The sequence below is a fragment of the Pseudomonas wadenswilerensis genome, assembly GCF_024749185.1.
In the GTDB taxonomy this organism is placed as follows: Bacteria; Pseudomonadota; Gammaproteobacteria; order Pseudomonadales; family Pseudomonadaceae; genus Aquipseudomonas; species Aquipseudomonas wadenswilerensis.
Genome location: NZ_CP087191.1, coordinates 2,817,452 through 2,874,143 on the forward strand (window position 1 = coordinate 2,817,452; position 56,692 = coordinate 2,874,143).

The following is a 56,692-nucleotide window of genomic DNA, read 5'->3' on the forward strand; positions in this document are numbered from 1 at the left end:
CACCCGCAACACCCGTTCGAGATGCTCAGCAACGGCTCGGAACCGACCAACACCGCGTACTTCCGCCCGGCCCTGGGCGGCGATATGGCGGTGATGCGCGGCATCGCCAAGTTCCTCCTGCAATGGGAACGCGAAGCCCAGGCCAAGGGCGAGCCCGCGGTGTTCGACCATGCCTTCATCGCCGAGCACACCTCGGGGCTGGAGGCCTACCTGGCCGAAGTCGATGCCACCCTTTGGGCGCACATCGTCGAGCAGTCGGGCCTGAACCTGGCCGAGCTGGAGCTGGCCGCGCGCATGTATCGCCGCGCCGAGCGGGTGATCATGTGCTGGGCCATGGGCGTGACCCAGCACCGTCACTCGGTGCCGACCGTGCAGGAAATCATCAACCTGCAACTGCTGCGCGGCAACGTCGGCAAACCGGGTGCCGGGCTGTCGCCGGTGCGTGGCCACAGTAATGTGCAAGGTGACCGCACCATGGGCATCGACGAGCAGCCGCCGGCACGCCTGCTCGATGCCCTGGAAGCGCGCTTCGCCTTCAAGGCCCCGCGCCTGCACGGACACAACGCGGTGCTGGCGATCCAGGCCATGGAAGAGCAGCGCGCCAAGGTGTTCATCGCCCTGGGCGGCAACTTCGCCCAGGCCACCCCGGATACCCCGCGCACCCACGATGCCCTGCGCAACTGCGAGCTGACCGCGCACATCGCCACCAAGCTCAACCGCTCGCACCTGGTGACTGGCCGGGATGCGCTGATTCTGCCGTGCCTGGGCCGTACCGAAATCGATGTGCAGGCCGAAGGGCCGCAAGGCATCACCGTCGAAGACACCTTCAGCATGGTGCATATCTCCCATGGCCAGCTCAAACCCTGCTCGGCGCTGCTGCGTTCGGAGCCGTCGATCGTCGCCGGCATCGCCAAGGCCACCCTCGGTGACCGGCCGATCGACTGGGAGTGGACCGTGGCCGACTACAGCCGCATCCGCGACCTGATTGCCGACGTCATCCCCGGCTTTGCCGACTTCAACGCGCGCCTGCAGCACCCCGGCGGCTTCCACCTGGGCAACACCGCCTCGCAGCGCGAATGGCTGACGCAAAGCGGCAAGGCGCAGTTCACCGCGAGCGTGCTGCCGGCGCAACTGGTCAACGAAGAGGTGCTGGCCCGTGGCGACACCCCGGACCTGATCCTGCAGACCCTGCGTTCGCACGATCAGTACAACACCACCCTGTACGGCCTCGATGACCGCTACCGTGGGGTGTTCGGCCTGCGCGACGTGGTCTTCGTCAACGAGCAGGACATCCGCCGCCTGGGCTTCGAGCCCAACGAAAAAGTCGACATGGTCTCGCTCTGGGAAGACGGCCGCGAGCGCCGGGTCAGCGGGTTTACCCTGGTGGCCTACGACATCCCGCCAGGACAGGCGGCGGCCTACTACCCGGAAACCAACCCGCTGGTGCCGCTGGAAAGCTATGGCGATCGCACCTTTACCCCGACCTCGAAGTTCATCGCGATCAAACTCGAGAAAGCCAGTGCAGACAACCTGATTCCATCAGCGCACATCTGACACTTCACTCGACTTCCACCTACTGACTGAAACCCTGGAGCCTGCAGCCGCCATTTACCGGCGGCCGCAGGTGGGCCAGCGGTTTCTCGGGATACTGTCATGTTCAATCTGGATGCGTTGGATCTGGCGCGGATTCAGTTCGCCTTCACGGTCTCGTTTCACATCATCTTTCCGGCGATCACTATCGGCCTGGCCAGCTTTCTGGCCGTGCTCGAAGGTTGCTGGCTGAAAACCCACAATCAGGTCTACAAGGACCTCTATCACTTCTGGTCCAAGCTGTTCGCGGTCAACTTCGGCATGGGCGTGGTCTCCGGCCTGGTCATGGCCTATGAGTTCGGCACCAACTGGGCGAGGTTCTCCGACTTTGCCGGGAGCATCACCGGGCCCTTGCTCACTTACGAGGTACTCACCGCGTTCTTCCTCGAAGCCGGTTTCCTGGGGGTGATGCTGTTTGGCTGGGACCGGGTAGGGCGGCGCCTGCACTTTTTTGCCACGATCATGGTGGCGATCGGCACGCTGATCTCGATGTTCTGGATCCTCTCGTCCAACAGCTGGATGCAGACCCCGCAAGGCATCGAGATCGTCGACGGCCGCGTGGCGCCGGTGGACTGGTTCAAGATCGTCTTCAACCCGTCGTTCCCCTACCGATTGATGCACATGGCGCTGGCGGCGTTTCTCTCCACCGCGTTCTTCGTCGGTGCCTCGGCGGCCTGGCACTTGCTGCGGGGCAACGACACGCCGCAAATCCGCAAGATGCTATCGATGGCCATGTGGATGATCCTGGTGGCCACGCCCGTGCAGATCGCGGTCGGCGATGCCCATGGCCTGAACACCCTGGAGCACCAGCCGGCGAAGATCGCCGCCATCGAGGGCCACTGGGACAACAAGCCCGGTGAGCCATCGCCGCTGGTGTTGTTCGGCCTGCCGGACATGCAGGCCGAAACCACCCGCTACAGCCTCGAAGTGCCGTACCTGGGCAGCCTGATCCTGACCCACAGCCTGGACAAGCAGATCCCGGCGCTCAAGAGCTTTGCCAAGGAAGACCGGCCCAACTCGACCATCATCTTCTGGAGTTTCCGGGTCATGGCCGGGCTGGGCATGTTGATGCTGCTGTGTGCCCTGGCCGCCCTGGTACTGCGCCGCAACGGCGCGCTGTACCGCAACAAGGCCTTTTTGTGGCTGGCCTTGCTGATGGGCCCCTCCGGGTTGATCGCCTTGCTGGCCGGCTGGTTCACCACCGAGATCGGCCGCCAGCCCTGGGTAGTCTACGGCTTGCTGCGCACCACCCAGGCCGCCTCGAACCATGGTGCCTTGCAGATGAGCGTGACCCTGGCGTTGTTCGTGGTCATTTACTTCTCGGTATTCACCGTCGGCATCGGCTACATGATGCGCCTGGTGCGCAAGGGCCCGAACGCCGCCGATGCACGGCACACCGATGACGCCACCGCGCGCAGACCGCTGTCTGCGGCTGATTGAGAGAGGATTTGAACATGGCAATTCAAGGCATCGACCTGTCGATCATCTGGGGCGTGATCATCGCCTTCGGGCTGATGATGTACGTGATCATGGATGGCTTCGACCTGGGCCTGGGCATCCTCTTTGCGCTGATCGAGGACTCCCGCGAGCGTGATGTGATGATGAACACCGTGGCGCCGGTGTGGGATGGCAACGAAACCTGGCTGATCCTCGGCGGCGCGGCGCTGTATGGCGCCTTTCCGCTGGCTTATGCGGTGATCCTCGAAGCGCTGTACCTGCCGCTGGTGCTGGTGCTGGCCGGGCTGATCTTTCGCGGCGTGGCGTTCGAGTTCCGCTTCAAGGCCGAGGCGCACCGGCGTCATGTGTGGGACAAGGCGTTCATTGGCGGTTCGATCGTCGCCACCTTCTTCCAGGGCGTGGCGATCGGTACCTATATCTCCGGTATTCCGGTGGTTGACCGCCAGTTCGCCGGCGGCGCCCTCGACTGGCTGGCGCCGTTCCCGCTGCTGTGCGGCGTCGGCTTGCTGCTGACCTATGCCTTGCTCGGCAGCACCTGGCTGCTGATCAAGACCGAGGGCATGCTTGAGTCGCGCATGCGCCATTACAGCCGACCGCTGACCTACCTGCTGGCCCTGGTGATTGTACTGATTTGCGCCTGGACCGCCTGGATTCACGCTGATATCGCCCAGCGCTGGCTGGCCGGTAGCCACTGGATGCGTTCGCTGCTGCTTGCTGTGCTGGCCGTCGGTGCGGTGGTGATGATCCAGAAGGCCCTGCGCAAACGCCATTCGCACCTGCCGTTCATCGGCGTGGCGGGGCTGGTGTTCCTCGGTTACCTGGGCCTGGCCATCAGCATCTGGCCGAACATCGTGCCGCCCGGCATCAGCCTCTGGCAGGCCGCTTCGCCGCCGTCCAGCCAGCTGTTTGCCCTGATCGGCGCGCTGTTCATCATCCCGGTGATCCTGGTCTACACCTTCTGGAGCTACCACGTGTTCCGCGGCAAAGTGAAAGTCGGCGACGCCTACCACTGAGGCAATATCGCCCGTCATCGCACTTTTTCGGATTTGTCGGCTCTATTCATGGCCAGGCGGCGCTGATCCCCAGCACCGCCAGAGATTTCCGACCCGGTGCCGATGGTTGATCCGTTCCTCGTCCGTTTACTGCGAAACGTGCGCCTGCCATTGATGGCGGGCGCCTTGCTTGCCAGCCTCAGCGCCTGCACCCAGCAACAGGGCCGCGACATCGCCAGCCAGTTCAGCGAAGGCCGCCCCCAGGAACTGTTCCAGACCAGCGTCGACCGCATGGCCACGCTGTCGATGCGCGACAACCTGCGCAGCCTGTACCTGCTGATGAACAAGTTGTACCTGCGCAACCCCAACCAGTGGCGCCTGTCCGGCTATGTCGACGCCACCACCGCCGAGCGGCAGATCCGCCAGGCCATCGAGCAACGCCAACCCTTGCCGCAACTGGGCGAGCGCCGCGACCTGGCAGCGCTCAGCTATGCCCTGAGCCCGGAGTTTCGCGGCGACCGGGTCGGCGCCTTCATTTATGCCATCGGCAGCATGCTGGTCACCGCCCATGGCGGGCGCAGCGAATTCTTCATGACCGATACCATCGACCCGCAGTTCGTCAGCAACGCCGCGCGCAACATCGAAAAGGCCACCTGGCTGCTCAGCCAGCGCCAGGACGCCAATGGCGTGCTGCTGTTGTTTTCCAACGAGATATCGGAGGAGGGCAGCAACCTGAGCTTTGCCGTGGAGTTCGGCAAGATCGTCGCGCGCCTGGACCTGCTGGCGCAGATGCTCGACGAGCGCTACCGGCGCATTGGCCTCAATTATGCGCAGAGCCTGTTGCTGATGAATTTCCTGCCGGTGCAGTAGGGCAGGGAACTCAGGGTGACTTATGGCAATCCTAGTTGATGTAGGCACTCTTTATCCGGAGGCATCATCATGCGCCGTTTACTGCTCGTTTCCTCGCTTGTGTTCTGTCTGCCCTTCGGCTCGGCCCTGGCCAAAGTCGACGCCGGTGATGTCGCCACCTCGGCCGGGGTATCCGCGTCGCTGTACTCGACCTTCAAGGATGACAAACGGATCATTCCGGCGCGGGACGATGCCTCGTCGTTCATCGCCAGCGGCGGTGCAATCCGTGGGGTTTACCTGGAGTCGATGCTGCAGAGCATCCGCGCGCAGAATCCGGACCTCAACGCCAGCGATGAAGAGTTGGCCCGGGCGATTTTGCTCCAGGATGAGTTTGGCGCCGGGCAGTAACGGCGACTGCTGCGGTCGATCGCGATAGGCCTGACGGTCGCCGCACGTCTAAATCCCCCGCATAATGGCCACCTGCTACTGCGCTTCTGCTATACCTCTACCCCTGCCAATACCACTTCAGGAAGGATTCCGATGGGGGCATCCAGCAGGGAGCAGGGCGCCGCAAGCAATGGCGTAATGGGGCCTTCGCGGGCCATGCAGGCATTGCACGCACTGATGGAGCGGGTAGCGGCAAGCGACCGTCCGGTGCTGATCTGCGGCCCCACCGGGGCCGGCAAGGAAGTCATCGCCCAGCAACTGCATTGTCTTGGTGCGCCTGGCAAGCCGTTCATCGACCTCAACTGCGGGGCAATTCCGGAGTACCTGCTCGAAGCCGAGCTGTTCGGTCATGCTCGAGGGGCCTTTACCGGGGCGGTGGGTGAGCGGGCCGGGCATTTGCAGATGGCCGGTGCAGGCACCCTGTTTCTTGACGAAGTGGGTGAGTTGCCACTGACCCTGCAACCGAAGTTGCTGAGGGTACTGGAAACCCGTCAGTACCGGCCGCTGGGCAGTAGCGAGAACCGCCACTTCGCCGGGCGGGTCATCGCTGCCACGCACCGTGACCTCAAGACGCTGGTGCATGAAGAACGCTTTCGCGAGGACCTTTACTATCGCCTTGCCGTGTTCGAGCTTGAGCTGCCAGGCCTGGACGCCCGGCGCGAAGATATTCCCGGCCTGATCCAGTACTTCTGCAGCCTGCAGCCACGCCCGCTGACGTTCGACGCCCGGGCGACGGCGCTGCTGTGCCAACGGGACTGGCCTGGCAATGTCCGCGAGCTGCGTAACCTCATCGACCGTATCGGCGCCCTGGCCCAGAGCCCGCTGATCGACTGTGCCGCCCTGCAGGCTTTCCTCGAGCCGGCGCAGCACTCGCCGCAGAAATGGGCGAACCTCGCCGAAGCGCTGCTGCAACTGGATGGCGGTGACAAGTTGGCAGCAACCGAGAACCTGCTGGTGGAACATGCGCTGCAACGTTGCAAGGGCAACAAAAGTGCGGCCGCGCAGTTGCTTGGGGTCAACCGCAAGGTAATCGAGCGGCGCCAGAAGTTGCGGGCCGACAAGCGCCTGGCGGTAGAACGCTACCTTGCCCAGGGGCGCCTGCTGATCGAAGACGCCGACTTCCGTGGCGCCTTGCCGGTACTGCAGAAAGGCTTGCAGGTTGCAGGTGAAGTCTTCGAATGCAAGGACCTGTGGCGCCTGCAGTTCGAACTGCACCGCTTGCTGGGCGTGAGTTTTCGCAGCATCGAGGGTTGGCTCAGCGATACCAGCCAGGCCAGCTACCGTAGCGCCTTGGCCCTCGCTGCGGAACAGGGTACTTCAGACGAGCTGTCGTCGGTGCAGTTCGGTGTCTGGACCACCCAGTTGATGAGCCTGGATCTGGGCAAGGCGCGGGCCACCGCCCAGGACATGCTGCAGCGGGCGCAACTGGCCGGGCTCAGTGCCCTGCGCATCGAGGCGCATGTGGCGATGGCCAATACCTTGTTCTGGCTCGGCGATTTCGAGGAAAGCCTGGCCTGCCTGAACCGTGGTGAGCTGCTCAGCGAATACCAGCCGGACTGGCCCCAGACCCAGGGCCTGGACCTCATTGGCCTGGCGATTACCTTCGAGGGGCTGGCCGCCTTCGAGTTGGGCCGCTTCGCTCAAGCCCGCCACGCCCAGGCCCAGCTCACCGCCCGGGCCGGGCAGACCGATGCCAACGCCTTCAACCGCGCCGTGGCCCTGCAGGGCGCTGCCTGGCTGGCGGCGCTGCTGGGCCTGCAACCCGACCTGGGCGCCCTGGCGCGGGAGCTGGAGCAGCTATCGGCATGTCACGAGTTTTCGTTCTATCAGGGCGTCGGGCAGATCCTGCGCGGTTATCACCAGGGGCTGGAAGGCTTCTACGATGAGGGTGAGCGCGCCATAGCCGACGGCTACCACCACCATGTCCTGCGCAACGGCGGGCAGTTGTTCCACGGCTTCCAGGCCTGGAAGCGCGCAGAAGTGTTGCTGCTGGCCGGACGGGTACGTGAAGCACTGGCCCTGGTCAACAGCGCCCTGGACCTTGCCCAGGACCATCAGGAGCGCGCCTACCTGTGCGAGCTGATGCTGCTCAAGGGCCGCGGATTGCTGGCCGCCGGCGAGCAGGATGAAGCCGAAAGCGCCCTGCGCAACACATTGTCCACCGCCCTGACCCTCGGCAACGTCCCGGCGCGCCTGCGCACCGGCCTGGAGCTGACCCGCCTGTTGCAGCGCGACGGTCGCCCGGAACAGGCCGCCCAGGTGCTGGAGCGGGCCTTGCGCGGCATCGAGGCGGATTGCGGCTACCCCCCGGCGCAGGAAGCTAGTGACTGGCTGGCACGGCTGCGGCGCTGACACCTCTACGGCAATTCACCCACAGACAACACCAGGAGCAAGACCATGGCTTTCGAGCTGGAACATAAGGATATGCGTGCGTTGATCGATGGCGGCTGTTTTTTCGGCAGTGGTGGGGGCGGCACGCGCACCTCGGCCCTGCACTTGCTGGAGCATTTCCAGGTCGGTGATTTTTATCCCGCCACCCGGGTCAGCGTGGTCAGCGTGGAAGAGGTAGAGGAGGGCGACGCTGGCGTATTGGCCTACATGGGGGCGCCCGAAGCCATCGCCGGTTGCCGCTACCCCCTTGGACCGGTCCAGGCCTTGCAGAGTCTTGCCCGGCGCCTGGCCAGCGAAGGTCGCAGACTGGCTTATGTGGTGCCGCCAGAGAGCGGTGCCGTGGGTTTTCTGGTGGCGTGCCTGGCGGCTGCGCGGCTTGGCCTGGCGGTGGTCGATGCCGACGGTGCCGGACGGGCAGTGCCATCGTTGCCGATGCTGACCTTCGCCGCCGCTCAGGTGCCGCCACGGCCGGCCTTCGTGGTCAGCCACAACGGCCTTGAGGTGGAGCTGAACGTGACCCCACCCGTCGACGCTGCAGATTACAACAATGATGCCAGCGTAATCGCCGAGCAAATGCTGCGGCCGATCGTCGCTTCGCCGGCATTTGGCGAGTTCGGTGGCTTGGCGTTGTGGGTCATGAGCCCTGAGCAACTGCACCGGGCATTGCCGATTCGCGCCACGCTCAGCCGTGCACTGGCCCTGGGCCGGGCCTTGCACGCCGGTGAGCTGGGCAGCACCGAGGCACTGCTGGCATTCCTCGCCAACCGCTGCGGCATCCAGGCCCGGGTGCTGTGCGGGCCGGCGCGCATCGACCATGCCGGGGCCAACACCATGGGCGGCTTTGATGTCGGCACCATCGACCTGCAAAGCGCCGATGCCAGCCTGCGCCTGTGCTACGAGAACGAGTCCCTGCTGTTGTGGGACAAACAGCAAGCGCAACCGCTGGCCATGGCCCCGGACAGCATCAGCTGGTTCATCCCGGGCTCCGGCCCTGGCCCGCAGGTGGCCTCCAACGGCGACCTGGTCGGCAATGACGGTGCCCTCGTCGGGCCCTACAGCGGTCGGCCTGTCTGCCTGCTCGGCTGGCAGGCCGAGGCGCCGCTGCGGGTACCTGGGGGGCTGATCCTCTGGAGCTTCCAGCAATTGCTCGCCGGCCTGGGCTACCCCGGCCCCTATCGCAGCGTCGGGCAATTGCAGGAGCTCCGCTCATGAGCCTGCGTATCGCCATGCTTGCGCCGGTCAACAGCAGTGCCTACAACACGGCCCTGATGGCCTCCATCGCCCCGGTAGTGCCGGCGGACGTAAGCGTCCAGGTGTTCAACCTCGACCAGGGCAGCCCCTGTATCGAAAACCGTTTGAACCTCAGTGAAAATACCCCGGCAGTGGTAGCGCTGGCCCGGCGCCTGGAGCAGGAGGGCTACGACGGTATCTGGCTCAGCGACTTTGACATGTGTGGGGTAGAGGCGGCCAGGGAAGTCATCGACATCCCTATCATCGGCGGCTTTCCCACCTCGGCGTTCACCGCGCTGGGGCTCTGCCAGCGGTTCTCCATCATCACCATCCTGCAGAGCACCCTGGCCCTGCAGCGTGGTCATGTGGCCAACTACGGCCAGAGCAGCAACTTTGCCTCGATTCGTGCCATCGACTGCCCGGTGGCGAGTTTGAGCGATGTCGATGTGGTCCTGGTCAAGGCACTGGAGGCTGGCCTGGCGGCAGTCCGCGAGGACGGCGCGCAGGCGCTGCTGCTGGGTTGCACCGGTTTCATGGGCGTCGCCGAACGGCTGTCGCGCCTGCTTGAGCAGGACCTGGGCTGCTATGTACCGGTACTGGACCCCAACCAGTGCGGCTTCAGTTTCCTGCTGTCGCTGGTGCGCATGGGCTTGCGCCCGAGCCGTTTGTGCTACAGCAAGGCGAGCCTGGGCTGAGGTGGCCGATTGCGTCCCCGGCCACGGGGACGCAATGGACGAAAACGGCCAACCATTTTTCGTTGTGTTTTGCCAAGTCATTGATTTTACGGTCATTAGCGACTTGGCACAGATGCTGCTCTTCTCTCCTTGCGTGGCAGACGAACTGCCCGTACCCAACACGACAATGGAGAGTGTCATGCCCAATTACTACGTGGACTTCAATAACAACACCAGCGAAACCTGGACCATGGGGGTGTATCAGGAACTGCCAGGCTCGATCGGCCTGGCGAGTGTTTCCTGGAAGCAGACCACCGTACCGCAGATGGGTGAAAGTGGCGTGGAATGGTCGGTTGACTACAACGTGACCATCGCCAACTACAAACAGATCGGCGGGATTGGTGTGTACAAGGCCAGCCAGACCCTGGAAGCCAGCCTGGGTTCGGTGTGGGATTGCGTGTTCGAAAACAACGTGCAGCAACTGCGTCTGGGCAGCGGATCCACCTCGCCGGACTCGATTCAGATCCGTAACGCCTCCAACCAGTTGGCCAACCTGGGCATTGGTATGAGCGGCCAGGGTTCGGTGTACAAGCCCGATGTCGTCGGCGGCGGCACCGCGCAGTTCCAGGTCACTCCGACCTATTACGTCGGCTTGTTCAATAAACTGGTGCTCGGTGAAGTGATCAGCAGCAACGTGGTGGTCGGCCCACTGAAACTGGTGTTCCCGTCCGGATTGAACTGCGCCACCGTCACCGCGCGGATGGACGGTGCCAACATCCGCTTGAGCATTACCTATTCGCAGGCGTCTTCGGTGTCTTACGAGGTGACCAAGCGCCTGCGTGGTATTCAGAAGGAACGTACCGGCGAACTGCTCGAGTCCGCCTAAGCCTTGCCCTCGGTGTGCTGCGCCCGTGCGCGGCACATCCGGGGTGCGGTTTGCCCTTTTTGCAAGGAGCTGATCATGAATGAAGCTGTGAAGTCCCAAGCCCTGACCCAGGACGGCCCGCTGGCTTTCAGCAGCGGTGCGGACGTCAAGCCAACGGAGCTGCAGAAATTTGTCGCAACGGTCGACCAGCAGGCCGCCGAAGTGGCCCGCGGGCTGCTCGACAGCCTGAAGAAAGAAGGGGTGAAAGCCCGCGTGGAGCAGCGCCAGAACCAGTACCTGATAATTCAGGAAGCGCTCAACCCCAGTGTCGCCGAGCTGGCGGCGGTCGAGCCGAACAGCCGGCCATCACGGATCCGGCTGTTTATCCGCAGTAGCGATGCACCGCCGACGATCAACGCCCTGCGGCTGTTTTTCCGCGACTGGCGGGCGGTGGCCGGGCTGGTCGCTGTCGGCGCCACCTGGCAGGCCGGCCAATGGCTGATGACGGTGCGCCGGCGCGAAGGTCCTACCCAGCACTAAAGGCCTGTTGGTTACAGGTCACGCAGGGCTCAGGCAGGCGTGACCAAATCGCCGAACAACGGATGTCCTGCAAGTTGAAGCCTGGCCTGAGTAGTGGCAGCAAGCACCGCTTGCTCATTGATGGCCAGGCCTTCCAGGTAGACGAAGTGCACATTCTGCAGGCCGAGTGTACCGAGCACGTGACGCAGGTAGGCGCTCAGAAAATCCGGCTGGCGAGCCCGTGCCCCCCGATGAAAACCACCTGAACTGACGATCACGTAAACCGGCCGATCCACCAGCAGGCCGACCTTGCCGTCAGGGCCGGCAATGAAGGTACGGTTGATCCGCAACACATGATCGATCCAGAGCTTGAGCACTGCCGGTACGGTGAAATTGTGCATGGGGGTTGCGATCAGCAGTAAGTCGCAACGCTCCAGTTCGCCAACAAGTGCTTCGGAACTGGCGAATACCGGGTCGTGTGCCGGCGTCAGCCGGGTCAGCGCAGTCGCATAACCGGCGCTCAGGGGTGCCAATGGCTCTGCTGCCAGATCACGCAGGGTTACCGTGGCCTGGGCGTGGCGTTGCCTGATGCAGTCGAGCAGTTCACTGGCAAGGCGCAAGCCAATCGAGGCGCTGCCGCGCGTGCTGGCATTGATCAGCAGCACGTTATCCATGGCGCTGTGGCTCGGTGGCTGGCAATGCCTGAACGAAATGCATGCCTTTGCCCAGCAGTCCCTCGCGATAATAGAAGCGCTGGGCCAATGGCATGTGTAATCCGGTATCCAGCACCAGGTGCGCATGGCCGCAGCGCAGGCCTTCTGCGCGCGCCGCATCGAGCAACGCTGCGCCCACACGAAGGCCACGCAGTTCGGGGGCTACCACCAGATCGTCGACATAGGTAAAGCGCCCATAGAGCAGATTTTCGCTGTGGCGCACACCGGCCAGCCCAATGAGCTGCTCGCCGTAAAAAGCCCCAAGCAGCCTGTAGCCCTGCTGCGCTTGCCGCCTGACTTGCTGAGCAAACGCGTCGGCGTCAATCAGGTGCGGCCGAAGCTCGCGCATGAGCTCGAATGCGGCGTGCTGTTCGGCGCCGTCTTGCAGAAACCGGATGGTTGCCTGTTTGCCCACGGGTATCTCCCTGATCAAGTTGAGGCGTTACTTTACGGCTGTAACGGACTACCTTATAGATCCAAATAATGCACAAACGACTAGGACATGCCGAACACCTACCCGCCACTCGACCCACAGGCGGCGACGCCGATCTACCGTCAGCTCTACCTGCGCTTTCGCGATGCCATCAGTGCCGGACGCCTTCAGCCTGGCGAGCGTCTGCCGTCAGTCCGGGCCCTGGCAGCGGAACTCAACCTCGCGCGTGGGACGGTCGAGGCGGCTTACCAGATGCTTGGCGGTGAAGGCTATGTGCAAGCCCGAGGGCCGGCCGGTACGGTGGTAGCGCCCTTGCTCAGTACAACGCCGGTTGCTGTCGGTGTGCAGCGGCTCGAGCGGCCACCGACCGCCCCGAGTCCTTCAACGCTTGTACCCATGCCTTTGCAGATTGGCTTGCCAGCGCTGGACGCATTCCCGCGCAAGCTGTGGACGCGCCTGGTCGGTCGCGCCTTGCGCCAGGGCGGCCTGGATGGCCTGGTGTACCCAGATCCTCAGGGGCACCTTGCACTGCGCAAGGCCCTGGCTATTTATCTGGGGGTGTCACGGGGGATTTCCTGCACAGCGGAACAAATTTTCATCTGCGCCGGGTACCGAGCCTGCCTCGACCTGATATGCCGCAGCCTGCTGCACGATGGCGATCGCTGCTGGTTCGAAGACCCGGGCTACTTCCAGGCCAGGCGCTTTCTTGAGCAAGCCCGGGCGCAGTTGGTCCCGGTTCCGGTCGATGGCGACGGCCTGGATGTCGAAGCCGGTATGGCGTTGGCCCCGGACGCGCGCTTCGCCCTGGTCACTCCCCATCACCAGAGCCCACTCGGGGCCACGCTCTCGCTGCCCCGGCGCCAACGCCTGCTGGAATGGGCCAGCAGCCAGGGCAGCTGGGTCATAGAGGACGACTACGACAGCGAATACCGCTACCGCGGCCGCCCGGTACCGGCACTGAAGAGCCTCGACACCCAGGGGCGGGTACTGTACTGCGCCACCTTCAGCAAAGTACTGGCGCCAGGCCTGCGTCTGGCCTACCTGGTGGTTCCCCAGGCCCAGGTGGCGCGCTTCGCCACCGTGGTGGGGGACATGCAGAACCACTGCCCGCACCTGTTGCAGGCGACGGTGAGCGCCTTTATCGAAGAGGGGCACTTTGCCCGGCATTTGAGAAAAATGCGCGGCCTCTATGCCGACAGGCGCCGGTACCTGGTCGACGCCTTGCAGGCCGAGTTGGGCGAGCACCTGCAACTGGACAACAAGGCGGCGGGCATGCACCTGGTGGCGCATCTGAGCGGCGGGGGCGACGATTGCACGATCGCCATGCGGGCGCGGGACCTTGGCCTGGCGATCGAACCCCTTTCTGGCTGGTATCGCGGGCCGGGGCAACGGCACGCTCTGTTGCTCGGCTTTACCAATGTCGCCAGCCGCGAACAGGCCGTTGCGCTGGCCAGGCAGTTACGTCTGGCGATGGACCTTTAACCGTGGCGGATGTCAGTTGCGATCCACCCACACGGTCTGCGCATTGCAGAACTCGCGCACACCGAAGTGCGACAGCTCGCGGCCAAAGCCGCTTTTCTTCACGCCGCCGAAGGTCACGCGCGGGTCGCTGGCGCAGTAGCCGTTGATAAACACACCGCCGGTGTCCAGCTCATCGGCCAGTTGCTCGGCCAGCGCTGCGTTGCTGGTGTAGATGGTCGAGGCCAGGCCGAACTCGCTGTCGTTGGCCAGTTCCAGGGCATGGCGGGGATCGCGGGCGCTGATGATCGAGGCCACCGGACCGAACAGTTCCTGCTTGAACGAGGTCATCTGGTCGGTGACGTTGGCCAGCACGGTAGGCTGGTAGTAGTTACCGTTGCCTTCGGCCTTGCCACCGCCGAGCAGCAGCGTTGCGCCTTCGGCCAGGGTCGCCTGGACTTGCTGGTCAAGCTCCTCGCGCAGGTCGAAGCGGGCCATCGGGCCGATGTAGGTGTCGGCGGCATGCGGATCGCCCATGACCAGGGCCCGGGTGGCCTCGACGAACTTGCGGGTGAATGCTTCGACCACGCCTTGCTCGACGATCAGGCGCTTGGCGGCGGCGCAGACCTGGCCGGTGTTCTGGTAGCGGCCGATCACCGCGGCTTTTACCGCTTCATCGAGGTTGGCATCGTTGAGCACGATGAACGGGTCGGAGCCACCCAGTTCCAGCACGCATTTTTTCAGCGCGGCACCGGCCTGGGCGCCGATGGCGGTGCCGGCCCGTACGCTGCCGGTCAGGGTCACGGCGGCGATGCGCGGGTCGGCAATGGCCTTGGAGACGCCGTCCGGAGTGACGTTGATCACCTCGAACACACCTTCAGGGAAGCCGGCGCGCTTGAATGCATCGAGCAGCAGGTAGGCGCTGCCCATCACGTTTGGCGCGTGCTTGAGCACATAGGTGTTGCCGGCCAGCAGCGCCGGTACTGCACCGCGCAGCACCTGCCAGATCGGGAAGTTCCACGGCATCACCGCCAGCAGCGGGCCCAGCGGACGGTATTCGATGCGCGCCTGGCCAGCAGGTACCTGGGCAGGCTCGGCCTGGAGCATGGCCGGGCCATTGGCCGCATACCATTCGCACAACTGGGCGCATTTCTCGATTTCGCCCTGGGCCTGGGCGACCGGCTTGCCCATTTCATCGGTGATCATCCGCGCCATGGCCACGGCGTTGTCGCGCAGGGCGCCGGCCAGGGCCAGCAGCAGGTCGGTACGCGCCGCTACCGGCGTGCGGCGCCAGGCGGCAAAGCCGGTGGCGGCCCGGGCCAGGGCGGCATCCAGGACGGCAGCGCTTTCATAGGCGTAATGGCCGATCTGCTCGCCGCTGGCGGGGTTGATCGACAAAGCATGGGTCTGGAAGTTGATCGCGGTCATCACGGCGGTCCTGATGGGAGGAGAACGGCTTCAGACTACTGCGTTGTATCTTTGCCTGAAACTGAATAATACTGAGCAAAACATTCACGCAGAGAGAATGACGATGGACCTGGTGCAACTGGAGATGTTCAAGGCGGTGGCCGAGCAGGGCAGCATCAGTGCTGCGGCCCAGCACATCCACCGCGTGCCGTCGAACCTGACCACGCGGATCAAGCAACTGGAGCAGGAACTGGGTGCCGAGCTGTTCATCCGCGAGAAAAGCCGCTTGCGCCTGTCACCGGCGGGCTGGAACTTTCTCGACTATGCCCGGCGCATTCTCGACCTGGTGGCCGAGGCGCGGCTGACCGTGGCCGGTGACGAGCCGCAAGGCGCCTTCGCCCTCGGCTCGCTGGAAAGCACCGCCGCCGTGCGTATCCCGACGCTGCTGGCGGCTTACAACCAGGCCTACGCCAAGGTCGAGCTGGACCTGACCACCGGCCCGTCGGGGGCGATGATCGACGGTGTGCTGGCCGGGCGCCTGAGTGCCGCGTTCGTCGATGGCCCGGTGCTGCACCCGGCACTGGAGGGGGTACCGGTATTTGTCGAAGAGATGGTGCTGATCGCACCGCTGAACCATGCGCCGATTACCCGCGCCGCCGAGGTCAATGGCATGACCATTTACGCCTTTCGCGCCAATTGCTCGTACCGGCATCACTTCGAAAGCTGGTTTGCCCAGGACGAGGCGGTGCCGGGCAAGATCATTGAAATGGAGTCGTACCATGGCATGCTCGCCTGCGTCAGCGCCGGTGCCGGCCTGGCACTGATGCCGCGCAGCATGCTCGAAAGTATGCCCGGGTGCAGCACGGTGAGTGTCTGGCCGTTGTCGCAGCGCTTTCGTTACCTGCGCACCTGGCTGGTATGGCGGCGGGGTACGGTATCGCGCAGCTTGAGGACGTTTGTGCAGTTGCTGGAGGCACGCGGCGAGGTGCTCAAGGTCGAGGAGGCGCAGTGAAGTGTGCGGCGCCTGGATTTTCGAGCGCTGTGCGCTCGATCGCCGGCAAGGCCGACTCCCACAGGTTCGATGGCGCCAGGTTGTCCGCGCTGCGCACACCACGCAACTGATCCGCAAGCTGGGCATTGATCGCCACCAGCTTGGCAATGTTCTGCCGCGCCTTGAGCAATTCGGTGTTCAGGTACTCGGCTTCGTTGGTCATCAGCACCACCTGATGCTTCCACATTTCCACCAGGGTCGGTGAGTCCGGCGTGGCGAAGTCTTCATCGTAGTCGTTCATGATGGTTACTCGTTGTTGCTGTATGCATATACAGTAATCGATGTTTGCGACCTTTTGCCAGCCCAGCCGACAAACTGCAGGCGATGGACACCCGGGTGTGGCATTGTCAAATGCCGCACAGGTTCTACCGGGATGGACATGACCGAACAGCCAACAGCCCCGCGCGACAGTGGCCTGGACCTGCTCAAGTGGCTGGCAATCATCACCATGGTCGCCGATCACCTGCGCTTTGTCTGGCCGGCCGAGCACTGGCTGTTTGTCGTTGGCCGCCTGGCGTTTCCCTGGTTCTGCCTGGCGATAGCCGCCAACGTTGCACGCAGCATGCCCGGGCAAGTGTTTAGCGCCGGCAATGTCCGGTATGTGCGAGGGTTGGTGGTTTTCGCGCTGCTGTCGGAGTGGCCTTATCGCTGGCTCAATGGCCCTTCGCCGACGCTTAATGTCATGCCGACTTTGGCGTTGGGGTTGCTGATCGCCTGGGGGCTGCACCATCGCACCCGCGCGGCGGGCCTGTTGGCACTGGCAACGGCAGTGGCCGCGACGCTGGCGTCCGGTCGCTTGATGTACGGCGTGCCGGGTGTGTTGTTGCCTGGCGCTTTTCTTCTGGCCATGCGCTACCGGTCGCTGGCCTGGCTGCTGCCCGCCCTGTTGGCGCTGGCGGCGAACCTGACCGACCTGTGGCTTCGCGAGCATCCGCTGCACGCGATTGCGCTCATGGCCCTGGGCACCGCGTTTATATCTGCGCCGTTGGGGCTGATCGTGGTTCGGCTGAAATGGCAGGGGAACCTATGGCGGGTCGGCCGCTGGGGATACGGGTTCTATCCGTTGCATCTGGCGTTGATCAAACTGATTGCCGGCATTGACTATACTTGAGTTCAATGTACTGGCTCACCGGTCGATGTTGCGCGGATCCAGGTATATCGATCAGTGAGGGCTTGCTCAGGGCCCCAGGTATCGCAGCATGATGAACATTCACTGGGGCTACTTGTTGTTGGCAGCGATGCTGGTCGCTTCTGTCGGGGTACTGGCCTGGGGCGCTGCCGTGTCCCGGCGCCGTCGGCGCGAGGAGAGCATTGCTCGCCAGCATGACCGCGACAGCGATGAATGACTAATGTGGGTACCTGGCCAGCACCGGCTGGGTCGTCAGGCCATGCACCACAATGCTCAACGCCACGATCGACAGGACCAGCCCCGTGCATTCCCGCGTAACGGATACCGGCAAGCCCAGGTTCAAGGTGTAGAACAGGTAGTACAGGCTGCCGATGCCGCGAATCCCGAACCAGCCCGTCAGCAGCCGCTGCTGGCGATTGAGCAGCGTCCTCCAGGGTAGCAGGTACACAGCCAGCGGCCGGATTGCGGCAAACAGGATCAGCCCCACGGTCACCGCTCGCCAGTCCCAATGGCTCGCCAGGACGATGCCCAGCAGGGTCACCAGAAACACTTCCATCACCCGTTCCACCAGGTTACCGAAGGCCAGCATGTCGCCCATCATGATGCCGGCGGCCACTTCGCTGTCGTCCAGCGCCGCTGTATCGCCATGCACGGCCTGATCGGGTTCCAGGTGCTGGTGGCCGACTACGGGTTGCACCCGATGCTCGGCGGGCACCGAGGCGCTGCCGCTGGAGCTGACTTCGGCCTGACGCAGGCCGAGACCCGCGGCGAACACCGAGAGAAAGCCGTAACCCTCGATCATCTCCGCCCCCACGTACGCCAGGGCGATCAAGGCCAGGGTCAGGTAATCGTTGGGTGATACCGTGCTGTCTTCGTTGCGGATGCTCAAGGCCAGCGTCACCCGGCCAAGGCCACGGCCCATGGCGTAGCCGAGCATCAGGCCGGCGGGCACTGCCCAGAGCAGGTCGTGCAGGGTCCAGTGCAGCAGCGTGGCGGCATTCAGTTCCCGCGGGCTGATCATCAGTAGCCCGAGCAGCACGAAAGGGAAGGCCACGCCATCATTGAGCCCGGCCTCACCGGAAAGGCCAAAGCGCACCGCGTCCACGTCCTGGGCATTGCTCACCTGCACCAGCGAAGCCAGCACCGGATCGGTAGGCGCCAGAATGGCCGCAATCAACAGTGCCACACCCCAGGGCAGGTCGAGCAACAGGTGCAACAGCAGGCACAGGCCGGCGATGGTCAACAGCATGACCGGGCCCGCCAGGCCAAAGGCAACGCGCCACAGGCGTCGGCTCAGGGCCAGGCGCAACTTGAGGCCGCTGACGAACAGTGAAAACAGCAGCGCGACTTCGGTCAGGTGCTCCATCCACGGCGCCGCTGCCACCAGGTCCAGTTGCAGCAGCCCAAGGCCCGAGGGGCCAATGGCGATGCCCAGCACCAGGCACACCGCCGAGGTGGTGACCGGCAACCAGCGCAGATAGGACGCGGCCAGGGCCAAGGCCAGCAGCACGACACCCAGTACGGCCATCCAGAGAATGAAACTCATCGCTGCGCCTCGAATGGCCGGACCCTTTCGTACAGCTTAGAGCGCTGCAGCCATACGAAATGTTCCTTTGGCCTGATGATTCCCGACCAGATGAGGGATATGGTGTGGGAGCCGGTAGCGGCCTTGCGACCAGTGACGTCTGAACGACAGGCAGGCTTCGGGGATCTTACTTATAGGAACCCGGCGAACAGTGCGGGGCAGAACCCCGTGGGGGTGTCAGATGAACCCAGCAGACAACTCTACCGAGCCGCAACCACGGCCCAGCCACCCGCGCTTTCTGTACTTTACCGACGACGGCACGACGCCGAACAGCCGTTTGCCGGTGCTGCTTTATCATTTGCCGATGAAGAAGGAGGCCGACAACGCAGGCTTCTTTGAAACCCTGTTCGCGCGCAACCGATGGACCCCGCTGTGGCGGGCGGGCATCTTCGATTATCAGCATTACCACTCCAACGCCCATGAAGCCCTGGGTGTCGCCCAGGGCAATGCCCGGGTGATCCTCGGCGGGCCTAGCGGGCTCACCCTTGGCATTGGCCGTGGCGATGTTCTGGTGCTACCCGCTGGCACCGGCCACTGCTGCCTGGAGAGCAGCGAAGATTTCCTGGTGGTGGGGGCCTACCCGCAGGGCCAGGAGGCCTACGACATCCAGAGGCCCGCCAGCAGCAACCACGGGCCCAGCAAGGCGCGGATCGCCAGGGTGGCGATGCCGGATGGCGACCCGGTCACGGGCCGCGCCGGCATGCTCAACTCGGCATGGTCTGCCGCCAGCGCTCCTGAGGCTCGCTAGCCCATCCGGTCGATCTCCCGCACAAATGTATCTGTGCCCACCGAACCTGTGGGAGCGGGCTTGCCCCGCGATCGTAATCCAGGCAACACCTGAGCGGACAGGCAATTCAGGTTGCCGGGGCCGTCGGCTTGGCCAGCTCTATACCCGCCGCGCCCAACCGCTTGAGAATCTCGAACAGCAGGTCACTCTTGGTGGTGCCGACGATCCGCGGGCTGCTGACGTAGCCGGTCACCGTCAAGGTAATGCCGTCGGGCGTGAGTTTGCTGAAGCGCACGAACGGCGCAGGCTTGTCGAGGATGGTCTCGTGCTCGCAATAGGTGTCGTAGAGCAGGGTCTGCACCTGCTCGGGGTCAATGTCCAGAGGGAACACCAGCTCCAGCGTCGCCACCCCCTGGGCGCTGCCGCCGAGGGTGACGTTGCGCAGGTTCTGCGAGATCAGCTGCGAGTTGGGCACGATGACGATGGAGCGGTCGCTCAGCTGGATTTCGGTGGCGCGCACGTTGATGCGGCGGATATCTCCCTCGACCCCGCTGATGCTGATCAGGTCGCCAACCTTGACCGGGCGCTCGGTGAGCAGGATCAGGCCGGAGACGAAGTTCTTGACGATTTCCTGCAGGCCGAAGCCGATCCCCACCGACAGGGCACTGACGATCCAGGCCAGGTTGGTCCATTTCACCCCCAGCGACGACAGGGTCAGGAGGATCACCAGGGCATAGCCGATGTTGGCGAACAGGGTGCTGAGCGAGGCGCACATGCCCGGGTCCATGTCGGTCTTGGGCAGGAACTCGTTGTCCAGCCAGCGGCGCAGGGTGCGGATCAGGTAAATGCCCAGTACCAGGGCCAATACGGCATTGAACAGGTGCCCGGGGATGATGTTGAACTGACGCAAACCGGCGCCGCCGAGAAACGCGACGATGTTGCTGATCAGTTGCCCCAGAGTGGTGCCGATGCCGCCGACGAACAGGGTGATGACCGCCAGCAGCAACAGCCCGGCGCGGCCGAAGCCGGAGATCAGCGTTTCGATCTGGTCCAGGCGCCGGTCACCGATGCCCAGCAGCTCTTTGAGCGCCTTGCCGCTGGCCTGGCGGGGCGAGAACACATACTCGCAGCCGTCCTTGAACACCTGCATCAGCAAGTAGAAACCGGCCAGCAGGATAAACACCCAGACCACCTCATAGGTGACGAAGCGCGCCAGCGACACATAGCCGGTGAGCAGGGCAATCACCGAGGTGACCATGGCGATGCTGGCAATGGTGTAGATCAGCCCGGCCATGGTCGACGCGGCTTCCGGCGCGTCCCCGGCGGCGGCCATCGCCCGGCGGGTAGTGCTGGTGCGCACCAGCAGGGCGATGATGAGGCCGGTGATCACCAGCGCGGCAATGCCTCGGCCAGCGATGACCAGCTGGTTGCTCATGCCGGCGGCATTGGAGATCTGCACCAGGGTCACCAGCACCAGCAAGGCACCGGCCAGCCAGCGGGCATAAGGCTGCAATGCCAGGGCCACCGGATCGGCGATATCCGGCAGGCGCCAGGAAGGATGCTGGGTCGATAGCAGCGCCCGGCTCAACCCGGTAATCAGCACACAGGTGTAGGCAAGTTTCTCGAACTCCTGGGAGAAGGTCGCCAGCATCGACGGCAACGGCAGGTGGCGGGTACAGGCGTAAAACAGCAGCTCCAGGGCAATGCCGGTGGCCAGCAGGGTCGCCAGCACCGAGGCCAGGGCCAGTGAACTGCGCCGCAGGCGGCCTTCGGGCACGCGGTTCATGCACGCCCAGGCCAGCCAGCGTTCCACCATCCGGCGGCCCAGGGTCCAGGTCAACAGGGCCAGCAACACCAGCACCACCGTGGAGAAACGCTGACCCGGCTGCCAGACGGCCCCGGCGGTCACGCCCAGCTCATTGAAGAACGCCTGCAAGCGTTGGCGGTCGTCAGGCGAAGGGTTGAGTACCGGCGACCAGAATGCAGGGTTGAGCAGGCTGTGGGTGCTCAGGGTCAGTTCGCTTTCGAGCATGCTGCGACGAATGCCGGAAATCTGCGTCAGCAGGTTGGTGGCGCTTTCCTTGAGCGTCTCCAGCGTTTTGAGGGTGGTATCAAGGGTGTTTTTTTGCTCGGTGAGTACCGTGCGTTGCGCGGCGATGTCCGACTTGCCCGGCACCAGGGCTTCAACCGGGGCCGGGCCGAGCACCTCCAGTTGCGCGCGCAGTTGTGCCTGCTCAGGCAGGAGCGCAGTGGACAGGCGGTCGATATCGACGATCAGCGCCTGCAGCCGGTCTTGTGGGCCTTCAAGCTGGTTGTAGTTGTTGGCCTGGGAAATCTGCTGCTTGAGGCTGTCCAGGCGCAGTTGCAAGGCTTGCAGGTCGTTCTGGGTCACCTTCACCGCAGGAACTGCAGCATTGGCCGTCGCAGGCGCTGGCGGTTCGGCTGCCTGCCCGAGGGCAAACGGCTGCAGCAGGGTAAGGGCAATGATGCCGATGATCTTCAAAGCATTGCGCATGGTAATGCCCTGTATGGTTGTTGATCTCCCAGCTTTTGAGGGTAGGCCATCAGCGGTTGATCGCGGGATCAATTTGCAGTCATCTGCACGTCAGGCAAAACCCTCATTGCCCTGGGAACCCGCGAGGTTTATGACGGGCAAGTGAAGTGGGTGGGGGCCTGGGGTGCCAGGACCAGGTGCAACGGTACAGGCTGTTGCCCATCAAGGGCAGGGGGCTCGAAACTCACCACCAACAGCGGCTGGCGCTCGGTCGTGCCGCCTGCCACTGCGTTGGTCATCCGGGCGTGGTTGGCTGCGATTTCATTGAGAGTAGACACGTTACATCTCCGGTGACCGAGCAAGGCTATTGCTGGCGTCCATAAGCGTTAGGTTGATTCGCCGTCGCGTCAGGATTACGTCGCTTCACGACGGCGAGCGCCAGCCTTTGCAATCCGTACGCCAGCCTTGTCAATAAACGGGCAGGCGCTGCCGGTTTGCGATGAACGGAGGTGAGGCAGGCATCGCTCATCGTTAACCTGAATGTAACGATGAGCCATGCCCTGGGTGCTTAATGCACAGGATTGATGAACGGGCCACCTGTCATCTGGACGAAGAGCTTGCGAAACTCTTCATTTTCAGGGGTAAGGATCAAGGCTTGACGCAGGAACTCAAGCCCTTCGCGAGCATTGTCCAGCTGGCAGCTGAGGGCGAAGGCCAGGTAGAGGTTATGGGGGTTGAAGAAGTCGAACGACAGCGCGACCTTGACCAGGTGCAGCGCACCTTCCAGGTCTTGCGCCTGAATCCGGGCATTGAGTTCATCGTTGAACTGACTGGACTCTTTGTATGTCAGGGCCGACAGGCCGACTTGCTTTCTCAATACAACAGTATGGCCATTGCCGACTTTCGTATCAGTCTCTTCGACGCCTTCGATCAACCAGTGCCCCAGCCCCACAGAGTTGATCAGGTTGATTGCCCGCAGCATGCTTTGCAACGAGAACACGTGGTAGTGGCCGCGCCAGTTGTATTCATCCATCTGGCTCATGTCGATGCGCTTTTCGTACGCATCGATCATGTGCTCAAGGGTGGTCAGCGCTCGAACCCGGTCATTGGGGTCGGCGTTTCTTTTCGGGAATATGCAGAAGAACACGCCGTCATTCTTTACCACCCGCGAGGCTTCGATGTAGGCCGCAAACAGGTTCGGCACATGTTCGATGACGTGCGAACTGATCAGGTAATCGAAGGTTTCGTCGGCGAACGGAATGTCGGTGAAGTCGCCCAGTGCGTCGATCCGGGCGGGCTCGGTCTGGTAGTTGGCCTGTTCGTTTGCGTAGAGCTTGAAGTCTTTCAGATCGAGCGGATACAGAAACGACTCGCCGTCACAAGGCCCCACATTGAGGCAGTCCGGCAAGTAGAAAGCATTATGGCTGCCGGCACCGATTTCCAGGCCGGAACCCTGACAATACTTGTTGGCCAACGCCATACCGTTCACGTTCATATCGACTCGTATTCCCTCTGAAAATAAATGCCAAACCGAGCATCTGGCCCACGCAACGAGGCTATCGGCAGGGATGGAAAATAGTTGAGCCATCCCCGCCGCCCGGCCTACAGAAACTTGATCGGATAATTGACGATCAAGCGGTTCTCATCAATGTCGTAGGTACTGAAGTCCCGGCGCAGGGTCGAATTGCGCCAGCGCACCGACAGGTCCTTGAGCGGGCCGCTTTGGAAAACGTAAGCCAGCTCCGACTCACGCCCCCATTCCTTGCCATGGTCGGTGGCGCTGGTGTGCACATGGTCACCGGACAGGTAGCGGTTCATCAGGGTCAGGCCCGGCACGCCCAGTACGACGAAGTCAAAGTCGTGACGCAGTTGCCACGAACGCTCGTGGGCGCTGTCGTAGCTGGAGTTGTAGGTATCGTTCGCCAAGGGGTAGCCGGCCGTGCCGTTGACCCGCATCCAGCCGGTCTCGCCATATACCCGCTGCAAGCCCAGGGAGAAAGTCTGCCCGCCGGTTTTGGCGGAAAGCATCAAGGATGCGGTTTTATTGTCCATCTGCCCGGCTTTCGCCGAACCGTGTTCATCGCCAAGAAACAGACCCAGGTTGGCACCCAGCCGCCAGGTGCCGACGGCCTGGCTATGGATCACGTTCAGGTATTGCTGCTGGTAGATATCCTCAAGCTGGGCATACCAAAGGCCCACCTGCGTGGCCTTGTCATTGAACTGGTACTCGCCGCCGGCGAAGTTGAAACGGTCCGAAGTGGCGTCGGGGCGTCCGCTCATGAACAGGCGCTCCATGCTGGCGTCGTTACGCGGGCTGTTGCCGCGAAGCTGGCCGGTATAGAGGGTCAGGTTCTCGATTTCCCGCGAGGTGATCTGCGCCCCGCGAAAGGTCTGTGGCAATGAGCGGCCGTCATCGGAGCGCAGGATAGGCAGCAGGGATGCCCATTCACCGACTTTCAGTTCAGTGGCCGAGTACTTGGCTTTGACCGCGACACCCAGGCGGCCGAAATCGTCTGCTGGCCTGCCGCCATCGTGTACAGGCAGCAGTTGCGTACCCGCCGTGCCGCGACCGCCGTCCAGCTTGACCGAGTACAACCCCAGCAGGTCGACGCCAAAGCCCAGGCTGCCCTGGGTGAAGCCTGAGCGCAGATCGAAAATGAAGCTTTGCGTCCATTCTTCGGCCTTGCCCTGGGGGTAGGCGCGGTCGACGAAATTGCGGTTGTGGTAGAAATTGCGCAGGTTCAGCGATGCGCTGGTGTCGTCGACCAGGCCGGCTGCCGCCACCCCAAGCGAGGCCGTCGAGCACAGCAACAGGGTCGCAAGTTCTGGTGTTTTGCCGCGTACAAGGATTTTCATTATTGTTATTTCCTTTCTATTGAGCGCAGGACGCCCTCGCAGCGCAAAGGCTGCGAAAAATGATGGTGTCCGCGGTTACGGGGGGGAGGGGGGTTACGCGCCCAGCAAGGCAACCAGGGCCGGAACGGTTAGCACGGCGGTGTAGTAGCCCATGAACTGCACGCCAATGTTGAAGCCCAGAAAGCGTGAGAGAAATCCGCCCAACAGGCCAATGGTGACAATCACCAGCAAACCGAGCAGGCCCCCTTCCCAGATGCCGATCACCAGGATCAGGCCGACAAAGGTGGCGATCACCGCTTCATGGCTGATCTTGCGCGACACATAGGAGGCCGCCCGGTGCGCGTAATTCATGGTGAAGGGGTAGGCGATCAGAATGGCCACCACCACCGCCAACATGCCGTAGCCAAGAAACTCCCAAGTGCTGAGCATCGAGTGCAGGTTGTTCACCTGGCCGGTGGCGGTATCGACGCTGAAGCGCGGCGGCGCATTGAACAGTGGCGCTGCCGGGCCGGCGGCGACCGGGCTCAGGGGCAGGCCGAAGGCAATCAGCGGAATCAGGGCTTCGGCGAGGTAGGTGGATTCGGTGACGCCATTGCGCGCCGTGATGACCGTGGTCAGGCGATGGTAGACATGCTTGACCCGTGAGCCGACGGCCTCGCCCATGATCACCGTCATGGCCACCGGGCTGAACACGAAGGTAGCGCTGGAGACGATGGCGGTGACAGCCGTCCACAGGCTCTGTTTGCTGTCCAGTACGCGCAGCGGGTTGGGAAAGAACCCGCCCCAGCTTTTTACATCCGGCGACAAGGAGAACGTGCGCAGTTCCTGGCGGCGCATGGCGGCGCGCTCGGCCGGCGCGAGCAGGGAGAACAGCGCGGCAATCAACGGGCCGATGGCAATGCCGAGGAAGTAACTGACACTGAGCTTGACTCCGTACTGCGCGGTCAGGCTTTGCAGGCCGACAATCACCATGACGAAGGGTATCAAGGTCAGTACAGCGGCCAGGCGGCCTTTGGAGAACCAGGCGATGGCAACTGCCGCCAACAGGAACACCCAAGGCGCGGCGTGTTTGATCATGTCGCCGAACGGCGCAAGCATCACCGCGAACAACACCGCCATCGGCACCGCAATCAAGGCAGCAATCACCGCACCGGAAATCATCTTGCGCAGGGCAATATGCGGGACGCCCAGGTTGCGCAAGAAATTCGCCTCGCGCATGAGTGGCGTCGCCATGGTGTCGCCCGGAATACCCAGCAATGCCGTCGGTACGGCATGGGTCATGTGCTTGGCCACGGCGCCCGCCAGGAAGAACGTCAGCACACCGGCTGCCGGCACGCCCAGCAGTACCACCAGCAAGGTCAGCGGGGCGAGGGTAGTGGTTTCATCGCTGCCGGAGATCAGGCCGATCCCGGCAAATATCACCGCGCCGAGGATACCCATGCCCAGGGCGATCAGCAGTTGATCCAGCAACAGAGCGATCATGACCGGCCTCCATTGACACTTGCTGCGCGCACAACAACGGCAGGTGACACATCAGGGTTTGGCGGGGGCGCGTTCAGGCCTTTCTCGTAATCGGCGAACAGATCATAAAGATCCATCTCCCGCAGCTCCGCAATCGTCGCCGCGGGCAGGTCAGCCAGACTGCCAAGGGGGCCGAATTCGTTCTCCAGCTCCACGAGGATTTTCGCCCGCCAGGCGGGGTCTGCCAGGTGCTCGACGACATTGCGCTTGGGCTTGAACAGCGCGGCACTGATGGCGCCGCCGGCCAGGCAGCCGACAATGCCGACCAGCATCGCGTAGGCACGGGCCATCTGCAGCGACTCTACCCAACCGACCAGCAGCTGTTGCGCGGTGAAAAAGGCGCCGAGGCTGACGGTTGCGCCGATGGCGATGGAGTAGACCAGGTGGCGACCCTCCACGGTGTCGCCCCAGACTTCGAACAGTTCGGGTTTCATCTAGATTCTCCCACTGCCCTTGCGGGCTTTTATTGTTATGAACGTGAAGAGATAACGCTTATCGCATTGTGCCCAGGCTACGTTTGGCGAGCAGGGCACGGGCTACCCTGGAGGCCGTTGGCCGGCCGAGTTCGGCACTGATGAACTCACCGGTATCGATCAGTGCCTGAAGATCGACGCCATGGCTCAGGCCCAAGCCGTCGAGCAGGTACACCAGGTCTTCGCTGGCAACGTTGCCCGTGGCACCTGGCGAATACGGGCAACCGCCCAGGCCGGCGACCGAGCTGTCGAAGACCCGGACATCGGCCTCCAGCGCCGCATGGATATTGGCGATCGCCATGCCGTAAGTATCGTGGAAATGCCCGGCCAGCGCGCTCACCGGTACAACCTGGCGACAGGCCTGGATCAGCGCCCTGGTCGCCGCCGGTGTCCCGGTGCCAAGGGTGTCGCCCAGGCTGATTTCGTAGCAGCCCATCCCGAACAGTGAAGCACTGACGGCCGCCACGGCTTCAGGTTTGACCGGGCCTGTGAACGGGCACGCCATGACGCAGGACACGTAGCCGCGCACCCTGACGCCGGCATCGCGGGCGCGCACCATGACCTCCTGGTACTGGCGCAGGCTTTGCGCAATCGAACAGTTGATGTTCTTGTGCGAGAACGCCTCGGAGGCCGCCGCGAACACGGCAACCTCCCGGCAACCTGCCGCTATTGCCGCCTCCAGGCCTTTGAGGTTGGGCACCAGCGCCGTCCAGGTCACACCCGGGCGCACCGGCAATGCCTTGAACACTTCATCGGAACCGGCCATCTGCGGCACCCAGCGAGGCGAAACGAACGCCCCGGCCTCCAGGGTTTGCAACCCGGCGTCGGCCAACCTTTGCAGCAACCGCACCCGGGTCTGCGGCGACAGCGTCAGCGTTTCATTCTGCAGGCCATCCCTGGCGCCGACTTCGACCAGCCGTACAGCGTCCATTACTGCGCCCGCTTGTGCTTGAGCAGTTCAGCCGCTTTGTCGGCGCGCACGTCGCGGGCCTCGACCATCTGCTTGACCAGCCAGTTGACCTCTTCGCCCCGGGCGCCGGCCGATAGGGCAATGTTGCGCGCGTGCAAGGCCATGTGACCACGTTGTATGCCTTCGGTCGACAATGCCCGCAGCGCACCGAGGTTTTGCGCCAGGCCAACGGCTACGGCGATTTCGGCAAGTTCCTGGGCGGTTTTCACCCCGAGAATGCGCAGTGACAGTTGCGCCAGGGGGTGAGTCTTGGTGGCACCGCCAACCAGCCCGACCGGCATGGGCATTTCCAGGGTGCCGACCAGATGCCCCTGGCGATCTTTTTCCCAGGTGGTCAGCGAGCCGTAATGGCCCTGGCGGCAGGCGTAGGCATGGGCGCCGGCTTCCACTGCGCGCCAGTCATTGCCGGTGGCGACGATCAACGGGTCGATGCCATTCATGATGCCCTTGTTGTGGGTGGCGGCGCGGTAGGGATCGACCACGGCGAAGTTGTAGGCATCGAGGATGCCTTCGATGACTTCCTCGCCCTTGTAGGCGGCGGTGGTCAGCAGTTCAGGGGCGATGCGCACCTGTGCCCGGGCCAGGCGCAGGTCGGCCAGGTTGGAGAGGATGCGCAGGCGTACCGTGCCGCCGGTGATTTCCTCCAGCAACGGCGCCACCGCTTCGGCCATGGTGTTGACGGTGTTGGCACCCATGGCGTCGCGCACATCGACAATCAGGTGGGCGACCAGCATCGGCCCGCGTGGGCTCTGGGCGAAGGTATGCACTTCGATGTCACGGCAGCCGCCGCCGAGCGTGTTGAGCAACTGGTCCTTGCGGTTGGCCAGCTCGATGATCTGGTCTTTGCGGCGCAGCAGGCTCAGGCGGGCACTGAAGGGGTCGTCGATATCGACGATCTGTACCTGGGCACGCATCAACGGCAGCGAGCTGGAGGTCTGGAAGCCCCCGGCGTCGCGCGCCAGCTTAGCCATGAACGAGGCCGCGGCGACCACCGAAGGCTCTTCCACCACCAGCGGCACGATGACGTCGCGGCCATTGATCTGGAAGTTGCTGGCCACCGCGTAGGGCAATTCGAATGTACCGAGCACGTTTTCGATCATGCCGTCGGCGATTTCCAGCGGCAACGCGCCGGCATCGCTCAGCAGGGCAACGTCCTCCTGAGGAAGGCCAAGCACCTCTTGCAAGTGGCTCAGGCGTTCAGTGGGCGACATGGCACGGAACATGGGCAGGCGGGAGTCGATGCTCATGGGGAGGGCTCTCTTGCAGTTATTGTTGTGAGTTGGCGCCACCCTAGTCCGATCTGTTCCGGCAAAGAAGGTACAGTTTGGACAGACAGTACCTAAGCTGTACCCTCTGTGAACCAACGCATTCAGGACTCCCGACCATGGCGCGGCTGACCCTCGCAGAGCAACTGGCAGCATCCTTGGTCGAGCAGATCGGCAACGGCACCTACCGCGTCGGCGAGCGCTTGCCGTCACTGCGCGAGTGCATGCGCTTGTTCGGCCATTCGAAAAACACCGTGATCAACGCCTATGAAGCGCTGGCTGCCCAAGGCCTGGTTGAAGCGCGACACGGGCAGGGCTTCTTCGTCAAACAAGGCGCGCCGAGCAGCAACGAGGCGGAAGAGCCACTGCCTTACGAGCGGGCGATGGACACCATCTGGCTGATGCGTCAGCAGTTCGTCCGCGAGCCCGGTCATTCACCGCTGGGGGAGGGCTTCCCCCCGGTCGAATGGTTGAAGGACATGCGCCTGGACAAGTTCACCCGGCAAATCATGCGCACCGGGGTGACCACGCTGTTCCGCTATGGCAACCGGTTGGGCAACGCCAGCCTGCGCCAGCACCTGGTGCAGAAGCTGGCCAGCTATGCGATCACCGCCAGCCCCCGGCAAATCGTCACCACCCATGGCGCCAACCACGCCCTGGACCTGATCATCCGCCGCTTCATTGCCCCGGGCGACAGCGTGCTGGTCGAAGACCCTGGTTACTACCCGCTGTTCGGCAAGCTGCAACTGCAAGGCGCGCGGATGCTCGCGGTACCCCGACTGGCGGACGGCCCGGACCTCGAGGTGCTGGAGCAACACCTGCGGGTGCATAAGCCCAAGCTGTTTTTCATTCAGTCCGTTGGCCACAACCCGACCGGCTCCGATATTTCCCCCGGCAAGGCGCATCGGCTGGTGCAGTTGGCCGAAGAGCACAACTTCATTCTGGTGGACGACGATGCCCTGGCCGATTTCAAGCCGGCCTCGGCGATCAAGGTATCGGCGCTGGATCAATTGCAGCGCTCGCTGTACGTCGGCAGTTTTTCCAAGTCTGTTTCAGCGGCCTTGCGGGTCGGCTTTATCGCCGGCAGCAAGGAGGTCATTGATGAACTGGGCGATCTGAAGATGCTCCTGCACACCAGCACCTCGGAGCTGTGCGAACGCACCGTCGACGTGATCCTCACCGAAGGCCACTTTCTGCGGCATGTGCTCCGCCTTCAGGAACGCTTGAAAGCGGCCACCACGGCCGGCTTGCAGATGCTCGACGAGATCGGTGCCGAGGTGTTTGCGAGACCGGAGCAGAGCCTGTATCTGTGGGTCAGGTTTCCAAGGGTAGATGACGCCAGGGAGCTGACCCGGCAGTTGCTGCCCAAGGGCTTCATGATTGCGCCGGGGCATATTTTTTCGCCGGAGCAGGCCCGGGTGAATCCGTGGACGCGGTTGAACGTGGCGTACTTGAATGATGCCTTGCTCAAGGCGGTATTGAGCGAGTGAGCGGGGCGCCACTCGCGTTGGTGAAATAGTGGCAATTCGGTATCATTGGCGGCTTCGTTCAATAAGGAAGAACAATGCGTCCGTCGTTTTCACTGTCGTCCCTGAAACTGCCTGTTGTCTTGCTGATGACGGGCTTGATCAGCGCATGCTCCAACTATCACTACAAGCACTACCAGGCTGATTGGGCGCCGGAGTCCATGACCCCGTATGACGTGTCCAACAAGGCGGTCGATGCGCCTGAAGTGTATTTCGCAACCGTACGCTACCGGGCACTCGGCGTGCCTTATCATCGCCTGCTACTGGTGACGCATGTAGATGACCAGTTGCTCGAAGGCGCAGGGCGCCGCTCGATTCTCGACGTCTCCGGCCAGCAGGCGCTGCGGCTGACACCAGGCAAACACTCCCTGACCTGGTGCTGGGCATCGATGAACGCGCTGGGCACCGGCGGGGCCAAGTGCGGGCTTACTGCCCGCGATGTCGAGTTCCGCGCCGGCCAGCGCTACATCGTCGACTTTTCGACCCGCGAGAGCATCAACGGCTATCCGGGGCGTGAGACCATGACCATCAGCATCGACTCCGAGATTCGAAACCTGGATACCCGGGAAGTCGTCTACCCGCCGCAGGGTGTCGGCAAGGTCATCAAGAGCCTGGAACAAGGCTGAATTCGTCGCAGCCATGCAACGCAGGTAGCCAGGCATCCGCAATCAGGCGCCAGCCCCGGTGAACACGGGGGGGCGCCGCTCCAGGAAAGCCTCGACCCCTTCACGCAGGTCACTGCTCTCGCAGGCCTGGCGGCGCAGTTCGGCGATGCGCTCCATCGCCTCCACCGGCATCGGCTGCAGGTCTTCCAGTATCCGCAGTTGTTCCTTGACCGCCTGCACCGCAAGCGGCGCCTTGGCGGCGATCTGCACGGCCATTGCAAGGGCCACGTCATCGAGTTGCTCAGGGCTGGTCAGGCGATTGATCACGCCAAACTGCAGGGCGCGGTCGGCATCGAGCGGGGACGCGCAGAAGAACATCTCCTTGAGCACATGAATCGGCAGGTTGTGCATGAAGCGCAGCAGCCCGCTGGTGGTGTAAGGCACGCCCAGATTCGACGGGGTCATGGTGAAACTGGCGCTACGGTCTGCCACCACCAGGTCACAACTCATCACCAGATCGACCGCTGCGCCCCAGACGCTGCCAGACACCTTGGCGATGACCACGCCCGGATAAGCACGCACCCGTCGCAGCAAGCGGTCCAGGGGTTTGCCATGAGCCAGGGGATCGCGTTCCGCCAAAACCTCGGTGATGTCGTGCCCGGCGCTCCAGACGCCCTGCAGCGGATCGCAGCCGAGGATGACAACCGCGATGCGCTGTTCAGCGAAGCTGACTAACTGCTGATCCAGTGCCGTCAGCAATTCGCAACTGAGCGCATTGCGGCAGCCGGGATTCGACATCGCTATGGTGCCGACCCGCCCCTGGAGAACACTGACCGACAGTAACGGCGACACATCATTCTGACTCATTGCAGCTCCCTTCCTTTGCGCCCCTGATATCCGGCACTCAGGACTATAGTGAGTATTCTCATAGCCATGAAATATGTTATTCCTTGGCCCCGATCTGTTTTACTTATGAACCTCGCCGAGCCGCCCTATGGACCTTCGACAGTTACGCTACTTCGTCAGGGTTGTTGAACACGGCAATGTCACCCGCGCCAGCGAAGCCCTGCATATTGCCCAGCCGGCGGTGAGTCAGCAGATCCGCAGCCTCGAGCAGGACCTGGGCATGCAGTTGCTGACCCGCAGCGTGCATGGCGTCAAGCCGACTGCCGCCGGCCAGACCCTCTACCGCCATGCCCTGGACCTGTTGCGCCAGGCCGACAGCACCCGCGAGCTGCTGCGCCAGGACGCCGAAACCCCTCAAGGCAAGGTGTCGGTGGCCATGCCGTCGAGCACGTCACGGCTGGTCGCCATTCCCCTGGCGCGAATGATCCGTGATCGCTACCCGGGGATCATGCTCGAACTGATCGAAGCCCCCAGCGCCGACCTGCCGGGGCTGCTGAGCAACAGACGGGTGGCCCTGGCGGTGGTCACCGATGCGGTCGAAACGCCCAGTCTGGCCTTGCAGCCGTTGCTTACCGAAGAGCTTTACCTGATGGTCTGGCCCGAGTTCGCCCTGAGCTCGAACAAAGTCTCGATTGCCGAGCTGGCGCAGATGCCACTGGTGATGCCCAGTGCGCCCAACTCGATCCGCAGCCGGGTCGAATGGGCGCTGCGCGAACACGGGCGCCCCTGCGAGATCCTCTTCGAAGCCAGCTCGACCTCGCTCCTGTTTGCCGCGGTGATGGCCCGGCTTGGGGTTACCGTATTGCCGTGGTCTGCCGCGTACCTGGAACTGCGTGAACACAAGCTCAAAATGGCCAAGGTCGATCACCCGCAGTTCACCCGCGAGCTGTCATTGTCCTGGCATCGCGTCGATGTCATGAGCAATGCCGTGCAGAAGGTCAAAGCCGCGATCATCGAGCTGACTGGCGAACTGCGCCAGCGCCCCGAGTGGGCCCGGCAAGATGACCAGCCCCGGCCCCACTGATCACAGCACGCCGGGGACCACCAGGGTCAACCAGGCGACACAGGGCCCCAGCAAGGCAATCACAGCGCTGTAGACCAGCAAGCTGCGCAGCACTTTTTCCCGCTGCTCCTGGGGGGTGTTGGCCACCACCAATGCGCCATTGGTGGAGAACGGGCTGGTGTCGACAATGGTGGTTGAAATAGCGATGGCCGCGACCACGCCGATGGCGCTGATCTCGCCCTTGCTCAGGAACGGCACGGCCAGGGGAATGATCACCCCGAGCAGCGCCGTGGACGAGGCGAACGACGAGACGATCGCGGCGGTGACGCACAGCAGCAAGGCCACCAGCAGCGGCTGGCCCAGGCTGGAGATGCCATGGGCGACATAGTCGATGGTGCCGATGGTCTGCATCACCCCGATGTAGGTGATGATCCCGGTGATCAGCAGCACGGTCGACCAGCTCACCTTGTCGATGGCCGCCTTCTGCGCCTTGGGCGCGATCATGGCCAGGACCACCGCGACCGTCATCGCCACCAGCCCGACATTGAACTTGAAGACCAGCGCCGAAACCCCCAGGACCAGCAAGCCGACCAGCGTCGACAGCTTGGCCCAGTCCAGGTCATTGACCGCTTGCAGCGGCGCCCCGGCACCGGTCAGGCCGGTGCGGTGGTACGCCGGGGAAGCCGGTGTGCCGCCATGGCCGAGAATCGCCAGGGATGCGCCGGCGACATGCAGGTCGGGCCCCGGGCCGACCGCCACCAGCGCCAGGCGTGCGCTGCGCAGCCCGCCAAAAGCGACGAAGACCACCATGGCGATGCCCAGATTGAACAGCAGGCTGGTGATGAACAAGGTGATCGGCGCATAGGGCAGGCCAGAGGAGGCAACGATCTGATTGGTGATGCCACCGAATATACTCACCGGCGAGAAACTGCCGCCCTGCGCACCGTGAATCACCATCAGCCCCATGAGCACGGGATTGATGCGGTACTGCACGGCAAAGTTGAGGGCAATCGGCGCAAGGATGGCCGCCACTGCCGGGCTCAGGGCGCCGAAACCGGTGAGCAGCGCCGCCACCACGAACATGACCCAGGGTATCCAGGCCACATGGCCGCGAACCAACAGCACCGCGCGCTCGATCAGCCAGTCGATGGTGCCGTTGTTCTGGGCGATGCCGAACAGGTAAGTGACGCCGACCAGGGTTAGAAACAGGTCACTGGGAAAGCCGGCGAAGATGGTCGCCGGGGCCATCTCCAGGAGCAGCGAACCGACCACAAAGGCCGCGGCGAAGGCCAGCGCGCCCATGTTGATGGGCAGGATGCTGGCGATGCCGAAGATGATCACCAGGACGATGATCGAGAGCATTTCATTGTTCATTTCAACCTGACTCCCCGCGTTTGGACGGCCCCGCAGAGACCGTCCTTGTTGTTATTTTTTCGGGTTTTTTGCTGGCCGGTTCAGGCCACGCCAGGTGCGCTGAAGCGATCGCGATAAGCGTCGCGCAGCAGGTTCTTTTGCACCTTGCCCATGGTGTTGCGCGGCAGCTCATCAACGAAGATGATCGCCTTGGGTTGCTTGTAGCGCGCCAGGCGCTCTTGCAATGCGTCCAGCAGCGCCTGCGCCTGCAGCCTGGTGCCCGGCTTGCAGACCACCACAGCGGTGACGGCCTCGCCAAAGTCACTGTGCGGCACGCCGATCACTGCGCTTTCGGCCACGCCCTGGAGCTGGTCGATCTCGGTTTCGATCTCCTTGGGGTAGATGTTGTAGCCGCCGGAGATGACCAGGTCCTTGCTGCGCCCGACAATGTGCAGGTAACCCTTGGCATCGATTTTCCCCAGGTCGCCGCTGACGAAGTAGCCATCGCCACGAAACTCGTCGGCAGTCTTCTGCGCCATGCGCCAGTAGCCCTTGAACACATTGGGGCCTTGGATTTCGATCATCCCGACCTGGTCGACAGCCAGCGGCTCACCCGTAGCCGGGTCGGTAATACGGATCGACACGCCCGGTAACGGCATACCCACCGTATTGGCGATGCGCTCGCCGACATAGGGATTGGACGTGTTCATCAAGGTCTCGGTCATGCCGTAACGCTCAAGGATCGCGTGTCCGGTACGGCTGAAAAACGCGCCGTGGGTTTCCGCTAACAGCGGCGCCGAACCGGAGATGAACAGCCTCATTCGCGCGGTACTCTGCCGATCCAGGCCCGGATGCTGCAGAAGGCGGACGTAGAAGGTCGGAACCCCCATCATCACCGTCGAGCGTTGCATCAGCGCAGTGATTTCGAGCGGATCGAAGCGTGAGACGAAGCACATCGAGGCACCGGCCAGCATTGCGGTGTGAGTGGCCACGAACAGGCCATGGGCATGGAAGATCGGGAGTGCGTGAATCAGCCGGTCATCGGCGCTGAAGCGCCAGGCATCACACAAGGTACGGGCATTGGAGAGCAGGTTGCCATGGCTGAGCATGGCGCCTTTGGCGCGGCCCGTAGTGCCGGAGGTGTAGAGAATGGCTGCCAGGTCGTCGCTGGCACGAGGCACCGCCTCGAACTCGGTCGCGGCCATGTTGACCCGTTCGCTCAAGCTGCCTTGCCCCTGTTCAGCGAGGGTCTGCAGCGTAGCGCCATGCTCCAAGGCGATTGCCGACAGTGCATGCAGCGCCTGGGGGCGGATGACAAAGACCCGTGGCGTCGCATCGCCGAGGAAATAATCGAGCTCGGCTGGCGTGTAGGCCGTGTTGAGCGGCAGGTAGACCGCGCCGCAGCGCAACGTGCCCAGGTACAGCATCAGCGCATCGACGCTTTTATCGACCTGCACTGCCACCCGGTCACCCGGCAGTACACCGAGGCTACGCAAGGCGTTGGCAAATTGAGCGGAGCGCGCGAATGCCTGGCCATAAGTGAGTGGTTCGCCGGTGGGGGATTCCAGCAGCAGCGCAGCCGCCGGCGCGGACCTGAACAGGGCGTGGAACAGATTGCCGTCCATTAGGTGCATCCTCTTTCTTGTCGTTTTATTGAGTGTTGCGAGGTCAGCCGGCTATGGGGGCAGTGTATGAGGGCGTTCGAGAACTGAACAATATGAAATTCATTGGTCGCCATAGGAAGGGCTTATGGCAGTGGCTTGCTGATGCGCGCAGATCACTGTCGATTTGTCGGTGGAGACGTCGTGGTCGTCGGCTTAAGATCTTCAGGCCTGCACGTGTCTATCCCTCATCCAGGTCAAGGCCAATAGTCTATGAGCGCTTACAATAACCCGCTTCCGCCAAGACCCGAGATGGTCAGAGCGATGCTTGGCAGCGACAGCGCCTATGAAGGGGTGTTTTTTACCGCGGTGAAAACCACCGGGATCTTTTGCCGCCCGACCTGTGGCGCGCGCAAGCCAAAGCCTGAAAACGTCGAGTTTTTTGCCCAGGCGAACGAGGCCATGGCCGCCGGCTATCGGCCATGCTTGCGATGCAAGCCTTTGGACCTGGCCGCGTCGGCGCCAGAGTGGGTCAGGGGGCTACTCGCCGCTGTGTCGGCATCGCCTGATGTTCGCTGGAGCGATGCTGAACTCATGCAGCGTGGTATCGACCCCCTGCGCTTACGCAGGTGGTTCAAACAAAATTTTGGCATGACCTTTCACGCCTGGCTCCGTTCTCGCCGGCTGGGCATAGCGTTAGGCCGTATTGTCGTGGGAGAAACCTTGGATGACACCGCGTTTGATTCAGGGTACGAATCACTCAGCGGTTTCAGGGATGCGTTCAAAAAAACCTTTCAAATTACCCCTGGCAAAGCGAGCGAGACGTCGCTCCTGCTTTACCGTCACCTGACCACGCCCTTGGGCCCGATGATTGCCATGGCGGAGGAACGAGGCCTGGTGTTACTTGAGTTTCTAGACCGCCCGGCGCTCACCGCTGAACTCGATGAATTACGCCTGCGCTATGGGTATTCGATTGCGCCGGGCGAACATCGCCATATTGAGCAGATAGACCTACAGCTCAAACAATACTTTGATGGAAAACTGAGAAATTTCTCGGTGCCCCTGCACATGCCAGGCAGTTCTTTCGAGCGGCTTATCTGGGGAGCGCTATTAACAATCGACTATGGGACGACCTCGACCTATGGTGCCATCGCTCGGCGCGTCGGAAAGCCGGGTGCAAGCCAAGCGGTAGGCAACGCAAACGGGCATAACCGTTTATCCATCGTAGTTCCCTGCCATCGTGTGCTGGCGAGCAATGGTGCGCTCGCCGGATATGGCGGAGGCCAGCCACGCAAAGAATTTCTGCTGCGTCTGGAAAAAGCGGCCTTGCAGATGACGCAGCAGCAAGCCTTGCCATTGGCCTAGCGGCTGGTCACAGATGACGCTGCTGGGCTATGCCCTCACTCGACGTGCGCAGCGCCAGTGAAACGCATGGACGGCAAGCGCCTCTGCCAGCCCAGGGTCATCAGTGCCAGCAGCGCTGCGACGAGCCCGACCCAGGCGAGGCTGGCCAGTCCCCAACGGCTCAAGGCGACAGCCCCGAGCATCGAGCCTAAAACAACACCTGCGTTAAAGGCTGCGATGTTGAGGCCGGAGGCCACGTCCAGCGCCTGCGGTCGATGGCGGCGGGCCAGGCTCAGGATGCGCGCTTGCAAGGGCGGAATAGCGCCATAAGTGGTCAGGCCGAGCGCCATGACCAATACCAGCATGAGCAGAAAACTGTCTTGCGCCATCCCGATCAATGCCAGCACCAGGGCTATGCCAGCCAGCACCCAGAACGAGGCACGGTCCATGCCGATACGATCGCTCATGCGCCCGCCGACCATATTGCCAACCGCCGCACCCAGGCCATACGCCAGCAAGACTGCACTGATACGACGAGTATCGGCATGCGTCACCTGTAACAGCAATGGCGTAATGTAGGTGTAGAGCGAGAAAGAGCCGGTGTAGGACAACAGCGGCAAGCTGGCGCCTGCCAGCAAACGGCGGTCGAGCAACACGGACAATTGGCGCCGGCCTGGGTTGTCGCCGGTGATATCGCCTGCACCTGCCGGCATCCAGCAGGCCACACCCAGCGCCCCCACCAGCCCGCAAAGCGCAATCAGGGCGAATACCCACTGCCAAGGCAAGACGCTGCCTAGCCACGTGCCTGCCGGTACCCCCAACGCCATCGCGACGGTCACACCGCCGAATACCAGCGACAACGCCGCCCCGGCACGTTCCGGGGCCACAAGCCGCGTCGCCACGCTGGACGCCACGGCGAAGAACACACCGTGCGCCAACCCCGACAACAAGCGGGCCGCCAACAGTTGCGGCAGCTGCGTAGCCAGCGCCGCTATCACGTTGCCCACAGTGAAAATCAGCATCGCGGCTACCAGCAGGCGCTTACGAGGCCAGCCTGCAGCCATGGCCGTCAGGACCGGCGCACCGATCACCACACCCGCCGCATATAGCGTCACTGCCAGCCCGATCTGCGCCGTGCCAGCCTCCAGGCTGCTGGCCAGCGAAGCGGCAAGACCAATACTGATGAACTCGGTAAATCCGATAGCAAACGCGCAAAGGGTAAAAATGTAGATGGCGACAGGCATGTAGTGACTCCAGGGCAGGCTTCATCGCCGGTAAGGCACGAAGGTGATGACTCAGCCGCCATTCTGGGAAACCTGAACTTATCCAAAAAGGAGTAGATTGGTGAAACATTTGTGATGATCTGGAACAAATAGCAATGCGCAACATGGATGATTTGGCGGTATTCCTTAAAGTCGTGGATTGCGCTGGTTTCTCTGCAGCCGCGCGGATGATGGACCTTGCACCTGCCACGGTGAGCAAGCAGATTGCACGGCTGGAGCAGGAGCTGGGCGCTCGATTGTTCGAGCGAAGTACACGCCAGTTGCGCATCACCGACGAAGGTCGAGCCGTCGCCGAACGCGTTCGTCCAGCCCTGGCGTTACTGGCTGAGGCTGCCGAAGTCGCCAGGCAAGGCGTGCAGACGCTCACCGGAACGATACGTCTGACGGCGCCTGTCCCCCTCGGTTCGCGCTATGTGGCACCAGCGATCGCCCTGTTCCGTGAGCAGCACCCGCAGGTAGGATTTGACCTGCGATTAAGCGATCACGTCGTCGACCTTTACGATAGCGACCTCGACCTGGCCGTGCGGGTTGGCGCACTGGCCAGCTCGCGCCTCATCAGCCGCCGGCTCGCTGAAAGCCGGCGCATCCTGGTGGCAGCACCCAGCTACCTCCGGCAGATGGGATTGCCTGCCGGCCCAGGCGAGCTACACCAGCATCGCTGCCTGTTGTTCTCCTACCCAGGCCTTCGGCAAAACCACTGGACGCTCCGGCACGAAGGTCCAGGCGGCGACACCGAGCTCGTTGAGGTTTCGGGCGAGTTGCGCAGCGACAACGGCGACGCACTCAGGGCTTGGAGCAGAGCCGGGCTGGGGATCTCGTTGCGCGAGACCTGGGACGTCGCCGACGAACTGCGCAGCGGTGAGTTGGTACGTGTGCTCCCAGAATGGGAGGAACCGGCGGTGCCGATTCAGGCAGTCCGTGTGCAACGCTCGTTAGTCCCGCGCAGGGTCAGCGCGTTCGTGGACTTTCTCGCCAGTCATTGGTGTTCACCACCTTGGGAGCACTAGGCCTGACCCGGGTTGCCCGCTCATTGACAATGAAGCTTCCGTGAATCTATCTTTCATTCAATAGATTAATTGAATGAAAGATAAGACCGATGATGGGCTACCGATTCACCAAGCGCCATCAGGTCCGGGGAGCCGAATACCATGTGGGATGAATACTACGCCAGCGATGAATACATCTATGGGACAGCGCCGAATGCGTTCCTGGCGGAGCACGCGGGCCTGCTTGCGGGACCTGTGCTCAGCGTGGCCGAAGGGGAAGGGCGGAACGCTGCTTTCCTGGCCTCGATCGGGCTCGATGTGCTGGGCGTGGACAGTTCCGCCGTTGGCCTTGCCAAGGCGCACAAACTCGCCGCATTGAAAGGCGTAGCGATCCGCACCGAGATTGCCGATTTTGCCGCCTACATGCCGCCGGAAGGGGCGTTTGGCGCGGTCGTCTCGATCTTCGCCCACATGCCCAGCCGCGTGCGTAAAAGGTTGCACGGCTTGGCAGCACAGGCGCTGCGCCCGGGTGGAATCATCCTGCTTGAGGCCTACAGCAAAGCGCAACTAACACGGGATACGGGCGGCCCGGATGATCTGGACATGCTGATGGCTGGCTCGGAGATAGAGCAGGAATTCCCTCAGTGTAACGTGCTGTTGTCCCGGGAAATCGAGCGAGATGTGATCGAAGGAACCTTCCATACCGGGCTCGCCTGCGTGGTGCAATTCATTGCAAGAAGACGATAGGCCGAGCACGCTCAACGTTCGGGAAAATGCCGTCAGGCAATCTGCTGGAGGATGCCTAGCAACCGGTCGAGGGCAGGATCGATGTCCAGTGTGTCGATGCCGCCGAACCCCAGTAACAGGCCTGACCGTATTGGCGCCTGGTAGTAGAACGCGTCGATCGGGTAAACACCGACCTCGACTTTGCGGGCCAGCTCTGTGAGCAGGCGGGTATCGACGGGCACCTTGAACAGCGCCCCGATATGGAACCCGGCGGTGTTGGCGATCGGCTCCAGCCAGGCGGCCAGGTCGCCGTTCAGACGGTTGAGCAAGCGCGTTCGGCGACCGGCATAAATGGCGTGGCAACGACGGATATGCTTGTGCAGTTCGCCATCGGCGATGAACTTGGCCAGGGCCCATTGGGTGAGCGACGACGTATGCCAGTCGCTGACCTGCTTGGCCCTGATCACGGCGTCGATGAGCGAGCCTGGCAACACCGCATAGCCCAGGCGCATCTCCGGAAAGGTGGTCTTGGAAAACGTGCCAACGAAGGCCACCAGGCCATCCTGGTCCATGCTCTGCAAGCAATCGGTGGGCCGGCCCTCGAAGCGGAACTCGCTGTCGTAGTCGTCTTCGATGATAACCGCGCCCAGTGCCTTGGCACGTCGCAACAAAGCCTGTCGGCGCGCGGTGGTCATCGGCATGCCCAGGGGATACTGGTGCGCAGGGGTCACGTAGATCAACCGGGTGTTGTCGGGAATGAGGTCGACGCAGATGCCCTGGTGGTCAACAGGCACGCCGACCACGGTGGCACCCAGGGATGAAAACAGCTGGCGGGCAGGGGGGTAGCCGGGATCTTCGACAGCAACAATGCTACCCGGCTCGAGAACAACCCTGGAGATCAGGTCCAACGCCTGTTGCGTGCCGTTGCAGACCACCACATCGTGGTCCTGGCAAATCACCCCGCGAGAAAACGAAATGTGCTGGGCAATCGCGCTGCGCAGTGCCGGCAAGCCTTCGGCATGGCTGTAGAAACCGGGCGAGCGCTGCATCTGACGCAAGCCGTGCTGCACGCAGCGACGCCATTCGTCCTGGGGGAACTGCCCTTTGCTGGTGGCGCCGCCGATAAACTCGTAGCGCAGGGTGCCTTCCAGGGTCGGCGTGGGTATGGGCGCCGGCAGGTTGCGCCAGCGGTTGATCTGCGCCTCGCACGCCAACCCCATGGCACTGGCGTGACGTGGATGGGCGACGGGGCGAGCATTGACGAAGGTGCCTTTGCCGACCCGACCAATCAGAAAATTCTCGTATGTCAGCTGTGTGTAGATGTCGGAAATGGTCTTGCGAGAAATACCGAGTTGCTCGGCCAGCAGGCGGGTCGGCGGCAACTGCGTGCCTGCTGCCAGGCGACCGCTCTCGATCGCGCTGCGCAGTTGATTGTACAACTGCCCCGCGAGATCCTTTCGGCCCTTGATGACAACATGAAGTTCCATACTGCTCCCTGTAAGGGTATTTATTAACTTGGCGGCCATTGGTCTACGGAAAATAAATGCCAATGGTCTTCGACTTCACCCTGCGGGCGACCTAGCATGGTCTGCGGATCGGGGTTCCAAGGTGCAGGGAGCACATTGCCGTGGGGACTCGGTCTGCAATAGCTGTCGGTGTTGGCAATGATTTCAAGTGGCTGAAAGTTTCTTGATGTTTTGCCTCGACGACAGTCTCCCTTGAACCGTGAATATTATCCGGTGGGTTATTCCGGCACGCTATCGGGTTTTATTCGCGTGATTTGACTTTAGGACTCGGCGGATTTCGCGAGTCCTTTTTTTTTCTGAACATTCGAGGGTCAAAAAATACCCCCGCCTGCACCACGGGGGCCTGTCAGCACAGCGGCCTCAACCGCGCTCGGACGGGTCACCCTCCTCGGACTTCACGGTGTTGCGAACATCATTTCCGGCGCTCTCGCCCTCGGATTTGACGGTATTGCCAATATTGTTCTCAGCGTTCTGCTGATCGCCAGGCAGGGCCTGCGCGCGTACCGCCATCCGTTCTATCAGACGATCACTGCCCCCTTCGGCAAAGGCGATGTTATGGATAGCGAATACGAGCAGTGCGCCAAGCGTCAGAATGTTTTTCATAAAATTCCCCTGATGGAAAGTCCGTCGAAAGTGATGGCTTCAGGTTCAGGATAAAAAATCGAGCGGCGTGATTGAATAGCCAATATGCAGTAAAAGCACGGAGCCAATCGGTGAAAAGCAACGCGAGCGCGGACTATCGGTTTTATCAATAATTGGTGCTTTCGTGGTGGGTATTAAGTTCATAAGGTGATGGCGTGAGTGAATAAACTCTCGTGTTTTTCGACATGAGTTTACTTTTCAGCGAGAACCGATATGAATGCCAATCTGCGCATGAGCTATAAGAGCCGGGCAGTGCTTGCCATCAGCACGCTAACGGTAGTGGGCGTCGCCAGTTACTACCTCAATGGCTCCATGGCAACCCCAACCCCATCGCTGCCGCTGGCACCGACACCGGTGGGGGTGGCCAGCGTGATCGAGAAGCCAGTCATCGAGTGGAGCGAGTTCTCCGGACGTGTCGAGGCGATCGAGCATGTCGAAATCAGGCCGCGAGTCACCGGCACCATCGACACGGTGAGATTCCAGGAAGGGGAAATCATTGCCAAGGGGGCGCCGTTGTTCACCATCGACCCGCGTCCTTACCAGGCGGTGCTGGCCAAGGCCCAGGCGACCCGCGAAAGTGCCGCGGTACGGTTGAACCTGGCGCGTAGCGAGCTGGCCCGCTCGAACAAGCTGATCCAGGAACGGGCGACGTCGCAACGCGAGCACGACCAGCGCGCCAACGAGCAACTCGAGGCCCAGGCTGCCCTGGCAGCGGCGCAGGCCGACGTACAGGCCGCCCAATTGAACCTGCAGTACACCACCATTACAGCGCCTGTCAGCGGGCGTGTGTCACGTGCGGAACTGACCGTCGGCAACCTGGTCGGCACCGGCCCCGATGCTCCGGTACTGACGACCATCGTTTCGGTGTCGCCGGTGTACGTGAACTTCGAACTCGATGAAGCGAGCTATATCCGCTACGCGCGCAATGGCACCCGAGGCAGCACCGGCGTCGCCGAGTTGCCGGTGCTGATGGGCCTTGCCACCGAGACCGATTATCCCTACAGCGGGCGCATCAAGTCGTTGGACAACCAACTGGACCGCAACTCTGGAACCCTGCGGGTACGTGCCGTGTTCGACAACGCCAACGGTGTACTGACCCCCGGCATGTACGCCCGTGTGCGTACGGGGGACGGTGCCCCGCGCGCGGCCGTTCTGATCGACGACCAGGCGGTCGGCACCGATCAGGCGAAGACGTTCGTGTTGGTGGTCACCCAGGGCAACACGGTGGAGTACCGCGAAGTGCATCTTGGGCCGTTGTTTGAGGGCCTGCGGGTGGTGCGGTCCGGGCTGGCACGCGGTGAACAGATCGTGGTGCAGGGCCAGCAGAAGGTGCGCCCCAATGACCAGGTAGACCCGCAACCGGTGGCATCGTCCATCGCACTCCAGCAACAAGATCGGCCAGGCCGGTCCTGACCTGTAGTGAAGAGGTCTTGCACATGAACATTTCCCGCTTCTTCATTGATCGGCCGATTTTCGCTGGCGTGCTGTCCGCGATCATCTTCATTGCCGGCTTGATTTCGATCTTCAACCTGCCCGTTTCTGAATATCCGGAAGTCGCGCCACCCTCAGTGGTGGTCAAGGCTCAGTATCCTGGCGCACATCCGCAGACTATCGCTGAAACCGTCGCCACGCCCATCGAAGAGCAGATCAACGGCGTCGAAGGCATGCTGTACATGAATTCCCATGCCACGGCGGATGGCCAGTTGACCCTGACCGTGACCTTCCGCCTGGGCACCGACCCCGACCTGGCCCAGCAGCGGGTGCAGAACCGCGTCAACCAGGCGCTGCCGCGGCTGCCAGAGCCGGTGCAGCGGCTGGGCGTGACCACCGTCAAGAGCGCTCCCGACCTGACCATGGTGGTGCACCTGCGCTCGCCCAACGAGCGCTACGACATGCAGTACCTGCGCAACTATGCCCTGCTCAACGTCAAGGACAGGCTCGCCCGCATCAACGGTATCGGCCAGGTGCAGGTGGCCGGTTCCGGCGACTACGCCATGCGCATCTGGCTCGATCCGCGCAAGCTAGCGGCGCGTAACCTGGCACCCGGCGATGTGGTCCAGGCCTTGCGTGAGCAGAACGTCAATGCCGCCGCCGGGGTGATCGGCGCCGCGCCTGCGGCGCCCGGAGTGGACTACCAGATCTCGGTCAACGCCAGCGGGCGTCTCAATACCGAAGAAGCGTTTCGTGAGGTGATCGTGCGCACCTCCGCGGATGGCCGCATCACCCGCCTGCGCGACGTGGCACGGGTCGAACTGGCCGCCGGGGAGTATGCGCTGCGCACCTTGGTGGACAACAAACAGGCCACGGCGCTGCTGATCTACCAATTGCCTGGCGCTAACGCACTGCAGATTTCTGACGACGTGCGCAAGGCGATGGTCGAGCTCAAGCACGCCATGCCCGAAGGCGTCGATTACCAGGTGATCTACGACCCGACCCAGTTCGTTCGTGCGTCCATCGACGCCGTCATTCACACCCTGCTCGAGGCGATCCTGCTGGTGGTCGTGGTGGTGATCGTGTTCCTGCAGACCTGGCGCGCCTCGATCATTCCATTGCTCGCGGTACCGGTTTCGGTGGTCGGCACCTTCGCCGTCATGCTGGCCATGGGGTTCTCGATCAATGCCTTGAGCTTGTTCGGGCTGGTCCTGGCGATTGGCGTGGTGGTGGACGATGCGATCGTCGTGGTGGAGAACGTCGAGCGCAATATCGGCCTGGGGCTTTCGCCTCGCGAGGCGACCTATCAGGCCATGCGCGAAGTGTCCGGGCCGATAGTCGCCATCGCCCTCACGCTGTGCGCGGTGTTCGTGCCGCTGGCGTTCGTCAGCGGCTTGTCCGGGCAGTTCTTCAAGCAGTTCGCCCTGACGATCGCCATTTCCACGGTGATCTCGGCGTTCAATTCGCTGACCCTGTCGCCGGCGCTGGCAGCGATGTTGCTCAAAGGCCACGAGGCACCGAAAGACGGCTTCCAACGGGTGTTCGACAGGTTATTCGGCGGCTTCTTCGTGCGTTTCAACCGGCTCTTCGGTCGCGCCTCCGACCATTACGGCACCGGCGTGTCGCGGATTCTCAAGCGCAAGAGCGCAGCGTTGCTGGTGTATGCGCTGCTGGCCGTCGCCGCGGTGCTGATCTTCAATCGCGTCCCCACAGGCTTCGTGCCGCCGCAAGACAAACAGTACCTGGTGGGTTTCGTGCAACTGCCCGATGCCGCCTCGCTGGATCGTACCGAGTCGGTCTTGCGCGAGATGACCACCATGGCCCTGGCCCAGCCGGGCGTGGATGCGGTCACTGGCTATGCCGGCTGGTCGATCAACGGCTTCGTCAGCAGCCCCAACTCGGGCGTCGCCTTCTTCGTGCTCAAGGATTTTGCCGAGCGCAAGGGCCCCGGCATGACGGGCAACGAAATCGCTGCGCAACTCAACACCCGGTTCGTCGGTATCAAGGGGGCCTACACGGCGGTGTTTGCGCCGCCTCCCGTGTCCGGCCTGGGGAGCGTGGGCGGGTTCAAGCTGCAACTGCAAGACCGTGCCGCCCTGGGCAATGCCGCGCTGGACCAGGGGCTGCAGGCGTTCATGGCCGAAGCGCGCAAGGCCCCCGAGCTGGCCGGGTTGTTCTCGAGCTTCCAGATCAACGTGCCGCAGTTGTATGCCGACGTTGATCGTACCCGCGCCCAGCAGTTGGGCGTCTCCATCCCGGCGGTGTTCGAAGCGTTGCAGATCTACCTGGGGTCGATCTACGTCAACGACTTCAACAAGTTCGGGCGGACGTTCCAGGTCAAGGTGCAGGCCGATGCGCAGTTCCGCGGGCATGCCGAAGACATCGGTCTGCTCAAGACCCGCAATGACAAGGGCGAGATGGTGCCGCTGGCCTCGCTCCTCACGCTACGACAGAGCTACGGCCCCGACCAGGCCATGCGCTACAACGGCTTCCCCTCCGCCGACGTCAGTGGCGCGCCAGCGCCGGGCTACAGCAGCGGCCAGGCCCTGCAGGCGGTGGAGCGTATCGCCGAACGGACCTTGCCGCGTGGCATCGGCTACGAATGGACCGAGATCACCTACCAGGACAAGATGGCCGGCAACACCCTGATCATCATCCTGCCGCTGGCGATGCTGCTGGTGTTCTTCGTGCTCGCCGCGCAGTACGAGAGCCTGACCCTGCCGCTTGCGGTATTGCTGATCGTGCCCATGGGCATTCTGTCGGCGATCACCGGCGTATGGCTGACCGGTGGCGACAACAACCTGTTCACCCAGATCAGCTTCGTGGTGCTGGTGGGGCTGGCCTGCAAAAACGCGATCCTGATCGTCGAATTCGCCCACGAACTGGAACACCAGGGGCGCTCGATCCGCCAAGCCGCGATCGAAGCCGCACGCCTGCGCCTGCGGCCGATCCTGATGACTTCAATTGCCTTCATCGCCGGAGTGGTGCCGTTGATCCTGTCCAGCGGGGCGGGCGCCGAAATGCGCCAGGCCATGGGCATCGCGGTGTTCACCGGGATGATCGGGGTGACCGTGTTCGGCCTGTTCCTGACGCCGGTGTTCTATGTGCTGTTACGTCATCTTTCGCTGCGCTTCACACGCCGTGAGCGCGTTGCCGCGCCGCCAACCGAGGGCTCGCGCGAACCGCTCGACCAGCAGCAGACCCAGGAGGCTTGAGCCATGAAACCCATCACCTTCACATACAGCCTGCTGACCCTGGCAGTGCTGCTCAGTGGCTGCTCCCTGGGTAAACCTACAGAGAGCATCGAGGTCGATATCCCGGCCAGCTACCGCGAGATCGCCGCGGAAAATGCCGACCGCTGGAAGTTGGCAGAACCCGCTGACGGCAAGGACCGTGGCCGCTGGTGGCGGGTATTCGCCGACCCGCAACTGGAGCGTTTGATCCTCCAGGCCGAGCAGGCGAGCCCGACGTTGACTGTGGCCTTTGCGCGGGTCCAGGAGGCACGTGCGCAAGCGGGCATGGCCAAGGCCGATAGCGCCTTGCAGTTGGGAGTAGGGGCCGGGCCAACGCGCCAGGGTACAGCACGGTCGACCCAGACCCGCCTGCGCGCCCAACTCAACGCCAGCTATGAAGTGGACCTGTTTGGCGCACTGCACGACAACTCGCGGGCTGCCGCCCTCGAGGCCATGGGCGAGGAGGCCGCTTATCGCTCGGTGTTGCTGGCCTTGCAAGCGGATGTGGCACGCAGCTATTTCAGCCTGGGTGCCTTGGATAGCGAGATCGCGGTGCTTACCCAGACCATCGGCCTGCGCCAGGAGGCGCTGCAGATGGTGCAGCGCCAGTTCGATGCCGGCGATCGAAGTGAGTTGGAAACGGCCCAGGCCCGCACCGAGCTGGCATCGGCGCAGGCCTCGCTGGAAGCGGTGATGCGTCAGCGGGCCAGCCAGGATCATGCCCTGGCAGTACTGGTCGGCAAGCCGCCCGCGGCGTTCAGCCTGACGGCCGGCGGGTTGCACTCAAGCACGGTGCAGGTGCCTGCCGGGCTGCCGTCCGAGCTGCTGGAGCGGCGCCCGGACATCGCCCAGGCGCAGCGGCGAATGGCGGCTGCCAGCGCGCGTATCGGCGTCGCCAAGGCGGCGTTCTTTCCACGCCTGGTGCTGACCGCCTCGGGTGGTTTCGAGTCCTCCGATCTCAACGACCTGTTCAAGTGGTCGAGCCGCAGTTGGGTGCTCGGGCCGCTGTTAGGCACGGTGCTGAACATGCCCTTGCTCGACGGTGGTCGCAATCAGGCGGGGCTGGACAAGGCCAATGCCCGGTACGACGGGGCGGTGGCGGCGTATCGGCGGCAGGTGCTGGTGGCCTTCAAGGACGTCGAGGACAGCCTCAGCGACATCCGCACCCTCGACCGCGAGCTGGCCTTCCAGGACGAAGCGGTCAACGCTGCCGGGCGGGCTGCAGCGCTGGCCGACACGCGCTATCGCAATGGCTCGACCAGCTATTTCGAGAGCATCGATGCGCAACGCAGCAGCCTCGATGCCCAGCGTGCGCAGGTGCAGGTGGCGGGCGAGCGTTCCAGGGCCTATGTCCGCTTGATCACCGCCCTGGGCGGCGGCTGGGTGGATACGCCTGGGTCCGCTCCGGCGCAACTGGCAAAGGTCACCGAGCACTAGTGGCCGGGCGCCAGGCCGAAAGCCGGTGGCTCATTGGTCTGGCGTTTTTCCCGGTTATTGGCTGTGGTTCGCGGGCGCACCGCGTCCTACAGTTTATCGACAACGACAGTGGAGCCAACGGATGGAATCTAGACTCGATTACTACTCGGCATCACCCAAGGCGATCAAAGCGATGATCACCCTGGAGGCCATGACCAATGACCTGAGCATCGAACAGCAACTGTTGCACCTGATCAAGATTCGTACCTCGCAGCTGAACGGCTGCGCCTTCTGTACCGACATGTACTCGATTGACTCCCGTCGCCTGGGCGAGACGGATCGCCGGCTGTATTCGGTGGCCGTCTGGCGTAGCAGCGACTTCTTCAGCGCGCGTGAAAAGGCGGCTCTGGCCTGGACCGAAGCGCTCACTTCGCTGACCCAGGGCGATGTCTCGGACGAGATTTACCGTCAGGTGAAAGCGCAGTTCAGTGATGCCGAGATAGTCGACCTGACCATGGTCATCAACGCCATCAGCAGTTGGAACCGCCTGGCGGTGAGCTTCAGGCAGAAACCCAGCATCTGAGCTGGACTTACGCTTGCCTCAGACGATAGGCCGTGGCGCTATTGCCATTGCGCTGGCGAGTCCAGCCGGCAGCCTCCAGCGGCCTGGCGATCAGCTGATTCATGATTCCGTGCTGACCTTGGGTGCGGGCTGGCTGTTGATTTCGCAACGTTCGTACTGCTCGATCCAGTGCTTCATATCGCGCGCTGAAATCTTGCCGGAGGTGGCCAGCTCAACGCTGACCATGACGCATCAGGATGTTTTCCAATCCTTGATTTGCGCTTGCGTGCGGACGCGTTACTACAGGATTTCTGTCAGTTGGGAGAGCTGTTGAGCTTCTGCAGTTCAATTTGCTCGGCGGCACTGCGCTCAAGGTTGATGCGTTCCTCGTCCAGATACCGATAAATACTCTGGAGGCTGTCGATTTTCTGTTTGATCGCTGCCATCTTTTTTTCAATCAGTTTCGCGCCGGCAGCACAATCGATCAGCTTGTTGCGCTGCGCATCGAGAATCTCGCCAATCTCCCCGAGGGAAAAGCCCATGCTCTGTGCGCGCTGGATAAAGTCCAGGTCCTGCAGGGTTTGCGAGGTGTAGACGCGGTAGTTGTTGGTCCGCCGCTGGGGTGAGATCAAGCCGATTTGTTCGTAGTAACGAAGGGTGTGTCGACTCGCTCCGCTGCGGGCTTCCAGTTCGCCGATTCTCATGAAAACATCGCTTGACTGTAGAGTTGGGTCGATAGTTTACGCTTGATTTCTCACCTTACCAAGGAGCAGAGAAATGAGCGTGGAGTGCTTTGTCACGGGGGGTACTGGCTTCATCGGTCAGCATCTGGTGGCCCATTTGAGTGCCCAGGGGCACAAGGTTCGGGTCTTGATGCGTCACCCGGAGCGACTGGCTGAGTTGCGCGAGCAAGTTGCCAGGCTGGGGGGCAATGCCGCCCAGGTGTTTGCCGTAGCCGGCGATCTGGAGCGGAGCGAACTGGGTCTGAGTGTGGCCGACCGAGCACGGCTAAGACAGGCCAGCATCGTGTTTCATCTAGGTGCCCAGTTCGCGTGGGGGCTGTCGCTGCAACAGTCACGCGCAGTGAACGTCGAGGGGGCGAGGCAGGTAGCGCTGTTGGCCGCTGAGCAAAAGAGCCGTTTGGTGATGATCGGCGGCTACATGCTGAAGAATCACGCGCATCTGCGCAACATCGGCATTGATCCCCAGCGTCCGCAACTGACCGACTGGCCCGCCGTCTACCGCCAGGTCGGTGGTTATGAGGCAAGCAAGCTGGAGGCGCATTTTGCGACCCTGCAGGTCATGTCGGCCCAGCGCGGGGAGATGACCGTTGTCCACCCCGCGACAGTGTGCGGCCACAGTCGCACCGGCCATATCCTTGAGGGACAGCCCCTGGCGGCGCTGATACGCAACCTGGTGCAGGGCAAGCTGGCGGCCGTGCCAGGTAGCCCCGAGCACTGGTTGCCACTGGTTACCGTGGATTACCTGGTTGAGCTGCTGGCAGCCTGCGCTTTTGATGACGCGATGATTGGCCAGGAACTGCTGGCCCTTGATGAGCGCACACCCCATTTGCGAGAACTGCTGGCCCAGGTGGCGCAACCGCTTGGCGTGAAACCGCCGAAGCATCACCTGTCGCTGCGACTGATGAAAATACTCCTGAGCGTGCCCGCCATCGCGCGGTTATTGAATACCAGCGTCGAGGCCTTGGACTTTATCCAGACCACCCGTTTTGATACAGCGGCGACCGGGCAATTTGCTGACCGGCATGGCATTGTCAAACCGGATATCCGCGAGGCGCTGCAACTCACCGCCATGTTCGTCAATGCACATTGCCTGGGCAAGGGGGGATCAACCCGGCAACAACCCCCAGTCCTTTGCAAGCTGTCTTGCCGAGTCCGCAGGCAGTAGGGTCGATCCGCTGCGGCGAACCCGCGCCGCATGATCAGCAAGCCCTTCGACGAGTGCGGCCCACTCCAATCGAGGTTCCTTGACATAGTCCCAGCCAAGTCCGAGCCATGGGCATCGCCCGCCGATCCTGGCAAGTGTGGCGGTTGTCGCCTGCGTGGCATAGTCGGGGAGTACCGGCGCATCTTGTCGCGATTGGCAAGCCTTCACCGCCGGCACATGCAATTGCAGCGCGCCATGCTTGTCTCGTGTCACCTGCATTGCCCCGAGAAGCGCGATGTCATAGGGCACCGCCTGGTCTCGGGCAGCATAAAAATAGGCCATGCGGCGAATGTTGTCGTAGTCGGCCGTGGCACGGTAGAGATAGGCGCAGATGACGCCCAGCATCGGATCGGCGTGCTTTTCGTGTCGCAGGTCTGCGGCGAGTCGATCAAGGCTGTCGACTCGAAGCCGGCCGGCGGCGAATTCATTGATGGCCCTCAGGGCCGCGCGATATCTTTCGGGGGAACCTTGCGCTCCGTAGACCTGGAAAACATCCCCGTCGGTGCTGGGTGCAACGACCGCATACAGACCCACATAAGGAACGACAGGGGTAAATTGCCCATCGGCCAGCTCCACCAGGACAGGCCTCCCCTTGCAGTGGTCATCAACGTGGAATGCGTTGAAAGGGGGATCGGATCTGAGGGGCTTGAGCGCAGGGTCGGACAGGAGCTTCGCCTGATCGCCCCAGACGATCAGGTTCGCGCTGCCGGGACGGTTGACTTCCATGAGTCGGCGTTCAACCTCCAAGGCGACCGACTCAGCCGTGATCTTGAGGGCGTGAATGTCTGGCCCCTTCGGCAGGACAGGCTTGAGCCCGAAACCTTTGCCGAGGAGGCGATCCCGGAAGGCGCGGTTGGTCTTTGCGCGCTCCAGGATTTGCTCGGTGGATTCCGCTACGCCAACGGTCTTCCCTGCGCCGAGGACCGCCGAATTGCTTCCAGATGGCCAGGGTTGCAGGTCGGCAGGGCCTGGCTGCGGGGTCGTGGTGTCGCAAAGCACCACGGACTCGGGATCGACCTGGCATTGCGGATCGAGTTTCAGGTGGTACTGGCTTGCACGCTCGGTTGTTCGCGAACGAACGCATTTACCCAGCGTCGTGGTGGTTATCATCCCGTTTTCGATGGCGGTTGGTTCCAGGCCCCAGAGTATGTCTGCGATGACGCCAGAGAACACGCATTTGCCCGGTGCGGCTGCGGCAGGGTCATAGACCATATAGCCGAGCTGTCCGTCCTGGCAGGATGCAAGGCGGTCGAATCTGGGGCTGTCAACGCGAGTGCCCTGTACAACGATCCCGCGTACACCATCAAGCCGCATCAGCTCCAGGCTCTGCGGCGCTTCGCGGCAGGTGTCGGTAATAAGCGTTATGCGTTTGACGCCGTGCAGAAGTAACTCCTCATAGAACCCATCGACCACGATGCGGTACTTCATGTGCAGCGAGTCGCTGAACAGCCAAAAGATCGAGCCGAAGTTCGCCCCGGTCAGTCCATGCCCGCAAAATGACAGGATCAACTGGTCAACGACCTCGGCGCCCACCGGAAACAGTTCATCGACGGCCCGCTGTACCCGCTCTCGTGTGACCGGGTTCGCTTTGCCGTCGGTTGAGCCGTCGTCGACGACTCTTACGTTGTCGACGCCGAAACCCGAGCGCAGGGCCCATTCTCCCATTGCGCGAGCGGCGAAAACGGCGCCATCCAGATAGGCGAAGTCCAGGGCCAGTTTCGCGACAGGCGTCACCGTGCTGACGCCGATTGCCAGACAAACACGCCTAACCATGGGGACGCTCCGCATTGCGCTGGGTGAGGAGGGTGTAAAGGTGAGCGGGTGAAAAAAACCGGGGCCAGCACCAGCGCGCAGGGCCAGGAGGCGTGAACCGTTCAGCCAGCATGATGACGCCAGTGAACAGCATCATCGGAATGTGCCAGGCGCCGCTGACAACAGGCACCAACATCCAGGCCCAGCACGAGCCAATACAATAGGCCCCATGCGTCATGCCGAAGACCAGGCAATCCCGGTCGGCGGCCCGACCGAACAGGCCTATTCGCCGCGGTTGATGGCTGCGATTGAGTGCCGCACGGTGCCACGGGCTTGCGCTCCAAAGCAACGCGATCAGCAGGGCTATTGCCAGGGCGTTGTCCACGACAGTGATCTGTAGCAACAGCGCCAGGGCCGACAGGACCAGGCCTGCGGCCATCCACGGCGCGCAGTAGCCGAGCAGGAAACCGGCGCTCGCACGTATTCGCCTGTTTGGCAGGCTGGAGCGCCACACATGCATGAGTGGCATCGCCAGAAGGGGCGGCATCATGGTCAACAGCATCAACAACCAACCCGCCAGGATACGGTGGATCGGGTTCACCGCGAGCTCCGCTTGCAGCACCGCGGGCCAGCTGGTGAAGATCGATAGCCCATTGGTGGCCACGCAAAACGCGGGACCTTCTGTACTTGCGTCGCTGTAAATGGAAAGGGCCAGGCCGAATCCCGCCGTGGCCAGAAGCACTGGCCAAGGGGCATAAGTGAAACTGCGTAAAACCAGGCCTGGCCGCATGAGGCCGCCCCCTCAACTGACGATGCCGCTTCGCTTGAGTACGCTTATGCGTTCAACGGTTATAGGTTCTTCATCGGTTATCTGCTCTCCAGGCACCAGGGTCACCCGCAGATGATTCGGATCAAAGTCCCCGGCGTCCGCCAGCCGCTGGGCCAGATCGGTGATGTCGATCGTATAGCCCAACCCGCTGCCTGCATGGGGGCCGTCCGTTTGCGAGGCAACGTTGAGACCGAAAAGCGTAAGGCTACCGGCGTACCGGTCAGGGCTAAGTGCCGGGTCGGCGCCTTCGGGCAAGTTGACGTACACATCCAGCAGAGGCGAGGGTGCGGAGCCGCGCACAGACTCCAGGGAAAGATAGAGCCGGGCCACTTCCTTGCCTGGCGATGTCGCGCCCATCGTGGCCATGCTGTTGGCGGCGGCTGTCGGTTCGAGGTCAATATGGGTACCTACCGGCGCCCCGCCGATCTTGACGACCGCGGCGTTGGCGCCGATTGGCTGAACGGTTTGTTTACTGGGCGAGCCCATATTGACGCGTGCCACAGCATGCACTCCCGGCGTTACACCCGTGCCGATGATCAAATCATCATAGGTCCGATAAAATTTGCCGCCTTTCAACGTGTCCTTACTGGTAAACGTTACTCCAGGTGCATTGTCTCCGGGTACTGGCATGATGAAACTGCGGTCTGCCGGGCCATTGAGCCAGAGCGGATCGCGAACCATTGTCTTGCCCGGCGTGTTCATCCACGCCTCCCAGAGCCGATCAATGTTGCAATGGTGAAGCCAGAAGATCGGATCAAGACCTGCGAGCAAGGCATTGCCCATGTATCCTCCGACGAGGCCATGGACCGTGTTATGCGGGTTGGTCTCCAGCTCGCCGGCTACCCCGTCGAACTGGACGAAATTGCCGGTAATCCCCCCACCAAATCCCAGGGTCCCGTTACCAACGATGAAGTCATTCTCATCCATCGCCTCAAGGCTGAACCCGCGCACCGGCTTGATCGCCTTGATTCCGGGGCGGCGAGGGTACTTGTTCAGAGGGTTTGGCTTTCCGTCGGGTAATGTCTTGGCGACAAAGGCATCGGGCAGGTACAGCGCTTGCGGGTTGCTGCTGTCGAGGTAGTTCCAGTAGGGAAGTGCCCAGTCGTCACCCGTCAGCTCCTTCACTTTAGCGGCGACGATTGCCTCGAACGCAAACAGATACGCACGGTGCCAGGACAGAAAATACCAACTGCCGTGCTGACACTGATTGCCGTAGGTATGGTTGGTCAAATCCGCTGGAATCGGGGCACCTGACTTGATCAGGCGCTCGTTGATCCATAATTGGGGATGAAATCCATGCATGGCCCCGAGGAATTTCCAGCTATTGCGGTCCGCTATTGGCTGTTCATCCAACGCTTGCATGGCCAGTGCGTAGTTCAGTAATACCTTGTTCCACCCTGGGCCGAGTTTTGCGACATCCTGACGAGAAGTACTCATGAGATTTCCCTCCGTTCCTGTTGGGTGCTGTCTGCCGGGGTGAGGCCGGACTTCATTTCGCGGCGACAGCGCTACTCTGTGTGCACCTGCCTGCAGGCCTCTCAGGAAGGGCCTGTGCGCTTGAGCACATTGGTGATGCTCTCGGCGAGAGCGCAATTGCAGGTGCTTCCGGCGCCTGGGGTGTAGACCGGCGGTTTGGCGACGGAAGGATCGCCACTGAAGAAGGGGGGGGCAGGGGTTGTACTGAACAGTTCGTAGGGGGCGCTGACGTCGAGCAGGTCGACACCGTCGTAGACCGGGATTGCAATCAAGTACTGTCCTGCGGCAGGCATGATTCCCTCCTGGGAAACACCGCGGCGAACGCGCTTGCGTCGTCAGGTGTATAGCTTTCTGCTAATCAGCGTTGCGATGCCCGGACGACAAAACCGGAGGTCGGCCCGCTCAAGGCTAATGGCCATTAGGGCTGGTTTTGGCAGCATAGTCGGCGTTGTTTTACCTGCAAGGTGTTTTTGCGGGCAGGTGCTGAGCGGTAGTGCTCGAAGCGTATCGGTCTGCAGTGCTAGCACTGTGATCAGTTTGCTGAGGGCGCCACTGGGCACTGGCTCAGAAACGCTTGCAGCCCTTGCTGATATTCCTCGGCCGGCATCAGGTCACTGTGTTTGGCAATGAGACAGGCCACGCCCTGGCGCACCATGTCCGCGCCCGCCACGAGGTAGAAGTCCGGTGTTTCCTGCAGGCGCGCGATCTGTTCCCAGGCGAGGGTGCTCTTGCCGCTGCGGGCTTTGTCGAGGGTAAAGCCCTGGTCGTCGAAGCTCAGGCAATAGGTGCTTTCGACGGATTTCAGCGGCGCCCGCAGCCTGGTTTCGATCAGCCGCTGATTCAGCCCGCGCAACGGCGCCCGGGGCTTGGCGTGGTTGGCGGCAATACGCGCTTGCAGGTGCTTGATCCAGCGCCCGGAAAAACGCCACCAGAGCGGGATGAAGATCAACGCGAACAGCACCATGGCAATGACGTTCTGCGCGGTGAAGCGTCGCTCGGGGAAATAGAGCGCCAGCATGCCGCCGACCAGGCACAAGGCGAACATCAAGGGGCCGACCAAGCGGCGTTGCCACCGGGCAACATTGGCCATCGCCTGGGCCTGCTGCTGATCATGCTTGAGCATTTCCTGCTTCAGCGGTTCGGCGATCCAGGCCTGGATATGGGCGGGGGTGATGCTGTAGTGCAACTCCATGAGGGCTTGATCCGAGGTCCGTGTTCGGTGAGGGCGGCAGTTTAGCGAGTTTCGGGGGGGTGGGTAGCAGCGGTTTGTGCGCGTACGCGAACTCGCCACTCAGGCTGGAAACTGCTCTATATGGCGCTCCACCCATTCGTACAGGCGCTCGTCGAGCCGAAGCCGCTGTTGGCTGAAACTGTCCCGGCAGGCGTTGAACAACGGATCCTGATTGACCTGCACGGCCAGCTCGATGGGGCTTTCGCGCTCGGCATGG

Annotated in this window: 53 protein-coding genes (2 of these 53 cut by a window edge); 26 read left to right on the top strand and 27 right to left on the bottom strand. The window is 62.6% G+C overall.

What is annotated here, in order from left to right:
- The 10 genes from LOY45_RS12930 to LOY45_RS12975 form a co-directional block, all read left to right on the top strand.
- A protein-coding gene (locus LOY45_RS12930; RefSeq protein WP_258579247.1) for an FdhF/YdeP family oxidoreductase crosses the window boundary here: on the top strand, positions 1-1,554 show its 3' portion. 771 nt of this gene lie to the left of the window's left edge; only the last 1,554 of its 2,325 coding nucleotides appear in the window; the start codon falls outside the window, past its left edge; it ends in the stop codon at positions 1,552-1,554.
- Positions 1,555-1,653: 99 nt separating this feature from the next.
- Complete coding sequence (locus LOY45_RS12935) at positions 1,654-3,030, top strand: cytochrome ubiquinol oxidase subunit I (protein WP_115089530.1); 1,377 nt, start codon at positions 1,654-1,656, stop codon at positions 3,028-3,030.
- Positions 3,031-3,044: 14 nt separating this feature from the next.
- A complete protein-coding gene (gene cydB, locus LOY45_RS12940; RefSeq protein WP_115089531.1) occupies positions 3,045-4,061 on the top strand; it encodes a cytochrome d ubiquinol oxidase subunit II in 1,017 nt (338 codons plus the stop codon).
- Positions 4,062-4,163: 102 nt separating this feature from the next.
- Complete coding sequence (locus tag LOY45_RS12945) at positions 4,164-4,910, top strand: hypothetical protein (protein ID WP_115089532.1); 747 nt, start codon at positions 4,164-4,166, stop codon at positions 4,908-4,910.
- 69 nt (positions 4,911-4,979) lie between these two features.
- Positions 4,980-5,297: a DUF2388 domain-containing protein gene (locus LOY45_RS12950; RefSeq protein ID WP_115089533.1), complete on the top strand. Its 318-nt coding sequence runs from the start codon at positions 4,980-4,982 to the stop codon at positions 5,295-5,297.
- A 132-nt stretch (positions 5,298-5,429) separates the two neighbouring features.
- On the top strand, positions 5,430-7,688 hold the full coding sequence (locus tag LOY45_RS12955; RefSeq protein ID WP_258579248.1) for a sigma 54-interacting transcriptional regulator: 2,259 nt from the start codon (positions 5,430-5,432) through the stop codon (positions 7,686-7,688).
- Between the two features lie 45 nt (positions 7,689-7,733).
- Entirely contained in the window at positions 7,734-8,939 is a 1,206-nt protein-coding gene (locus LOY45_RS12960; RefSeq protein WP_258579249.1) for a DUF917 domain-containing protein, read from the top strand.
- Positions 8,936-9,652, top strand: coding sequence for an aspartate/glutamate racemase family protein (locus tag LOY45_RS12965; RefSeq protein ID WP_115089536.1), 717 nt, complete (start codon positions 8,936-8,938; stop codon positions 9,650-9,652). The genes LOY45_RS12960 and LOY45_RS12965 overlap by 4 nt, the downstream gene beginning before the upstream one ends.
- Positions 9,653-9,830: 178 nt before the next feature.
- Positions 9,831-10,517, top strand: a complete 687-nt coding sequence (locus LOY45_RS12970; protein ID WP_115089537.1) for a hypothetical protein — start codon at positions 9,831-9,833, stop codon at positions 10,515-10,517.
- A 75-nt stretch (positions 10,518-10,592) separates the two neighbouring features.
- On the top strand, positions 10,593-11,036 hold the full coding sequence (locus LOY45_RS12975) for a hypothetical protein (protein WP_115089538.1): 444 nt from the start codon (positions 10,593-10,595) through the stop codon (positions 11,034-11,036).
- Positions 11,037-11,065: 29 nt separating this feature from the next.
- Here the strand turns inward: LOY45_RS12975 and LOY45_RS12980 are convergent, their stop codons facing one another.
- Positions 11,066-11,689 carry an FMN-dependent NADH-azoreductase gene (locus LOY45_RS12980; protein ID WP_115089539.1) on the bottom strand — a complete coding sequence of 208 codons (624 nt, stop codon included), beginning with the start codon at positions 11,687-11,689 and terminating at the stop codon, positions 11,066-11,068.
- Positions 11,682-12,143, bottom strand: a complete 462-nt coding sequence (locus LOY45_RS12985) for a GNAT family N-acetyltransferase (protein WP_115089540.1) — start codon at positions 12,141-12,143, stop codon at positions 11,682-11,684. Before LOY45_RS12985 ends, LOY45_RS12980 begins: the two co-directional genes overlap by 8 nt.
- Before the next feature lie 87 nt (positions 12,144-12,230).
- Between LOY45_RS12985 and pdxR (LOY45_RS12990) the strand changes: the two genes are divergently transcribed.
- On the top strand, positions 12,231-13,643 hold the full coding sequence (gene pdxR / locus LOY45_RS12990; protein ID WP_258579250.1) for a MocR-like pyridoxine biosynthesis transcription factor PdxR: 1,413 nt from the start codon (positions 12,231-12,233) through the stop codon (positions 13,641-13,643).
- A gap of 12 nt (positions 13,644-13,655) precedes the next feature.
- Here the strand turns inward: pdxR (LOY45_RS12990) and LOY45_RS12995 are convergent, their stop codons facing one another.
- The gene (locus tag LOY45_RS12995) at positions 13,656-15,047 is read right to left on the bottom strand and encodes an aldehyde dehydrogenase family protein (RefSeq protein WP_233674402.1); all 1,392 of its coding nucleotides are present in this window, start codon (positions 15,045-15,047) and stop codon (positions 13,656-13,658) included.
- Between the two features lie 103 nt (positions 15,048-15,150).
- Here LOY45_RS12995 and ptrR point away from each other — a divergent pair, with 103 nt between their 5' ends.
- Complete coding sequence (gene ptrR / locus LOY45_RS13000) at positions 15,151-16,038, top strand: putrescine utilization regulator PtrR (protein WP_115089543.1); 888 nt, start codon at positions 15,151-15,153, stop codon at positions 16,036-16,038.
- Here the strand turns inward: ptrR and LOY45_RS13005 are convergent.
- Positions 16,016-16,318, bottom strand: coding sequence for a hypothetical protein (locus tag LOY45_RS13005; protein WP_115089544.1), 303 nt, complete (start codon positions 16,316-16,318; stop codon positions 16,016-16,018). The two genes, ptrR and LOY45_RS13005, sit on opposite strands and share 23 nt — an antisense overlap.
- A 132-nt stretch (positions 16,319-16,450) precedes the next feature.
- Here LOY45_RS13005 and LOY45_RS13010 point away from each other — a divergent pair, with 132 nt between their 5' ends.
- Positions 16,451-17,188 (top strand): TraX family protein, encoded by a 738-nt coding sequence (locus LOY45_RS13010; RefSeq protein WP_258579251.1) that lies wholly within the window; start codon positions 16,451-16,453, stop codon positions 17,186-17,188.
- A gap of 88 nt (positions 17,189-17,276) precedes the next feature.
- Complete coding sequence (locus LOY45_RS13015) at positions 17,277-17,423, top strand: hypothetical protein (RefSeq protein WP_166675683.1); 147 nt, start codon at positions 17,277-17,279, stop codon at positions 17,421-17,423.
- On the opposite strand, the gene LOY45_RS13020 is transcribed toward LOY45_RS13015, so the two are convergent.
- A complete protein-coding gene (locus LOY45_RS13020; RefSeq protein ID WP_258579252.1) occupies positions 17,424-18,752 on the bottom strand; it encodes a cation:proton antiporter in 1,329 nt (442 codons plus the stop codon).
- Between the two features lie 220 nt (positions 18,753-18,972).
- Between LOY45_RS13020 and LOY45_RS13025 the strand changes: the two genes are divergently transcribed.
- Positions 18,973-19,539 carry a cupin domain-containing protein gene (locus LOY45_RS13025; protein WP_115089547.1) on the top strand — a complete coding sequence of 189 codons (567 nt, stop codon included), beginning with the start codon at positions 18,973-18,975 and terminating at the stop codon, positions 19,537-19,539.
- A gap of 106 nt (positions 19,540-19,645) precedes the next feature.
- On the opposite strand, the gene LOY45_RS13030 is transcribed toward LOY45_RS13025, so the two are convergent.
- From LOY45_RS13030 to LOY45_RS13065, 8 genes are all read right to left on the bottom strand, one after another.
- Entirely contained in the window at positions 19,646-22,033 is a 2,388-nt protein-coding gene (locus LOY45_RS13030) for a DUF3772 domain-containing protein (protein WP_258579253.1), read from the bottom strand.
- A 128-nt stretch (positions 22,034-22,161) separates the two neighbouring features.
- Positions 22,162-22,350, bottom strand: a complete 189-nt coding sequence (locus LOY45_RS13035) for a hypothetical protein (RefSeq protein WP_115089549.1) — start codon at positions 22,348-22,350, stop codon at positions 22,162-22,164.
- Between the two features lie 230 nt (positions 22,351-22,580).
- On the bottom strand, positions 22,581-23,600 hold the full coding sequence (locus tag LOY45_RS13040) for a class I SAM-dependent methyltransferase (RefSeq protein WP_258579254.1): 1,020 nt from the start codon (positions 23,598-23,600) through the stop codon (positions 22,581-22,583).
- Positions 23,601-23,614: 14 nt separating this feature from the next.
- Entirely contained in the window at positions 23,615-24,868 is a 1,254-nt protein-coding gene (locus tag LOY45_RS13045) for an OprD family porin (protein ID WP_258579255.1), read from the bottom strand.
- A gap of 93 nt (positions 24,869-24,961) precedes the next feature.
- On the bottom strand, positions 24,962-26,350 hold the full coding sequence (locus tag LOY45_RS13050; protein WP_115089551.1) for a tripartite tricarboxylate transporter permease: 1,389 nt from the start codon (positions 26,348-26,350) through the stop codon (positions 24,962-24,964).
- Positions 26,347-26,823, bottom strand: a complete 477-nt coding sequence (locus LOY45_RS13055) for a hypothetical protein (RefSeq protein WP_115089552.1) — start codon at positions 26,821-26,823, stop codon at positions 26,347-26,349. Before LOY45_RS13055 ends, LOY45_RS13050 begins: the two co-directional genes overlap by 4 nt.
- Positions 26,824-26,881: 58 nt before the next feature.
- Complete coding sequence (locus tag LOY45_RS13060) at positions 26,882-27,793, bottom strand: hydroxymethylglutaryl-CoA lyase (protein ID WP_115089553.1); 912 nt, start codon at positions 27,791-27,793, stop codon at positions 26,882-26,884.
- The gene (locus tag LOY45_RS13065) at positions 27,793-29,079 is read right to left on the bottom strand and encodes a hydroxymethylglutaryl-CoA reductase, degradative (protein WP_258579256.1); all 1,287 of its coding nucleotides are present in this window, start codon (positions 29,077-29,079) and stop codon (positions 27,793-27,795) included. Before LOY45_RS13065 ends, LOY45_RS13060 begins: the two co-directional genes overlap by 1 nt.
- Positions 29,080-29,216: 137 nt before the next feature.
- Here LOY45_RS13065 and LOY45_RS13070 point away from each other — a divergent pair, with 137 nt between their 5' ends.
- Both LOY45_RS13070 and LOY45_RS13075 read left to right on the top strand, forming a co-directional pair.
- Complete coding sequence (locus LOY45_RS13070) at positions 29,217-30,587, top strand: aminotransferase-like domain-containing protein (protein WP_115089555.1); 1,371 nt, start codon at positions 29,217-29,219, stop codon at positions 30,585-30,587.
- 74 nt (positions 30,588-30,661) lie between these two features.
- Positions 30,662-31,249 carry a hypothetical protein gene (locus LOY45_RS13075; RefSeq protein ID WP_115089556.1) on the top strand — a complete coding sequence of 196 codons (588 nt, stop codon included), beginning with the start codon at positions 30,662-30,664 and terminating at the stop codon, positions 31,247-31,249.
- A gap of 42 nt (positions 31,250-31,291) precedes the next feature.
- Here LOY45_RS13075 and scpB read toward each other — a convergent pair whose 3' ends face one another.
- A complete protein-coding gene (gene scpB / locus LOY45_RS13080) occupies positions 31,292-32,095 on the bottom strand; it encodes a methylmalonyl-CoA decarboxylase (protein WP_258579257.1) in 804 nt (267 codons plus the stop codon).
- Between the two features lie 127 nt (positions 32,096-32,222).
- Here scpB and LOY45_RS13085 point away from each other — a divergent pair, with 127 nt between their 5' ends.
- Positions 32,223-33,158, top strand: coding sequence for a LysR substrate-binding domain-containing protein (locus tag LOY45_RS13085; protein ID WP_258579258.1), 936 nt, complete (start codon positions 32,223-32,225; stop codon positions 33,156-33,158).
- Here LOY45_RS13085 and LOY45_RS13090 read toward each other — a convergent pair whose 3' ends face one another.
- Positions 33,159-34,511, bottom strand: a complete 1,353-nt coding sequence (locus LOY45_RS13090) for an SLC13 family permease (RefSeq protein WP_134062658.1) — start codon at positions 34,509-34,511, stop codon at positions 33,159-33,161.
- 80 nt (positions 34,512-34,591) lie between these two features.
- Positions 34,592-36,115: a malonate--CoA ligase gene (locus LOY45_RS13095; RefSeq protein ID WP_258579259.1), complete on the bottom strand. Its 1,524-nt coding sequence runs from the start codon at positions 36,113-36,115 to the stop codon at positions 34,592-34,594.
- 249 nt (positions 36,116-36,364) lie between these two features.
- Here LOY45_RS13095 and LOY45_RS13100 point away from each other — a divergent pair, with 249 nt between their 5' ends.
- Complete coding sequence (locus LOY45_RS13100; RefSeq protein WP_258579260.1) at positions 36,365-37,456, top strand: bifunctional transcriptional activator/DNA repair enzyme AdaA; 1,092 nt, start codon at positions 36,365-36,367, stop codon at positions 37,454-37,456.
- A 35-nt stretch (positions 37,457-37,491) separates the two neighbouring features.
- Here LOY45_RS13100 and LOY45_RS13105 read toward each other — a convergent pair whose 3' ends face one another.
- Positions 37,492-38,679: an MFS transporter gene (locus LOY45_RS13105; protein WP_258579261.1), complete on the bottom strand. Its 1,188-nt coding sequence runs from the start codon at positions 38,677-38,679 to the stop codon at positions 37,492-37,494.
- A 134-nt stretch (positions 38,680-38,813) separates the two neighbouring features.
- Between LOY45_RS13105 and LOY45_RS13110 the strand changes: the two genes are divergently transcribed.
- Together LOY45_RS13110 and LOY45_RS13115 are read left to right on the top strand one after the other, a co-directional pair.
- Positions 38,814-39,725, top strand: a complete 912-nt coding sequence (locus LOY45_RS13110) for a LysR family transcriptional regulator (RefSeq protein ID WP_177414865.1) — start codon at positions 38,814-38,816, stop codon at positions 39,723-39,725.
- A 141-nt stretch (positions 39,726-39,866) separates the two neighbouring features.
- Positions 39,867-40,451 (top strand): SAM-dependent methyltransferase, encoded by a 585-nt coding sequence (locus LOY45_RS13115; RefSeq protein ID WP_258579262.1) that lies wholly within the window; start codon positions 39,867-39,869, stop codon positions 40,449-40,451.
- 32 nt (positions 40,452-40,483) lie between these two features.
- On the opposite strand, the gene pdxR (LOY45_RS13120) is transcribed toward LOY45_RS13115, so the two are convergent.
- Both pdxR (LOY45_RS13120) and LOY45_RS13125 read right to left on the bottom strand, forming a co-directional pair.
- Positions 40,484-41,917 (bottom strand): MocR-like pyridoxine biosynthesis transcription factor PdxR, encoded by a 1,434-nt coding sequence (gene pdxR, locus LOY45_RS13120; RefSeq protein ID WP_233674389.1) that lies wholly within the window; start codon positions 41,915-41,917, stop codon positions 40,484-40,486.
- A gap of 399 nt (positions 41,918-42,316) precedes the next feature.
- Positions 42,317-42,559, bottom strand: coding sequence for a DUF2790 domain-containing protein (locus LOY45_RS13125; protein ID WP_115089566.1), 243 nt, complete (start codon positions 42,557-42,559; stop codon positions 42,317-42,319).
- Between the two features lie 252 nt (positions 42,560-42,811).
- On the opposite strand from LOY45_RS13125, the gene LOY45_RS13130 reads away from it, so the two are divergent.
- From LOY45_RS13130 to LOY45_RS13145, 4 genes are all read left to right on the top strand, one after another.
- Positions 42,812-44,011: an efflux RND transporter periplasmic adaptor subunit gene (locus LOY45_RS13130; protein ID WP_233674387.1), complete on the top strand. Its 1,200-nt coding sequence runs from the start codon at positions 42,812-42,814 to the stop codon at positions 44,009-44,011.
- Positions 44,012-44,034: 23 nt separating this feature from the next.
- Entirely contained in the window at positions 44,035-47,244 is a 3,210-nt protein-coding gene (locus tag LOY45_RS13135) for an efflux RND transporter permease subunit (protein ID WP_258579263.1), read from the top strand.
- A gap of 3 nt (positions 47,245-47,247) precedes the next feature.
- On the top strand, positions 47,248-48,699 hold the full coding sequence (locus LOY45_RS13140; RefSeq protein ID WP_258579264.1) for an efflux transporter outer membrane subunit: 1,452 nt from the start codon (positions 47,248-47,250) through the stop codon (positions 48,697-48,699).
- Between the two features lie 121 nt (positions 48,700-48,820).
- On the top strand, positions 48,821-49,261 hold the full coding sequence (locus tag LOY45_RS13145; protein ID WP_115089569.1) for a carboxymuconolactone decarboxylase family protein: 441 nt from the start codon (positions 48,821-48,823) through the stop codon (positions 49,259-49,261).
- 99 nt (positions 49,262-49,360) lie between these two features.
- Here LOY45_RS13145 and LOY45_RS13150 read toward each other — a convergent pair whose 3' ends face one another.
- Complete coding sequence (locus tag LOY45_RS13150) at positions 49,361-49,486, bottom strand: hypothetical protein (RefSeq protein ID WP_258579265.1); 126 nt, start codon at positions 49,484-49,486, stop codon at positions 49,361-49,363.
- A 68-nt stretch (positions 49,487-49,554) separates the two neighbouring features.
- Positions 49,555-49,944 carry a MerR family transcriptional regulator gene (locus LOY45_RS13155; protein ID WP_115089570.1) on the bottom strand — a complete coding sequence of 130 codons (390 nt, stop codon included), beginning with the start codon at positions 49,942-49,944 and terminating at the stop codon, positions 49,555-49,557.
- A gap of 73 nt (positions 49,945-50,017) precedes the next feature.
- Between LOY45_RS13155 and LOY45_RS13160 the strand changes: the two genes are divergently transcribed.
- Positions 50,018-51,148 (top strand): SDR family oxidoreductase, encoded by a 1,131-nt coding sequence (locus LOY45_RS13160; RefSeq protein ID WP_258579266.1) that lies wholly within the window; start codon positions 50,018-50,020, stop codon positions 51,146-51,148.
- Here LOY45_RS13160 and LOY45_RS13165 read toward each other — a convergent pair.
- The 6 genes from LOY45_RS13165 to LOY45_RS13190 form a co-directional block, all read right to left on the bottom strand.
- The gene (locus LOY45_RS13165) at positions 51,089-52,960 is read right to left on the bottom strand and encodes a hypothetical protein (protein WP_258579267.1); all 1,872 of its coding nucleotides are present in this window, start codon (positions 52,958-52,960) and stop codon (positions 51,089-51,091) included. The genes LOY45_RS13160 and LOY45_RS13165 overlap by 60 nt on opposite strands.
- Positions 52,953-53,729 (bottom strand): copper chaperone, encoded by a 777-nt coding sequence (locus LOY45_RS13170; RefSeq protein WP_134062678.1) that lies wholly within the window; start codon positions 53,727-53,729, stop codon positions 52,953-52,955. Before LOY45_RS13170 ends, LOY45_RS13165 begins: the two co-directional genes overlap by 8 nt.
- Before the next feature lie 12 nt (positions 53,730-53,741).
- Positions 53,742-55,205, bottom strand: coding sequence for a DUF7868 domain-containing protein (locus LOY45_RS13175; RefSeq protein WP_115089574.1), 1,464 nt, complete (start codon positions 55,203-55,205; stop codon positions 53,742-53,744).
- Positions 55,206-55,306: 101 nt separating this feature from the next.
- Positions 55,307-55,537 carry a hypothetical protein gene (locus tag LOY45_RS13180; protein ID WP_258579268.1) on the bottom strand — a complete coding sequence of 77 codons (231 nt, stop codon included), beginning with the start codon at positions 55,535-55,537 and terminating at the stop codon, positions 55,307-55,309.
- A 239-nt stretch (positions 55,538-55,776) separates the two neighbouring features.
- Positions 55,777-56,436 carry a YcxB family protein gene (locus LOY45_RS13185; RefSeq protein ID WP_258579269.1) on the bottom strand — a complete coding sequence of 220 codons (660 nt, stop codon included), beginning with the start codon at positions 56,434-56,436 and terminating at the stop codon, positions 55,777-55,779.
- Between the two features lie 99 nt (positions 56,437-56,535).
- Positions 56,536-56,692: the 3' end of a hypothetical protein gene (locus tag LOY45_RS13190; protein WP_134062682.1), read on the bottom strand. 569 nt of this gene lie beyond the right edge of the window; 157 of the gene's 726 nt are visible here — the last part of the coding sequence; the start codon falls outside the window, past its right edge; it ends in the stop codon at positions 56,536-56,538.

Bases quoted from the DNA above. Each gene is read 5' to 3' on its own strand.
- LOY45_RS13060 (WP_115089553.1), bottom strand. From the start codon at position 27,793: ATGGACGCTGTACGGCTGGTCGAAGTCGGCGCCAGGGATGGCCTGCAG.
- LOY45_RS13075 (WP_115089556.1), top strand. From the start codon at position 30,662: ATGCGTCCGTCGTTTTCACTGTCGTCCCTGAAACTGCCTGTTGTCTTG.
- LOY45_RS12935 (WP_115089530.1), top strand. From the start codon at position 1,654: ATGTTCAATCTGGATGCGTTGGATCTGGCGCGGATTCAGTTCGCCTTC.
- ptrR (WP_115089543.1), top strand. From the start codon at position 15,151: ATGGACCTGGTGCAACTGGAGATGTTCAAGGCGGTGGCCGAGCAGGGC.
- LOY45_RS13065 (WP_258579256.1), bottom strand. From the start codon at position 29,079: ATGAGCATCGACTCCCGCCTGCCCATGTTCCGTGCCATGTCGCCCACT.
- LOY45_RS12960 (WP_258579249.1), top strand. From the start codon at position 7,734: ATGGCTTTCGAGCTGGAACATAAGGATATGCGTGCGTTGATCGATGGC.
- LOY45_RS13135 (WP_258579263.1), top strand. From the start codon at position 44,035: ATGAACATTTCCCGCTTCTTCATTGATCGGCCGATTTTCGCTGGCGTG.
- LOY45_RS13155 (WP_115089570.1), bottom strand. From the start codon at position 49,944: ATGAGAATCGGCGAACTGGAAGCCCGCAGCGGAGCGAGTCGACACACC.
- LOY45_RS13150 (WP_258579265.1), bottom strand. From the start codon at position 49,486: ATGGTCAGCGTTGAGCTGGCCACCTCCGGCAAGATTTCAGCGCGCGAT.
- LOY45_RS13025 (WP_115089547.1), top strand. From the start codon at position 18,973: ATGAACCCAGCAGACAACTCTACCGAGCCGCAACCACGGCCCAGCCAC.
- LOY45_RS13140 (WP_258579264.1), top strand. From the start codon at position 47,248: ATGAAACCCATCACCTTCACATACAGCCTGCTGACCCTGGCAGTGCTG.
- LOY45_RS13110 (WP_177414865.1), top strand. From the start codon at position 38,814: ATGCGCAACATGGATGATTTGGCGGTATTCCTTAAAGTCGTGGATTGC.
- LOY45_RS13055 (WP_115089552.1), bottom strand. From the start codon at position 26,823: ATGAAACCCGAACTGTTCGAAGTCTGGGGCGACACCGTGGAGGGTCGC.
- LOY45_RS13115 (WP_258579262.1), top strand. From the start codon at position 39,867: ATGTGGGATGAATACTACGCCAGCGATGAATACATCTATGGGACAGCG.
- LOY45_RS13180 (WP_258579268.1), bottom strand. From the start codon at position 55,537: ATGCCTGCCGCAGGACAGTACTTGATTGCAATCCCGGTCTACGACGGT.
- LOY45_RS13145 (WP_115089569.1), top strand. From the start codon at position 48,821: ATGGAATCTAGACTCGATTACTACTCGGCATCACCCAAGGCGATCAAA.
- LOY45_RS12995 (WP_233674402.1), bottom strand. From the start codon at position 15,047: ATGACCGCGATCAACTTCCAGACCCATGCTTTGTCGATCAACCCCGCC.
- cydB (WP_115089531.1), top strand. From the start codon at position 3,045: ATGGCAATTCAAGGCATCGACCTGTCGATCATCTGGGGCGTGATCATC.
- pdxR (WP_233674389.1), bottom strand. From the start codon at position 41,917: ATGGAACTTCATGTTGTCATCAAGGGCCGAAAGGATCTCGCGGGGCAG.
- LOY45_RS13020 (WP_258579252.1), bottom strand. From the start codon at position 18,752: ATGAGTTTCATTCTCTGGATGGCCGTACTGGGTGTCGTGCTGCTGGCC.
- LOY45_RS12945 (WP_115089532.1), top strand. From the start codon at position 4,164: ATGGTTGATCCGTTCCTCGTCCGTTTACTGCGAAACGTGCGCCTGCCA.
- LOY45_RS13070 (WP_115089555.1), top strand. From the start codon at position 29,217: ATGGCGCGGCTGACCCTCGCAGAGCAACTGGCAGCATCCTTGGTCGAG.
- LOY45_RS13105 (WP_258579261.1), bottom strand. From the start codon at position 38,679: ATGCCTGTCGCCATCTACATTTTTACCCTTTGCGCGTTTGCTATCGGA.
- scpB (WP_258579257.1), bottom strand. From the start codon at position 32,095: ATGAGTCAGAATGATGTGTCGCCGTTACTGTCGGTCAGTGTTCTCCAG.
- LOY45_RS13005 (WP_115089544.1), bottom strand. From the start codon at position 16,318: ATGAACGACTACGATGAAGACTTCGCCACGCCGGACTCACCGACCCTG.
- LOY45_RS12965 (WP_115089536.1), top strand. From the start codon at position 8,936: ATGAGCCTGCGTATCGCCATGCTTGCGCCGGTCAACAGCAGTGCCTAC.
- LOY45_RS13010 (WP_258579251.1), top strand. From the start codon at position 16,451: ATGGACATGACCGAACAGCCAACAGCCCCGCGCGACAGTGGCCTGGAC.
- LOY45_RS12970 (WP_115089537.1), top strand. From the start codon at position 9,831: ATGCCCAATTACTACGTGGACTTCAATAACAACACCAGCGAAACCTGG.
- LOY45_RS13175 (WP_115089574.1), bottom strand. From the start codon at position 55,205: ATGAGTACTTCTCGTCAGGATGTCGCAAAACTCGGCCCAGGGTGGAAC.
- LOY45_RS13160 (WP_258579266.1), top strand. From the start codon at position 50,018: ATGAGCGTGGAGTGCTTTGTCACGGGGGGTACTGGCTTCATCGGTCAG.
- LOY45_RS12980 (WP_115089539.1), bottom strand. From the start codon at position 11,689: ATGGATAACGTGCTGCTGATCAATGCCAGCACGCGCGGCAGCGCCTCG.
- LOY45_RS13095 (WP_258579259.1), bottom strand. From the start codon at position 36,115: ATGGACGGCAATCTGTTCCACGCCCTGTTCAGGTCCGCGCCGGCGGCT.
- LOY45_RS13085 (WP_258579258.1), top strand. From the start codon at position 32,223: ATGGACCTTCGACAGTTACGCTACTTCGTCAGGGTTGTTGAACACGGC.
- LOY45_RS13170 (WP_134062678.1), bottom strand. From the start codon at position 53,729: ATGCGGCCAGGCCTGGTTTTACGCAGTTTCACTTATGCCCCTTGGCCA.
- pdxR (WP_258579250.1), top strand. From the start codon at position 12,231: ATGCCGAACACCTACCCGCCACTCGACCCACAGGCGGCGACGCCGATC.
- LOY45_RS13185 (WP_258579269.1), bottom strand. From the start codon at position 56,436: ATGGAGTTGCACTACAGCATCACCCCCGCCCATATCCAGGCCTGGATC.
- LOY45_RS13130 (WP_233674387.1), top strand. From the start codon at position 42,812: ATGAATGCCAATCTGCGCATGAGCTATAAGAGCCGGGCAGTGCTTGCC.
- LOY45_RS13165 (WP_258579267.1), bottom strand. From the start codon at position 52,960: ATGGTTAGGCGTGTTTGTCTGGCAATCGGCGTCAGCACGGTGACGCCT.
- LOY45_RS13125 (WP_115089566.1), bottom strand. From the start codon at position 42,559: ATGAAAAACATTCTGACGCTTGGCGCACTGCTCGTATTCGCTATCCAT.
- LOY45_RS13030 (WP_258579253.1), bottom strand. From the start codon at position 22,033: ATGCGCAATGCTTTGAAGATCATCGGCATCATTGCCCTTACCCTGCTG.
- LOY45_RS13100 (WP_258579260.1), top strand. From the start codon at position 36,365: ATGAGCGCTTACAATAACCCGCTTCCGCCAAGACCCGAGATGGTCAGA.
- LOY45_RS12950 (WP_115089533.1), top strand. From the start codon at position 4,980: ATGCGCCGTTTACTGCTCGTTTCCTCGCTTGTGTTCTGTCTGCCCTTC.
- LOY45_RS13050 (WP_115089551.1), bottom strand. From the start codon at position 26,350: ATGATCGCTCTGTTGCTGGATCAACTGCTGATCGCCCTGGGCATGGGT.
- LOY45_RS12955 (WP_258579248.1), top strand. From the start codon at position 5,430: ATGGGGGCATCCAGCAGGGAGCAGGGCGCCGCAAGCAATGGCGTAATG.
- LOY45_RS13015 (WP_166675683.1), top strand. From the start codon at position 17,277: ATGATGAACATTCACTGGGGCTACTTGTTGTTGGCAGCGATGCTGGTC.
- LOY45_RS12975 (WP_115089538.1), top strand. From the start codon at position 10,593: ATGAATGAAGCTGTGAAGTCCCAAGCCCTGACCCAGGACGGCCCGCTG.
- LOY45_RS13045 (WP_258579255.1), bottom strand. From the start codon at position 24,868: ATGAAAATCCTTGTACGCGGCAAAACACCAGAACTTGCGACCCTGTTG.
- LOY45_RS13040 (WP_258579254.1), bottom strand. From the start codon at position 23,600: ATGGCTCAACTATTTTCCATCCCTGCCGATAGCCTCGTTGCGTGGGCC.
- LOY45_RS13090 (WP_134062658.1), bottom strand. From the start codon at position 34,511: ATGAACAATGAAATGCTCTCGATCATCGTCCTGGTGATCATCTTCGGC.